Raw genomic sequence first — 57671 nt, forward strand, 5'->3', positions numbered from 1 at the left:
AGCAAGCTCCGTGCTGCCGTTCGACTTGCATGTGTAAGGCATGCCGCCAGCGTTCAATCTGAGCCAGGATCAAACTCTTCAGTTTAATCTCTGTTACTTTGCCGTTTTACCGGTACCATCATTGCTGATGGGTCGCTCACTCAAAAAACTGACAGGCTACTTCCGAAGAAGTATCCTATTTCATTATTTCTTGTGAACATTTGATATATTTTAAGTTAGACGCCAATCCGAAGATTGACGCTGCACTTACATCAAATGCCCACACTTATCGACTGTTAATTGTTAAAGAACTGTATTCGGTACTGCTTTCGCGCTATCGACAAAGCGTTGTGTTTGTCAGCTGCGAAGAAGGAAGAGTATGAAGCGTTTTCAGCATTTCGTCAACCTTCTTTTCTACTACCCAGCCCCGGAAGGCCGTCCCTTTTGTGCCGCAAACCAGTGCGTCTCATCGGGGAGGCGAATCATATCAAAGACCATCGAAGTTTGGCAAGCGCTTTTCCAGGAAAGCGTGCATGCCTTCTTTTTGCGCAGGCGTACCGAAGGCGGCCTGGAACAAACGGCGCTCGTAGGCGACGCCATCGGTCAAGGTGGTTTCAAAGGCGCGGTTGACGCAATCCTTGATCATCATGGCAACCGAGGTCGGCATGGCGGCAATGGTCTTGGCGGCAGCCAGGGTTTCTTCCAGCAATTTATCGGCCGGCACCACGCGCGATACGAGGCCGATGCGTTCCGCTTCGGCAGCGTCAATGGTGCGCGCCGTCAGCAACAGGTCCATGGCCTTGGCCTTGCCGATGGCGCGCGGCAGACGCTGCGTACCGCCCGCGCCTGGCGTGACGCCAACCTTGATTTCCGGCTGGCCGAATTTGGCGCTGTCGGCAGCGATCAGGAAGTCGCACATCATGGCCAGTTCGCAGCCGCCACCGAGCGCATAGCCCGCCACCGCACCCACCACAGGTTTGCGCACGCGCAAGATATGCTCCCAGTTGCGGCTGATGTAGCCCTGGGTAAAGGTGTCCGGATAGGTGTAATCGGCCATGGCGGCGATGTCGGCGCCGGCGGCAAACGCTTTTTCGCTGCCCGTGAGCACGATGCAGCCGATATTCTCGTCGGCGTCGAACTTCAGCAAAGCGTCGCCCAGCTCATTCATCATGTTGTCGTTCAAGGCATTCAATGCCTTCGGGCGATTCAGGCGGATGACCGCCACTTTGTCCTGGATATCGATGATCAAGTCTTCGTATTGCATATAGTCTCCTCTGGATGAACACGGTGGCAACGATTGTAGCGGCTAACGGCAGCGGCGCGGCAGGCGCGCTGCTATTATTGTGAGCCTAATCATTTTCATATCGAGCAAGATATTTTCTCCTCCCTCTTCCAGTACTGCGCCCATTACCTGCGCGGCGACGGCAGCGCCGCCAGCGTCAATTTCCGCCGCCTGTGGTTCAGCAACGGCCTCAACTGCTTCGGCGCCCAGATCACCTCGCTGGCCCTGCCCTTGTGTGCGGTACTGTTACTGCATGCGACGCCGGAACAGATGGGCGTGCTGGTTGCCTTGCAGGCGCTGCCGTTCGCCCTGTTCGGCTTGCCCGTCGGCGTGCTGCTGGACCGGCGCAGCAAGCACCCGATCATGCTGTTCAGCGAAAGCATGTCCGGCCTGGCCCTGGCCAGCGTGGCCGTGGCTTACTGGTGCGGCGTGCTGTCCATGCCGTGGTTATATATAGTAGGGTTCATCATCGGCACGGGCTTCGTCGTCGGTGGCGGCGCCGAGCAGGTGTTTCTGACTTTCCTGGTGGGCCGCGACGGCTTGATCGATGCGCAGTCGAAATTTGCCGCCACCGAATCGGCGTCGCGCCTGATCGGTCCCGGCCTGGCCGGCGTGCTGGTGCAAGTCTTGTCAGCGCCCGTCGCCATCCTGTGCACAGCGTGCGGCTATCTGATTTCCGTCTTCAATTTGCGTGCCATGAGCGTGCGCGACCCGCGCCCCGCCCCATCCGACAAGCATGCCTTGCGCGACATCGCCGACGGCTTGCTGTTCGTCTGGCGCGAACCGCTGCTGCGCGCGCTGGCCTGGGGCGCCGGCATCTGGCACTTCCTGTTCTACGCCAGCATGGCCTTGACGGTGCTGTTCGCCACGCGCGACCTGGGCATGAGTCCTGGCGTGCTGGGCATGACGCAGATGCTGGGCGGCGCCGGCGTCTTGCTCAGCGCCTTCATCGTCAAGCCATTGACGAAGCGCTACGGCGCCGGCCGCACCATCCTGATCGGCCTGGCATCGACCTCGCTCTGCTTTGCCCTGACACCAACGATTCCCGCCGCGCTGTTCGGCAGCGCCGCCGCCAGCGCCGTGGCGTATGCCATATTGATGTTCTTTTTCGATTGCGGCGTGATGCTGTTCTTTATTCCCTACCTGGGTTTGCGCCAGAAAGTCACGCCCGACCCCATGCTGGGCCGCATGACGTCGACCATGCGCTTCCTGACGGTGGCGACGGCGCCGCTGGGCGCGCTGGCCGCCGGCTGGATCGCGGAACATTTTGGCGTGCGCAATGGCCTTGCCTGCATCGCGGCCGGCAGCATCCTGTTGACAGCCGCCATGGTGTGGGGCACGCCGCTGCGTAGTGTGCGCACCTGATGCGATGAACAGGCATACACTGCTAAAAGATTGCCTTGGCGACACTATTCACGCCAAAGCCTGTGAGGTTTGATTTATATCAAGGTTTTAATTGATGTAAATCCATAAGCTGTCTTACATCACTTGAGGAGCACGCTATGTTTAACACCATCTTATTTCCCACCGACGGCTCGCCGTTGTCCGACAAAGCCGCCGAGACCGCCCTCGCCTTCGCCCAATTGAACAAAGCCAAGCTGGTCGCCATCAGCGTGGTGCAGCCTTTCCCGTTTTCGCCGATGGCCGACGGCGGCATCGTGCTCGACGCCAGCCTGTATGAACAGCAGATGCAGGAAGCGTCGCAACGCGCCATCGACAAGATCGGCGCAGCGGCGCGCACCGCCGGTGTACCCTTCGAAGGCGTGGTGGCCGTGTCACCGAGCCCGCACGATGAAATCGTCAATGCGGCGCAGACCTACCATTGCGACATCATCCTGATGGCCTCGCATGGCCGCAAGGGCTTGAACAAGCTGTTCGTGGGCAGCGAAACGCAAAAAGTGCTGGCCCACACGCACTTGCCAGTGATGGTTCTGCGCTAAGCTGACGCCAGACCATCACCCGCCGGCGCCGCGCACCTCCTCTAGCGCGCCGGCGCCTGTTTCGGCAGCAACACCCACACGGCGCCGCTCTGCTTCATGCGGCCCGCATTCTCGGCCGCTTCCGCGCCAAAGCCAAAGAAATAATCGACACGGATCGGCCCGCGAATGGCGCCTCCCGTATCCTGCGCCATCACCAGGCGCTGCATGGGGATCTCGCTATTGGCTTGCGTGGTGGACAAAAACACGGGCGCGCCCAGCGGCAGGAAGCGCGAATCGATAGCTACCGAGCGCTGCGGCGTCAGCGGCACGCCCAGCGCGCCCTTCGGCCCCACTTTCGGGTCGGGCAGGCGCTCCTCCTTGAAGAAGACATAGCTGGGATTAGCGTTGAACAATTCATCCTTGCGCGTGGGATGGCCGGCGATCCACGCCTTGATGCCTTGCGCGGATGCCTGGCTCAAGGTCAGCTCGCCCTTGTCGACCAGGTAGCGGCCGATCGATTTATACGGATGGCCGTTTTGATCCGCATACGCCACGCGCACGGTTTCCTGCGTATCGGTCAACTGCACGCGCCCGGAACCCTGCACTTGCAGGAAGAAGGCCTCGACTTCATCATCCACCCACAGCAATTCCTTGCCCGTGACGGAGGTGGCGCGCTCGATGTCGGCGCGGGTTGAATACGGTATCACCTTCTTGCCGACCAGCTTGCCGCGCAAGCGCATGTTTTTCAGTTCCGGATACACGCCGGCCAGGTCCACCGAAACCAGGTCGTCAGGCACCTTGTACAGCGGTGTCTGGTATGGACCGCCGCGCTTGCGCGCGCCGTGCAGCAATGGCTCGTAATAACCGGTCACCAGTCCAGTATTGGCGCCATCGGCGGTGACAACCTGATTGGGCACAAAGAAGGTCTCGAAAAACAGGCGGATGGCCTTGTCGCTGTCGGCATTCACCTGGCGCGCAATCGTGCACGATTCCTTCCAGTCCGGCCGTTTCACCAGCACGCCGCACGAAGCCATGAAGGCGGGCCAGGCCGCGCGCATGTCGTCGCGGGCCCAACCTGGCAAGGCGGCGAACTTGGCGGGCACGAAAGTGGGGGCTGCCGCATCCGTGACATCCTTGGCGTCGGCAGGCTTGGCCGGCACCGGCCTGACGACGGTCGGAGCGATGGCGGGCGCCTTGCCGCTGGAGGCAGCGGGTGGCGTGGACGGCGTGGTGCAGGCGGAAAGCGCAAGCGCGACGCCACCGGCTGAAACGAGTAGACTACCGCGTGTAAACAGACGGCTGGTAAATGGGCTGCGTGTAAATAACATAGGGGTACGTATGTGGATCTTGATGATAGAGGCGCTGGTGGCGTTCTTCTTGCTGGCATTTATAGTCTGGTGGACCATGTACTCGGGCAAAAAGCCCGCACCGCCGGCACGCAAGCAACTCAGTGAAGAACAGGACGCCACCGAAAAACTGAAATAGGGGCGCACGCCCCCGGCGTTTCCTTAATGCAGGGTGCGCGGCACCGACAGCACGAACTCGGGAATCGGCGCTTCGAACTGATGGCCGTCTTCGGCCACGCAAAAGTATTCGCCATGCATCGAGCCTTGCGGCGTGCCCAGCATGGTGCCGCTCGTGTATTCGAACTGCTCGCCCGGCTGCAGCAGCGGCTGGTGGCCGACGGCGCCCAGGCCGCGTACCTCTTCCACCTTGTTGTTCGCATCCGTGATGACCCAGTGGCGCGAAATCAGCTGCGCGCCAGCCGTGCCCGTGTTGACGACGCGGATCGTGTAGCTGAACACGTGCCGCCCCTGGTCCGGTGCCGATTGATCGGGCAGGTATTGCGTCTTGACCGTTACCGTAAATTCATAAGTCGCCATCGTCATTCCTATTCAGACATTGCCAGTCATATTGAGTGTCGCGCGCGCCGCATTGGCCATCGCGCGATGCGTATTCTGTATTTCACCGTACTTCAATGAAGCACGGTAGCGGCGTCAGGCGTAAAATAGCGCAAATCGCATTTTCTATCCTTTGGCTACTTCACCATGACAACATTCCGTATCGCTCCCAGCATCCTGTCCGCCGACTTTGCCCGCCTGGGCGAGGAAGTGCGCAACGTCGTTACCGCCGGCGCCGACATCATCCACTTCGACGTGATGGATAACCATTACGTGCCGAACCTGACCATCGGCCCCCTGGTGTGCGAAGCGATCCGCCCGCACGTGCAAGTACCCATCGATGTGCATCTGATGGTCAAGCCTGTCGATCGCATTATCCCGGATTTCGCCAAGGCTGGCGCGAACATCATCACCTTTCACCCGGAAGCGTCGGATCACGTCGACCGTTCGCTGCAGCTGATCCGCGACAATGGCTGCAAATCGGGCCTGGTATTCAACCCGGGCACACCGCTGCACTACCTGGAACACGTGATGGACAAGATCGACATCATCCTGATCATGTCCGTCAACCCGGGCTTCGGCGGCCAGTCCTTCATTCCGCAAGCGCTGAAGAAGATCGCCGAAGCGCGCCGCATGATCGATGAGTCGGGCCGTGACATCATGCTGGAAGTCGATGGCGGCATCAAGATCGACAACATCGCCGCTGCCGCTGCCGCCGGCGCCGACACCTTCGTCGCCGGCTCGGCCATCTTCGGCAAGCCGGACTACAAGGCCGTCATCGACGCCATGCGCGCCGAGCTGGCAACTGTCAAAGGCGCCTGATGCAAGCGGGCACGGTGAAAGACCACGTACTGGCAGGCGTGCGCGCCGCCATCATCGACCTCGATGGCACGATGCTCGACACCGTGCCCGATTTTCATGTCGCCATCAACGGCATGCGCGCCGAACTGGACCTGGCGCCCATCAGCGCCGAGGCCATCAAGCTGATGGTGGGCAAGGGCTCGGAAAACCTGATCCGCACCGTGCTGGCGCTCGACTTCGATGCGGCCGGCGTGGAACAGCGCTTCGAGCAGGCGATGGACGGTTACCAGCGCCATTACCTGGCCATCAACGGCCAGTTCAGCACCCTGTACCCGGACGTGGAAGAGGGACTGGCGGCGATGAAGGCGGCGGGCTTGCGTCTGGCCTGCGTCACCAACAAGCCGATCGCCTTCGCTCTGCCCCTGCTGAAACTGAAAAACCTGGACCAGTATTTCGAGATCGTCTACGGCGGCGATTCGCTGCCGCAGAAAAAACCGCACCCCATGCCGCTGCTGCAAGTGTGCGCGGACTTCGACTTGCCGCCCTCCAAAGTGGTGGCCATCGGCGACTCCTCGAATGACGCACAAGCGGCCAGGGCTGCGGCTTGCCCCGTACTGACGGTACCGTATGGCTACAATCACGGACACTCTATACACGATACCGATTCCGATGGTATAGTAAAGACACTGCTCGAAGCAGCCCGTTTTATTAGCATGCAAAATTAACCAGCATACTGACCAAACCCAACACCATATCGTGAACACGTTTCTCATCAAAAAACACAATGTCACCCAAACCGGCTCGATTGAGGCCTGGCTTTGGCGACGCTGGCAATCCTGGCAGGCCTAAGGGCCGAGCCGTTACGATTGCTGCCGGCTGCACACGCGTCCTTTGCGCATTTTGCGCATATTGCATGTCCCGGCAAGTTTTTTGATAACCCACCGCAGGGTTTGTGCACTATGCACACTCATACCCTGACGGCATGGAGAGAAACATGACCGAACTCGAATTCAAATCGCTGGCCCAGCAAGGCTACAACCGCATCCCCCTGATCGCGGAAGCGTTCGCCGACCTGGAAACCCCGCTCACCCTGTACCTGAAACTGGCACAGTCCCAACAAGGCGGCAAGAACACCTTCCTGCTCGAATCCGTCGTCGGCGGCGAACGCTTCGGCCGCTACTCCTTCATCGGCTTGCCCGCCACGACCGTGTTGCGCAGCTACGGCAAGCGCACCGAAATCGTCAAGAACGGCACAGTGATCGAAGAACACGAAGGCAATCCGCTCGACTTCATCGAACAGTTCCAGTCGCGCTTCAAGGTGGCCCTGCGCCCCGGCATGCCGCGCTTCTGCGGCGGCCTGGCCGGCTACTTCGGCTACGACACCGTGCGCCACATCGAGAAAAAACTGGCCGGCGGCGCGCCGAAAGATGACTTGAAGCTGCCCGACATCCAGCTGATGGTGACGGAAGAACTGGCCGTCATCGATAACCTGTCCGGCAAGCTTTACCTGATCGTCTACGCCGACACCACGCAGCCCGAATCGTTTTCGAAAGCGCAGCAGCGCCTGAAAGACTTGCGCATGATGCTGCGCCGCGGTGTCGATGCCCCCGTCACCAGCGCTTCCGTGCGCACGGAAACCATCCGCGATTTTTCCAAGGAAGACTACCTGAAGGCCGTCGCCAAGGCGCATGAATACGTGATGGCGGGCGACCTGATGCAGGTACAGATCGGCCAGCGCATCCGCAAGCCGTATGTCGATTCGCCGCTGACACTGTACCGCGCCTTGCGTTCGCTCAATCCGTCCCCGTATATGTACTTCTATAATTTCGGCGACATGCAGATCATCGGCGCCTCGCCGGAAATCCTGGTGCGCAACGAGAAGACGGCGGACGGCGGCAAGAAAGTCACCTTGCGTCCGATTGCCGGCACCCGTCCACGCGGCGCCACGCCAGAGCGCGACGCCGAACTGTCGGCCGAGCTGCTGGCCGATCCGAAGGAGATCGCCGAGCACGTGATGCTGATCGACCTGGCGCGCAACGACATCGGCCGCATTGCCGAGACGGGCAGCGTGCACGTCACGGACCGCATGGTCATCGAAAAATACTCGCATGTGCAACACATCGTCTCGAACGTGGAAGGCAAGCTGAAAGATGGCCTGTCGAACCTGGACGTGCTGCGCGCAACCTTCCCCGCCGGCACCCTGACGGGCGCACCGAAAGTGCGCGCCATGGAGGTAATCGACGAACTGGAAATCACCAAGCGCGGCATCTACGGCGGCGCCTGCGGCTACCTGTCGTTTGGCGGCGAAATGGACGTGGCGATCGCCATCCGCACGGGCGTGGTCAAGGACGGCATGCTGTATGTGCAGGCCGCGGCCGGCATCGTGGCCGACTCCATCCCCGAAATGGAATGGCAGGAAACCGAGAACAAGGCGCGCGCCGTACTGCGCGCCGCCGAACAAGTGCAAGATGGCCTGGATGGAGGGTTTTAAGATGCTGCTGATGATCGACAACTACGACTCCTTCACCTACAACATCGTGCAGTATTTCGGCGAGTTGGGCGAAGACGTGCGGGTCTACCGCAACGATGAAATCACGATCGCACAGATCGAGGCGCTGAACCCGGACCGCATCTGCATCTCGCCCGGCCCGAAAGCACCGGCACAGGCGGGCATTTCGGTGGAAGTGCTCAAGCACTTCGCCGGCAAGAAGCCGATACTGGGCGTGTGCCTGGGCCACCAGGCCATCGGCGAAGCGTTTGGCGGCAAGGTCATCCGCGCCAAGCAAGTCATGCATGGCAAGACTTCCCTCATCGCGCATACGGGCGTGGGCGTTTTCAACGGCTTGCCCAGCCCCTTCACAGTGATCCGCTACCACTCTTTGGCGATCGAACGCGCCTCGCTGCCTTCCTGCCTGGAAGTGACGGCGTGGACGGACGACGGCGAAATCATGGGCGTGCGCCACCGGGAATACGATATCGAGGGCGTGCAGTTCCACCCCGAATCGATCCTCTCGGAGCACGGCCACGCCCTGCTGAAGAATTTTCTCGAGCGCTGATTTTCCGCGCACGCCACGGCGTGCCATCAGTGTCGTCCTGCGCCATCATTGAAGAAGGAAGCATCATGCCGATCACCCCACAAGAAGCCCTGCTGCGCTGCATCGAACACCGCGAAATCTTTCACGACGAAATGCTGTACCTGTTCCGCCAGATCATGTCCGGCGAAATGTCGGCCACCATGATAGCCGCCCTCACCATGGGTTTACGCGTGAAAAAGGAAACCATCGGCGAAATCGCCGCCGCAGCGCAAGTGATGCGCGAGTTTTCCACCAAGGTGCCCATGGCCGACACCACCAACCTGCTCGACATCGTCGGCACGGGCGGCGACGGCGCGCACACTTTCAATATTTCCACTGCCTCGATGTTCGTGGCGGCGGCGGCCGGCGCGCGCGTCGCCAAGCATGGCGGGCGCAGCGTCTCATCCTCGTCCGGCAGCGCCGACGTGCTGGACTCCCTGGGCGTCAACATCAACCTGCAGCCCGAGCAGATCGCCCAGTCGATCGCGCAGACGGGCATCGGTTTCATGTACGCGCCGAACCACCATGCGGCCATGAAGCATGCGGCGCCTGTGCGCAAGGAGCTGGGCGTGCGCACGATCTTCAACATCCTCGGTCCGCTGACGAATCCGGCCGGCGCGCCGAACATCCTGATGGGCGTGTTCCATGCCGACCTGGTCGGCATCCAGGTGCGCGTGCTGCAGCGCCTGGGCGCGCAGCACGCCATCGTCGTGTATGGCCGCGACAATATGGATGAAGTCTCGCTCGGTGCCTCTACCCTCGTCGGCGAACTGATCAACGGCGAAATCCGCGAATATGAAATCCATCCCGAAGACTTCGGCATGTCGATGATCGCCAGCCGCAACCTGAAAGTGGCCGATGCCGCCGAATCGAAGGCCAAGATGATGGAAGCGCTGCGCGGCGAGCCCGGTGCCGCTGCCGACATCGTCGCCCTGAACGCGGGCACGGCGCTGTACGCGGCCGGCGTGGCCAGCTCAATCGAAGACGGCCTGGCGCGCGCGCGCGCCGCCGTCAGCTCGGGCGCGGCGCTGGCAAAACTCGATCAATTCGTGCAGGTCACGCAGCAGCTGGGCACCCCGGCGCAAGCGTAAGCCACCGTCCTCCCTTATAGAATAGCGACCATCATGTCCGACATACTCGATAAAATCCTGGCCGTGAAGGCCGATGAAGTGGCCAAGGCCAAAGCCCGCCGCAGCCTGGCCAGCCTGCGCGGCGACGTGGAAAGCGACAGCGCACTGCGCGCCGGCCTGCGCGGCTTTGAAGCGAGCCTGCGCCAGCACATCGCCGCCGGCAAGCCCGGCATCATCGCCGAAGTGAAAAAAGCGTCACCGTCAAAAGGCGTGATCCGCGCCGACTTCCGTCCGTCTGATATCGCGGCCAGCTATGCGGCGCATGGCGCGGCTTGCCTGTCCGTGCTGACGGACGAACAGTTCTTCCAGGGATCCGTGGAGTATCTGCAGCAGGCGCGCGCCGCCTGCACCATCCCCGTGCTGCGCAAGGATTTCATGGTCGACATGTACCAGATCTATGAAGCGCGGGCCATGGGCGCCGACTGCATCCTCCTGATCGTCGCGGCGCTCGACCATGGCCTGATGGCGGAGATGGAAGCGTGCGCCCACGAACTGGGCATGGGCGTGCTGATCGAAAGCCACGACGGCGAAGAGCTGACGGCGGCCTTGAAACTCAAGAGCGCGCTGATCGGCATCAACAACCGCAACCTGCGCACCTTCGAAACGTCGCTCGACACGACCATCAATCTCTTGCCGCGCATCCCGCAAGACAGATTGATCATCACGGAATCGGGCATCCACAGCACGGCTGACGTGCAACGCATGCGCGACGCGCACATCCACAGCTTCCTCGTGGGCGAAGCGTTCATGCGCGCGCCAGACCCCGGCGTGGAGCTGGAACGCCTGTTCAGTTAAACCATGGTAGGCTGGCAGGCATGAGACACGCGATAATCGTCCTTGCCGCCGCCAGCCTGCTGTCGGCTTGCCAGACTGCAGCCCCGCCAGCGGCGCGCACGCCCACACCTACGCCCGCTCCCACGCCCGCCGCAATACAGCTCGCCGCCAGCATCGACGCCTACAAATCACTGGTGGCGCAGCAGATCATGGAGGCCAACGCTGCATACACGTTCAGCGGACGCCTGCCGCCCATGCTGCCGGCCATCGTCGTGCTCGACCTGAGCGTGGGGCCCGACGGCGAGCTGAAAAGCGTGCATGTCCACCGTTCGCGCGACAGCGAAGCATCGGCCGCGGCCCTGGCCGCCGTGCGGCGCGTGCAGGCGCTCTTTCCGCCGGCGGCACACCTGATGCGCCGCCATGCCAAGACCTTCGATTTTTCCGAAACCTTCCTGTTCAACGACCAGTACCGATTTCAGCTGCGGACATTGTCCGGTCCACAGTAAGCGCAGCGGTATCGAGTTCGATGCGGTCGCGTCCCCGCTCCTTGGCCAGGTACAGGGCCGCATCGGCGCGCGACAGCAACTGTTCCAGCCCTTCCACCACCGATGCCTGGCAAGCGACACCGATGCTGACCGTACACGAAGGCAGTCCCGCATGACTGGACTCACGCAGCAAGGTGCGGATGCGTTCGGCCACGCCCAGCGCACTTTGCGCCGGCATGTCCGGCATCAGCACGACGAATTCCTCGCCGCCGTAACGCGCCACGCAATCCGATTCGCGCAAGGCCCCGCCGATGACAGTGGCCACATGCGCCAGCACCTGGTCGCCCACCGCGTGACCGTAGCGGTCATTGATCGATTTGAAGTAATCGAGGTCTATGCTGAGCAGTGTCAGCGGCAAACGGCGGCGCCGCAGATTGCCCATTTCGCGCGCATAGGCGTCGCCAAAGCCGCGCCGGTTCAGCACCTGCGTCAGCGGATCGTGGGTCGAGCGGCGCTCCAGTATCTGCTGCAGGCGACGCGTCGCCACCGTCATGAAGCCCACCGTCAGCAGCAGCGCCATGAAATTGGCGACCGCCAGATAGATGCCGGCCGGCGTGCCGGCCACCGTCAGGTTCACGCTGGCGCCACCATGCAGCAAGGCAGACACGCCGCGCGCCAGCACCACGATCGCCTGCGTCAGCATCAGCGCGCCAAAGAAAAAACTCGAAAAATGGCGCTCGCCATGGCGCCACACCAACTGCGCCTGGCGGGCGTAAAACAGGAAGACCAGCAGGGAGAAGACCGCCACGCGCGCCGAGAAATCAGGGTGCACCAGCAGCCACCAGCTATTGCCGGCGATGGCCAGGGCAAGTATCAGCAGATAGGCGCGGCGGCTGGGCGCCAGGCCAAAGAATGTCTCCGTGCCCAGCATCGACAGGCCGATGCCAGCCACCAGCGCCGCATTGGCCGCGATCACGGACAATGCCGGCGGCAGCACTTCGCGGGTGCCGAACAGCAGGGACGCACACACCAGCAACAGCAAACCGGCCGCCCAATGTCCCAGGCCATGCACCTCGCGCCGGAAACTGCGATACACCGAGAACATGACGATGCTCATCGCCCCGCACATCAGGGTGGTCATCAGCATGATGGTTCGCGGATCGAGGGTTTGCACGTTGGCGCGATCTAAAAGAAGCAGTTCGGCAATTTTAGTTTAGTTAAAGAAAAATTAGTTCATTTACGGTAAATATGATGGCAAGCCGCCAGTTCAGCGGATGAGTTGCATTTGAGAAATTGCTGCTAGAAATAAAAAAACCGGCCAGTGACGGCCGGTTTTCTGTCCTACTGCATGACAAACTGCATCATGCCGCGCTAGGACGCTTCGGTCCCGCGGCTTTCTTTGGCGCCGGCAGCAGGGTCAAGCTGACACCTGGCACGCGGTCGCCCTGCAGCACTACCGCGAACGTCATCAGCTCGTCGCGGCGGAAGGCGTGCACCGCCACCTTGGCGCCGACGGCGTAGCGGCCCAGCAAGGTGTCCAGGCTGGTGCCCGTCACGCGCAAGCCATCGATGGCCACCAGCACGTCGCCCGCCGACAGGCCGGCCACGTGGGCAGCGCCGCCCTGGTGCACCTGCGCCAGCTTGGCATCGTTGCCGTCGCGGCCCAGGTTGACGTCCAGGCTGGCTTTTTCCGCCTTGCGCGCATCGCTGTATTTCACGCCGAACGGCGCCAGCAGGCGCGCCAGCGGCACGTCGTCCGTGCCGCGGATGTAGCGCTCGAAGAACGGCTTCATGCGCGTGCCGGCAATCTCATCGAACAGGGCTTCGACTTCCGCCGGCGTCACGCCGCGCGCTTTCCCCTTGTAGAAATCGCGGCCATAGCGCTGCCACAAGGCCTGCATCACGTCGTCCAGCGATTTCTCTCCATTCGTCTTGCTGCGCAGCGTCAGGTCGAAAGCCAGCGCGATCAGCGAACCCTTGGTGTAGTAGCTGACGATGGCGTTCGGCGCGTTTTCATCCTGGCGGTAGTACTTGCCCCAGGCGTCGAAACTGGAATCGGCCACGCTTTGCTTGGTGCGGCCGCTGCCGCGCAAGACGCTGTTGACGGTTTTTCCCAGCAATTTGAAATAGGCTGCCTCGTCGATCAGGCCCGCGCGCACCAGCATCAGGTCATCGTAATAGCTGGTGAAGCCTTCGAACAGCCACAGCAGCGGCGAATAGCTTTCCGCCTGCAGGTTGTACGGCGCAAAGGCGGCCGGCTTGATGCGCTTGACGTTCCAGGTGTGGAAGTACTCGTGGCTGCACAGGCCCAGGAATTTCAGGTAGCCGTCGCCGATCTCCGTACTGGTCGAAGCCGTCGTCGGCAGGTCCGCGCGCGCGCAGATCAGCGCCGTCGAGGCGCGGTGTTCGAGGCCGCCGTAACCGTCGCCGACGGCCATGGTCATGAACACATAACGGTCCATCGGCGCCTTCTTGGTCTTCGGCTCGAAGAAGGCGATCTGTGTTTCGCAGATGGCTTTCAGGTCGCGGCACAGACGGTCCAGGTCCAGGTTCGGCACCTTGCCCGTGACGACGATATCGTGCGGCACGCCATGCGCGGTAAAGGTGGCCAGCGCGAAGTCGCCCATCTCCACCGGGTGGTCGATCAGCTCATCGTAGTTGGCCGCCTGGTAGCTGCCGAAGCCATAGCGCTTCGCTTTCAGTTCCGGCAGGGTGGTGGCCACCTTCCAGGTCTTGCAGGCCGCATCCTTCGGCTGCACGATGTGCACTTCATGCGGCTCGGCCTCCTGGCCCAGCACGCGCAGGAACACGCTGGTGCCGTTGAAGAAGCCGTGATTCTGGTCCAGGTGGGCGGCGCGCACGGACAGGTCCCAGGCATACACGTCGTATTCCACCGTCAACGGGCCTTTGCACGGAGCGGCTTGCCACGAGTGCTTGTCCAATTTGGTCAGCACCACGGCCTTGCCCTCGGACTCGGCGCGGATGCTGACGATGTTGCGCGAAAATTCGCGGATCATATAGCTGCCCGGGATCCAGGCCGGCAAGGACAAGACCTGGCCGATGGCGGCCGGCGACTTGACTGTCAACGTCACCTTGAACATGTGGCCGGCCAGGTCGGCAGCGGCGATGCTGTAGATGATACCGGCGGCCGGTGTGGTTTTCACTGCGGTTTTCGCTACGGCTTTGCTTGTGGCTTTGCCGCTTGCCTTGGCTCCCGCCTTGGCGGTGATTTTTTGAATCGGTGCTTTCTTCATGTTTTCCTCGTGTCTGGCATGGATGTTCTACAATCGCCCGGGTGCGCCAGGCACCGGCGACAAATCGTCAGGTGTATCAATATCGCGCAAGATGCCGCTGTCGTCCACTGTCACTTCGCATACGGCATGGCTGTTGACGATGCTGCGCGCGCCCTGGTCGCCATCGAGCGCCAGCAGCAGCGGCAAGTGAAAAGCGCTGAAGGCGACAGGATTGCCGCGCCGGCCCTGGAACACGGGCACGGCGATGTGCGCGACATCGCCGATAGCGTGAGACAAGGCGGCGATTGTAGCCGCTTCCACCCAGGGCATGTCGCCCAGGGCGATCAGCCAGCCCGGCGCGCCGCGCACATAATCGATGGCGCAGGTAAGCGAGGCGGCCATGCCCGTGTCGGCGTCATGGCAGACGCGCACCTCGCAGCCCAGCGCACCGAGCACGCGCGCCACCTGCGTGTCGTCGGCACGCACCACGGCCAGCACGCGCGGCAAGGCCGCCAGCATGGACTTTGCGGCCGCCGCCACCACCGGCAAGCCCGCATGCGGGCCTTCGGCCAGCGGCTGCAATAATTTGTTCTGTACGCCGGAAGGGTCGAATCTGCGCCCCCTTCCGGCTGCCAGCAAGATGCCGACCGTACTCAAAAAACCGCTGCCGTCATGCGGCCGCCAGGTCGAATGGCAGCTTGCGCAGGCGCTTGCCCGTCAGGGCGAACAGCGCATTGGCGAATGCGGGCGCCAATGGCGGCACGCCCGGTTCGCCCATGCCCGTTGGCGCGTCGCCCGATGGCACCAGGTGCACCTCGATCACCGGCATGTCTTGCATGCGCGGTACAGGGTAGTCGCCGAAGTTCTGCTGCTCCACCACGCCATCCTTGAGCGTGATGGCCGCGCCGGGAATGGTCATGCCCAGCGCCATCAGCGCGGCTCCCTGTACTTGCGCCTCGATCGTCAAGGGGTTGACGGCCAGGTTGCAATGCACGCCGGCCCATACCTGGTGCAGCTTGGGCGCGCCTTCCACCACGGAAGCCGTCACCACGTAGGCGACGACGGAATTGAACGATTCATGCATGGCCACGCCCCAGGCCTGCCCTTTCGGCAGCTTCTTCTTGCCATAGCCGGACTTGGCCACGGCCAGGTCCAGCGCGGCGATGTGGCGCGTGTGCCTGGCGTCGATCAGCTGCTTGCGGTAGGCGACGGGATCCATCTTCGCCACGTGCGCCGCCTCGTCGATCAGGGTTTCCATGACAAAGGCCGTATGCGTCGAACCGACGGAGCGCCACCACAGCACGGGCACGTTCGCCTTGGCCGTGTGCACGGACAGCTTCATCGGCAGGGTGTACGGCTCGCCCATGCCTTCGACCATGGTGCCATCGACGCCATTTTTCACCATGAAGGCTTCGAATGGCGTGCCGGCCATGATGGACTGGCCCACGATGGTGTGGTCCCAGGCGAGGATTTTCCCTTTGGCGTCGAGACCGATCTGCGCGCGGTGCACATGCGACGGCCGGTAGTAGCCGCCCTTGATGTCATCCTCGCGGCTCCACATCAGCTTTAAGGGGCCGCTCTTACCCGCCGCCCGGTATGCCTTGGCGACGTTGACGGCTTCGACCACATAATCGGACGAGGGCACGGCGCGCCGGCCGAAGCCGCCGCCAGCCATCATCGTGTGCAGCGTCACCTGCCCGGGTTTCAGGCCGGAAGTAGCCGCTATGGCCGCCTGGTCGCCGGTCTGGAATTGCGAGCCCACCCACATCGTGCATTTGTCCGCTTGCAGGTCGACGACGCAGTTGAGCGGCTCCATCGGCGCGTGCGCCAGGTAGGGGAACTCGTACACGGCTTCGATCTTTTTCGGCGCCTTGGCCAGCTTGCCCATGTCGGCAGGCTTGGCGATGGTGCCCGGCGTTTTCGCCAGCGCCTTGAAGGCGGCCAGCTGCTTGTCGCTGCTGACCTTTTCCACGGCGCTCGTATCCCACTCGATCACCAGCGCGTCGCGTCCCTGCTTGGCGGGCCAGTAGCCGTCGGCGATGACGGCCACGCCGCTGCCGCCACGGTCGGTCTTCACTTCCAGCACCTCGAGCACGCCCTTGATGGCTTTCGCCTTGCTGGCGTCGAATTTCGCCACCTTGGCGCCAAACACGGGCGGGCGCGCCACCATGGCCACTTTCGCGCCGGGCGGCTTGAAATCGATGCCGAACTGCTGTTTTCCCGTGGACTTGGCGGCCGCGTCGAGGCGTTTCACGGGTTTGCCGATGATGACAAAGTCGCGCGGGTCTTTCAGCTTGACGGAGGTAGGCACGGGTTGGCGCATGGCCGCGTCGGCAAACTCGCCATACGTCGCCTTTTGTCCGCCAGGGCCATACAGCACGCCCTTGGCGGCACGCACCTGGTCGGGACTGACTTTCCACTGCGCGGCAGCGGCGCCCACCAGCATGGCGCGCGCCTTGGCGCCGATTTCGCGGTACTGCGTAAACGAGTGGGCGATGCTGCCCGAACCGCCCGTCATCTGCATGCCGTAGGCCGCATCCTTGTACTGCTCGCCGGCCGGCGCCAGGGCGCCGTGCACCAGGCTCCAGTCGGCGTCGAGTTCCTCGGCGATCAGCATGGGCAAGCTCGTTTGCACGCCCTGGCCGAATTCCAGCCGGTTCACCTGCACCGTCACCGAGTTATCGGGAGCGATGTGCAAGAAGGCGTTCGGCGCATACACGGGCTTGGCGGGCGCGGCATCGGCCGCCTGCGCCAGCTTGCCTGCGCCAGGCAGGAAAAAGCCCAGCATCAAGCCGCCGCCAGCCGCCGCGCCGGCCTTCATGAAACCGCGCCGCGACACGCCATCGGCAACCGCCACCGGCGCCGATGCCAGCGCCGCGCCCAGGGTCACCCCGCCATGCTGCAATGCTTCCTGATTCAACCATTCGATACGCATGTCGCTCTCCTCAGGCCAGGGTCTTGGCCGCGTCCTTGATGGCTGCGCGGATCCGTTGATAGGTGCCGCAGCGGCAGATATTGCCGCTCATGGCGCCGTCGATATCTGCATCGCTGGGCGCCTTGTTGGTGCGCAGCAGCGCCGTGGCGCTCATCACCTGGCCGCTTTGACAGTAGCCGCATTGCGGCACGTCGTGGCGCACCCATGCCGCCTGCACGGCCTTGCCCACCTGATCGTTTTCCATCGCTTCGATGGTGGTGATCTTTTGCGCGCCCACCGAGGAAATCGGCGTGATGCAGGAGCGGATCGGCTGGCCGTCGAGGTGCACCGTGCAGGCCCCGCACAGGGCCGCGCCGCAACCGAACTTGGTGCCCGTCATATTCAGGTTATCGCGCAGCGCCCACAGGATGGGCGTGGAAGGATCGGCGTCGACCTGCGTGTCGCGTCCGTTGATATTCAAGGTAATCATCTGCTGCTTCCCCTTTTTTGGATTGTTATGGCGTCTACGAACAACACTTGATGATACGACAGCGGAAAAAAGTGCAAAAAAAAGCGCGCCTTGCGAGGGCGCGCCGTCCAGCCTTCCTGGCGACAGCCCGGATTACTTAATGGTCGAGAATTTCTGTTCCAGCGTTTTCGCATCGACCGCGCCCGGAATGCGGCTGCCGTCGGCAAAGAAGATGGCTGGCGTGCCCGAGACGCGCAATTGCTGGCCCAGGGCCAGGATTTTTTCATGCGGGTTGGCGCAAGTGGCGGCCACCGTGGCCGGCGCTTTGCCGTTCAACATCCAGTCATCCCAGGCCTTGTTGCGGTCCGGCGCGCACCAGACATTGCGCGACTTGACGATGGAGTCCGGCGACAGGATGTTGTACATGAAGGTGTAGACGGTGACGTTGTCGATTTCCTTCAGCGCATTCTGGCGGAAACGCTTGCAATAGCCGCAGTTCGGATCTTCGAACACGGCGATCACGCGCTTGCCATTGCCCTTGACGGTCTTCATGGCGGAATCGAGCGGCAAGTCGGAGAACTTGATGCGATTGACTTCGTCCAGGCGCACCTTGGTCAGGTCTTGCGACGTCTTGGCGTCGAAGACGTGGCCGACGAACAGGTATTGCGCGGCCTTGTCCGTGTACAGGATGTCGCCGCCCGTGCGCACTTCGTACAGGCCGCCGTATGGGGTTTCCTTGACCGAATCGACCTTGGCGCCTTCGCCCAGGCGCGGCTCGATCAGCTTTTTGATGTTCGCTTCCGTCGGCGTTTCCGCGCCGGCGCACGACATCATCAGGCCCGAGGCGAGTACCAATGCGATTCTGCTCATTTTTATCACTATCACTTCTCCACTTGAAACGCCTGGCGGGACTGGCCTCTGGTCCGGCGTCATTATCTCTTTGACAAAACGATCGCCGCAGACCAGCTGCGGCGACCTTGAATTTTCACACCTGCCATTATCCGGCGATATCTTAAGATTCGCTGATACTTACTGATGTCCCAATGCGTGCGCAATCATTTTCCGCTTCAGGGCCGGCAATTTATCCAGCAAGTTTAATCCCAAATTGCGAACCACGCGCAACGGTTCCAGATCAGCGCCAAATAATCGCGCCAGGCCATCGGTCGCCAGCTGCATCAGCAGCACGTCTTCCTTGCGCGCGCGCGCATAGCGGGCCAGCACGCGCTCGTCGCCGATGCCGCGGTGCGCTTCGCGTTCGCTGATCGTCTTGACCAGCTGCGCCACATCGGCAAAACCGAGGTTCATGCCGTGGCCCGCCATCGGGTGCACCACGTGGGCGGCGTCGCCGACCAGGGCCACGCGCGGCGCCACCATGGCGTGCGGGCGCATCAGGGTCAATGGGAAGGCGCGCACCAGTTCCGGCTGCAGCGGCGTGAGTTTGCCCAGTTTGTCGTGGCAATAGGCGGCCAGGCGCGCGGCCAGGGCGTCGGCCGATTCGGCCATCAAGGTATCGGCCAGCGCATCGGGCGCCGACCAGACCAGCGAAACGCGGTCGCCCGGCAGCGGCAGCAGCGCGACGATGCCTTCGCTGCCCGTGAACCACTGGTGGGCCGCGCCATGGTGAGGCTTTTCGCAGGCGAAGTTGCTGACCACGCCGCGCTGGCCATACGAGCGGTAATCGAGGCCGATATCGCACTGGCCCCGCACCCACGATTGGGCGCCGTCCGCGCCCACCACCAGCGCGCAGGTGATGGTGTCGCCGCCATCGAGGTGCACGATGGCCGAATCATTCGTCCATTCCAGGCGGCTGGCCCGGCCCTGCAGCACGCTGACGTTCGGCGCGAATTTGAGGGCCGCGTCCAGCGCCTGACCCAGGTTGCGGTCTTCGATGATCCACGCCAGCGTGCCCACATGGGCGCCGTAGGCGTCGAAACCGAGTCCCCCCGCCTGCGCGCCATCGCCGTTGACCAGCATGGCGTCAACGGGCGCCACCCTGTCGGCCGCGAGTGCGCCCCACACCTTCAGCGACGACAGCAACTGGTGCGCCGTATTATTGAGCGCATACACGCGCACGTCCCAGCTGGCTTCGACCGGCTTGGCGGCCGAAGCGGGGGCGGGCGGGCTCACCGGGGATAACAGGGTGACGCTTTGTCCTGCCTGGGCAAACGCCAGCGCCGTGGTTTTCGCGATGGCGCCATTGCCGACGATGCAAACGTCGCTGTGGCTATGCATGAAGCGCCGCATGGTAGGGGGAGTGGGACTGTTCATGCGGCCATTATAGCGTTTGCCCCACCCTTTTCAGATAGTCCGGAAGTACAGGACACGTGCCCCAGATCAAGCAGCGCCATGAAAGACGGGCAGCACATGGTCCGCGATCTCCTGCATCGTCTCGGCCAGCGGGCGGCGGTTCTGCCGCAGCTGCAAGCCGATATGCCGCACGCCGGCCGCGCGCATGGCGTGCAGCTCCGCGATCAGGCCATGGCGCCCCGTGCGGCCGCCGAAACGAAAACGCTGCAGCGGCAGGTTCGGATCTTCGTCCAGGTCCAGGTGGATGAAGCTGACATACGGCTTGTCATCGCCGGCCACGGCGCGCCATTGCGCCGAGCGCCGCGCATGGTCGTCCGGCGTGCCCGGATAGGCGAGCCAGCCATCCATCTGCGCGCCGATCCACGCGGGCGACTGCTGCGCCAGGCCCGCCACCAGCAGGGGCAAGGGCGCGGCTGGCTTGGGCAGCAAACGGATGCCGGGCGGCAGACGCGTCTCGCCCCAGTCGCGCAGCATGGCGACCTGCTCGCGGAAGGCGGCGCCGCGCTGCTCGAAATCGCGGCCAAACACGGGATACTCGACGGGCCGGTCGCCGCTGGCCACGCCCAATAGCAAACGCCCGCCGCTCAACTGGTCCACGCTGGCCGCCGCTTTTAGCGTCAGCACGGGCTCGCGCAGCGGCAGCACCACGGCGGCCGTGCCCAGCAAGATGTTCCCGGTGATGCCGGCCAGGTAGCCAAGATAGGTAAACACCTCGAAGACCTGGGCCGCGTCGCCGAACGACGGGTCGTACAGGGGCACGTCGCGCAGCCACAGGGCCCTGAAACCGAGGCGGTCGGCCAGCTTTGCCAGCGCCGCATGCTGTTTCAGGTCCGGTTCGCCCGGCACGCGGCCGGAGACCGCATTCGCCTGGCGCCCCATGGACGACCAGTCATTATCGAGCGGCAGTTCCAGGCCGATACTGAAACCGCCCTGCCCCAGCTTTGTCATGGCGCCCATCTCAATCCCACTGCGGCGCCAGGCCGTCCGGGTTGGCCAGGCGTTCGCCCCGTTCCAGGGCCGCCATCTGCGCCATCTCGTCCGGCGACAGGGTGATGCGCTGGAAATGCAGGTTCGCTTCCAGGTTGGCACGTTTCGTCGACGAGGGGATCACGGCAAAGCCCTGCTGCAGCGACCAGCTCAAGGCCACTTGCGCCGGCGTCACGCCGTGCTTCGCGGCGATGGCGGCGATCACGGGGTCCGCCATCACCTTGCCATACGCGAGCGGCATGTAGGCCGTGATGTGGATGCCCTGGCTGCGCACAAAGTCGATGACCTTGCGGTTTTGCAGGAACGGATGGATCTCGATCTGCTGCGTGGCGATTTCTGCCGCACCCACCGTATCGATGGCTTGCTGCAGCTGCGCATTGGTGAAATTCGATACGCCGATGGCCTTGGTCAGCCCCTGCGCCTTGGCCTCCGCCAGCGCCGCCATGTATTCGGCGACGGGAATCGCGTCCTGCGGCGACGGCCAGTGGATCAGCGTTAAATCCAGCTGCTCCAGCTGCAGCTTGTGCAGGCTGTCTTTCAAGCTGGGAATGAGTTTGTCGCGCCGCAAGCTCTCGATCCAGATCTTGGTGGTGACGAACAGCTCGTCGCGCGGGACGGGGCTGGCGGCGATGGCCTGGCCCACTTCGGCTTCATTGCCGTAGATTTGCGCCGTGTCGATATGGCGGTAGCCGACGTCCAGGCCCGTGGCGACGGAATCGATGACGACCTGTCCCTGCAGGCGGAAAGTGCCCAGGCCGATTTCAGGGATGGCGGTGTGATGGGTGGTGGCGTTCATGCGGTAATCCTCTCAAGTCAGTAACGATGACCACACTATGCGCCCATCCTTTGTTGAGAAAAATACCGCTTATATCAAATCATATTTGCGCCACAGGCAATTAACGATCCGCAGCTGCAAGAAATCCGGGAAAAGTCACCACCAGCTCTTGCATTCGCGTTTTGGTCTGCTATAATTCGCCACCTTGGCCTGGTAGCTCAGTCGGTAGAGCAGAGGATTGAAAATCCTTGTGTCGGTGGTTCGATTCCGCCCCGGGCCACCAAGAATTCGTTTCACGTTCAAAAACGCCACCTTCGGGTGGCGTTTTTGTTTGTGGGCCGTGTATGCGCCACAAACAAAAACGGGCCGCTTCCGGCCCGCAATTACTCCCCGGCGCCGTCAGCGCCGGGCAAGCCCCCTCTTACCACATCAAATCATCGGGAATCTGGAACGCCGCATACGGATCGTCCTCGTCCACCTGCGTGCTGGCCTGTTTGACGCGCACGACGATGGCGGGGTCGCGTTCGGCGATCTTGTCGGCGATGATGCGCGGCACCAGTTCCACGGCGCCGCCCAGGCAGATGATCACCAGGCGGCCCGCCACCAGGTGGGCTTGCACGGCGGCCGTCACGTAGATGCGCTCGATCTTGTTGTTGAACGTGAAGTTATACGGCACGTCGCCGTTGTTGCCCTTGCTCTGGCGGTTCTTTTGCACCATTTGCGCGATCTGCGCCACGATGGCCTTCTGGTTGGCGGCCGCGTCGCGCTGGGCGTTCAGTTCGCGCGCGCGTTCCGCGTTCTTGCGCTGGGTCTCGAGCGCGGCCAGGCGCACTTCGTCGACGCTTTGCGTGCCGCTCTTGCGCTCGTCCTTTTTTTGCTTGCTCTTGTCCTGGTTGGCCAGTTTGACCTTCTTCTTGTCGACCAGGCCGGCCTTTAAAAACTGCTCTTGCAACGAGACCATAACTACTCCGTATTGAGGGTGCGCCGGCCAAGGCAGCGGCATCGGCCGGTGGAAAGTCGCTAGCATAGCAAAAAACAGGGGGGCTGCCGCCGCAAGATGGCTGCCCGGGGCAGCCGGCAGGTTCCTGGCGCCGGCCAGTAACAAAAAGACACACTCGATTGCAAATTTTGTTGATAAATGTCATATAGTTAGTTACGTTCTGCATATCGGCATTGCCTGCCGGTTGCACGTCCCCTTCCACTGACTGCGTCTACAAGGATTTGCCATGAAACAATTATTCGCCCTCTGCATCGCCGCCGCGTTTGCCAGTACCGCCTTTGCCGCCGCGCCGGAAGCGGCGCCCGCCGCCAAGACGGCCCAACAGTCAAAAATGACGACCTGCAATGCGGACGCCGCCGGCAAGAAAGGCGATGAGCGCAAGGCGTTCATGAAGGAATGCCTGAGCGCCAAGCCGGCGCCGGCCATGACGCAGCAAAACAAGATGAAGGCATGCAATGTCGACGCCAAGGACATGAAGGGCGATGCCCGCAAGGCTTTCATGAAGGAATGCCTGAGCGCGCCGAAAAAATAAGCGCCTCGTCTGCTTGCCCCACAACGCCAGCATCATGCTGGCGTTTTTTTTCACGGCGATGCGTAGCCCTGCATGAGCCGGTCAAGGAAACCGAACAGCTTGCCATTCATGGCCTGCCAGTCGTGGGCGCGCAGGGTCGCTGGCTGCTGCACGAAGCGGTGCGACTCCAGCGTGGCCAGTTCCGTTTCTGAAGCGGCGATCAGCAGGTCGACCACCTCCGGCGTGAACTCCATATGGCACTGGAATCCGTACACCAGATTGCCGTATTCGACGATCTGGCGGGGGCAGCCTTCGCTGTGGGCGATGATCTTCGCGCTGTCAGTCAGGCCCGGCATGTCGCTATGCCAATGTCCGGTCTCCAGGACATCGCCGAAATGGGCGAACTTGTGGTTCGCCTGCCCTTCTCGCGTCAGCATGATGGGGAACTTGCCGATCTCCTTTTCAGGGCTGTGCGCATGGCGCGCTCCCAGGGCCGCGCCGATCAGCTGCGCGCCCAGGCAGACGCCGACGACCGCCTTGCCCGCCGCGGCACATGCGGCGATCAAGGCCTGTTCGGCGGCGGCGTCGAAATGCGGGCATTCCTCGCGCGTCGTCGACGGCGACTGCGGTCCGCCCATGACGACCAGCAGGTCGATGTCCGCGATGGACGGGGGCAGCGGTTCATGGGCGTGGACGCGGGAATACGTGGCCGCGTAGCCGCGCTCGCGTACCCATGTCTCGTAGGCGCCAGGCGCCTCGAACGCTTCATGCACGATGAAATGGACTTTCATGATGTTCCCTTTCTGTGGCGAGGAATTAAAAAACTATGGCCGGCCCAGCACCTGGGCCAGCACGGCGGCGAACGCCTGCGCACGCGCTTCGTCCATGGTCGATACGGTGATCCGCAATCCCTGCGCCGGCGCCTGCACGCCGAAGGCTTCGCCGCCGCGCACCAGCCAGCCATGCCGGGCCAGCGCCAGCACGGCCGCCTGGCTGCCGCCCGGCAGCGGCAGCCACAGGTTCAGTCCATCGGCAGGACTGGCGCCAACCAGGCCTTGCGCCGCCAGCGCATCGGCCAGGATGCCGCGGCGGCGCGCATAGTCTGCGCGGGCCAGGGCCACCTGCGCGGACACTTCGGGTGACGACAGGCAGGCGCTCACGGCATCCTGCAGGAGATGGCTGACCCAGTTCGTGCCGGGCGCCAGGCGCAGGCGCAGGCGCTGGGCGGTCTGCCCGTCGCTGGCGACAACGGCCAGGCGCAGGTCGGGGCCGAAGATCTTCGATACCGAACGGATCAGCGCCCAGCGCCGGGCCGCATGGGGAATCACGTCCTGGTAGCTGGCGACGGACAGCAGCGAGAAATGGTCGTCGATGATGACCAGCACGTGCGGGTAAGCGGCCAGCACCGCGCGCAGCTGGTCCGCGCGCGCAGCGCTCAGGCTGCATCCGGTCGGATTGTGCGCACGCGGCGTCACGATGACGGCTTGCGCGCCTTGCGCCAGCGCCCGTTCCAGCGCCTCGGCCTGCATGCCCTCGGCATCGACAGCCACGCCAACAGCGTGCAGCCCGGCGATGCGCAAGGTGTTGATGCTGCTGACGAAGCACGGGTCTTCCACGGCCACCTTGTCGCCCGCGACCAGATACGCGGCCAGCAGGCGCTCCACCGCATCGACCGCCCCATTCGTCAGGGTGATGTCGTGGCCCTCAGGGCAATCGCCGGCCATCCAGCGCCGCGCCAGGGCTTCCAGCTCCGGATCCAGCGTGGCTTCGCCATACAGGCGCGGGCGGTATGGCTTGCGCGCCAGGGCCGCGCCGACATCGGGCAGCCAGGCAAGGTTAGGATTGCCGCCGCCCAGGTCGGCCAGCGGCGAGCCGGGCAGCAGGCCTTCCTGCTCGCCGGGATCGTGCTGTGCGCGGATGGCCGTGCCCAGGCGCCCTTGCGTGACCGCGATCCCGGCCGTCACCAGGCGCTTGTACGCCAGCGACACGGTATTACGGTTGACGCCCAAGGTCGCGGCCAGCTCGCGCACGGTCGGCAACTCCTGGCCCGGCGCCAGTTCGCCCGCCTGCGTCAGAGCACGGATGCTGTCGAACAGCTCCGCAGCGGTTTTCCCTGCAATCTTCATGATAGTCTCAGACATGATATATTTTGGCATAGGACAATCATACATCACTGCGGCGACTCCTGCCGCTCATAAGGCTGACACAAGGCTGACACATGAACAATGACACTCCCCTGCTCACTGCGACCATGCACGCGCAGCATGGGCGCTGGCCGCAAGCCGTGTCGGTGGACGACTTCCGCCGCAATCTGGCCGCCGTGCACGCGCGCATGGCCGCCGCATGCCAGCGGGTCGGCCGCGATCCGGCCGGCGTGCGCCTGCTGCCCGTCAGCAAGACCAAGCCCGAGGCGAGCCTGCGCCTGGCCTACGCCGCGGGTTGCCGCATGCTGGGAGAAAACAAGCCGCAGGAGGCAGGCCGCAAGTGGGAAGCGATGGCGGACCTGGGCGATCTGCAATGGTCGGTGATCGGCCATTTGCAGACCAACAAGGCCAAGCTGGTGGCGCGCTTTGCCAGCGAATTCCAGGCTCTCGACAGCCTGCGCGTGGCCGAGGCGCTGGAACGGCGCCTGCAAGCGGCAGGACGGGGGCTCGATGTGTTCGTGCAAGTGAACACATCGGGAGAAGCCAGCAAGTACGGCTTGCCGCCGGACGAGGTGGCCGCTTTCCTGCGCGCGCTGCCCGCCTTCCCGGCGCTGCGGGTGCGCGGACTCATGACATTGGCGCTGTTGTCGGCGGAAGCCGTGCGCGTGCGCCGCTGCTTCGTTCTGCTGCGCACATTGCGCGACCGGCTGCGCCAGGATGTTCCCGATGGCATAGGCCTCGACCAGCTGTCGATGGGCATGTCCGGCGATTATGAAATCGCCATTGAAGAAGGCGCCACCGTCGTGCGGGTCGGCCAGGCCATCTTCGGCGCACGGGACACGCCAGATAGCCACTACTGGCCCACGGCGGAAAAGGAATAGACGGCCCGATGCGCCCTGCGGGTAGTCGTGCAGTCAATCATATCGAATGATCAAGATGACATGCAGAACGATACCGCGTAATATTTTTACCATACTGCTCAGCTCGGCAGCACAGCTCCTTGGGGAAAGGACGGCAGCGTGGCCGCGTCAAACGATCTCGCGCACTGGCGCGGACAGATTTTTGCGCGCTTGCTGCAGGCGGTGCTGCTGCTTGGCATCGTCACTGCCATTCCCAGCGCCCTGCTGGCGGCGCGCGAAGCTATCTGGTCCATAGTCGCCCTCGACGTGCTGGCCATCGGCTGGGTCGGTCTCATCTGGCATCTGCGCGCCATGCCCTACCGCTGGCGCGTGTGGCAATTCCTGATCGTCGCCTACCTGGTGGGCGTGGGCCTGCTGCTGAAAATCGGCCCCGTCAGCCAGATCTACATGATGCTCATGCCCGTGCTGGCGGCCCTGCTGCTGGGGATGCGGCCAGCCTTGTCGACCCTGGCCCTGACTTCGCTGACCATCTTTTTCCTCGGCCTGCATCCCGACGTGGAGCTGCAATTGCGCGGCGTGCCCGACTCCCCCGTGCTGCGCGCGCTGATCGTGGCCCTGAACTTCCTGTTCATCGCCGCCGTGCTGACCCTCTCCTGCGCTTTCCTGCTGCGCCACCTGGAACGCAGCAGCCAGGCCCTGTCGCAGCTGAACGCCGATCTGCGCCTGACGGCCACGGCGCTGGCCCGCCTGAACGACATGGTGATGCTCGCCGAAGTGGCCGATGCCCCGCCAGGCGCGGGTGCGGCGCCGGCCACGCGCATCATCTTCGTCAACGACGCCTTCGAGCGCAGCAGCGGCTATGCGCGCGCCGAGGTGCTGGGCCGCAGCCTGTTGTTCCAGCAAGGCCCCGCCACCGATGCGGGCGAACTGGCGCGCATCGCCGCCGCCATGGCCCGCGCCCAGCCGGCACGCGCGGAATTGCTCAATTACAACAAGGCCGGCAAGGCGTACTGGGTCGAAGCGGAACTGGTGCCGTTCACGGATGCGGACGGCAGGCAGACGCACTGGGTGGCCGTCGAGCGCGAAATCGACGAGCGCAAGAAATCGGAAGCGGACATCCACCGCCTGGCCTTCTACGACGTGCTCACGGGCCTGCCCAACCGGCGCCTGCTGATGGACCGCATCGGCCACCTGCTGGCCGCCGCGCCGCGCGGCCATACCATCAGTGCGCTGATGTTCATCGACCTCGACCACTTCAAGCACATCAACGACGCGCGCGGCCACGCCACCGGCGACGCTCTGCTGCGCCTTGCCGGCGAACGGCTGGCGCAGCTGATGCGCAAGGCCGACACGGTGGCGCGCATCGGCGGCGACGAATTCGTCGTGCTGCTGGCGCACCTGGCCGATGACCTGCACAACGCCGCCCGCGCGGCGGCCCAGGTGGCCGAGAAAATCCGTGCCGCCATCGCGCGCGACTTCGAGATCGAAGGGCAGTCCTATCATTGCAGCGCCAGCATCGGCGTGACCCTGCTGCCGAAAGCGGGCCAGCAGGCGCACGACCTGCTGCGCGAAGCGGACATCGCCATGTACCGGGCCAAGGCGGAAGGACGCAACGGCATCGCCTTCTTTGAAGCGGCCATGCAGGCGGGCGTGGAACGCCGCCTGACCCTGGAAAGGACACTCGCGCGCGCCCTCGATGCCGGTGAATTATGCATGTACGTGCAGCCGCAGGTCGACCGCCACGGCCGGGTGACGGGCGCCGAACTGCTGATGCGCTGGCCGCAGGCGGACGGCGACCATATCGCTCCCGGCATCTTCATCCCCATCGCCGAGGAATCGGGGCTGATCGTCAAGCTGGGCCACTGGGCCCTGCGCGAAGCGTGCCGCGCCGCCGCCATGCTGGCGCGGGCCGGATCGCCTGTCGCCCTGTCCGTGAATGTGAGTCCGGCCCAGTTTCGTCAGCCCGATTTTGCCGCCCGCGTGCAGGCCGCGCTGGCCGAACACGGCACGCCGGCCGGCGCCCTGATCCTGGAACTGACGGAAGGCTTGCTGATCGACCAGCGCGATGCCTCGCTGGCGCGCATGCGCGAACTGGCGGCCCTGGGCATCCGCTTTTCCATCGACGATTTCGGCACCGGCTATTCCAGCCTCGCCTACCTGACGTCGATGCCGCTGTACGAACTCAAGATCGACAAGCGCTTCATCGACGACACGCCGCACGATGCGCGCGACACGGCCATCGTGCAAGCGATCCTGGCCATGGCGCGCCACCTGGGCTTGCGCGTCGTGGCCGAAGGCGTGGAAACGCAGGAGCAGGCCGACTTCCTGATCGCCCACGATTGCGACGGCTTGCAGGGCTACCTGTATGCGCGGCCGATGCCGCTCGATGACTTTCTCGCCTGGCTGGCCCAGCGCCAAGCTTAGCTTTCCGACATTTCCCGCACGAAACTCCTCCGCTAGAATACCGGCCTCATAGCCTGTACCTTCACCATCCCCTTTGATTAAAGTGATCCCCGATGCGTCTGGTTCTTCCCCTGCTGCTCACCCTGATAGCCGCCCTGCCCGCCGCCCATGCGGCCCCATCCACCACCACCCCCACGCCGATCACGCTGGACCAGGCCATGGCCGACCCCGACTGGATCGGCACGCCCGTCGAAGCGGCATGGTGGGGCTGGAATGGGCAGCTCTACTACAAGCAAAAACGCCTCGGCTCGCCCCTGCGCGACACGTATCAATTGCCAGGCGCAAACGCCAAACTGAATAGCGGCAAGAAGGTCGATGATGCGCAGCTGGCCAATCTCGATGGCCAGCAGATGGTCGTCAACCGCTCCGGCACGCGCGCCATCCTGCTGCGCAACGGCGACTTGTTCGAGCGCGACCTGAAAAGCGGCGCCTTGACACAAATCACGCGCGGCGTCACGGCCATCAGCGACCCGCAATATTCCGCCGACGGCGCCGCCGTGCAATACCGCAGCGGCACCGACTGGTTCAGCTGGAGCCGCGCGGAGCGCCTGAGCGCCCCCGTCGCCCTGCTGCGCGCCGCCAAGGACCCGGACGCCACACCGGAAGCGGACGCCCTGCGCGACCTGCAGCTGCGCCTGATCGTCAACCTGGCGCGCCAGAAGCAAGACCGCGACGCGAACCGCGAACGCCGCCATGAAGAGCGCCGCCTGGACGCCACGCGCGCGCCGGAACCGATCTACCTGGGAGACAAAGTCACCATTTCCGGCAGCGCCCTGTCGCCGGACGGCCGCTGGCTGCTGTTCGTCACGCAAGACAAGGCGGCCGAGAAGGGCAAGCTGGGCAAACTGGCCCGCTACGTGACGGAAACGGGCTACCCGGACGTCGATGACGAGCGCACGCGCGTGGGCCGCAACATGCCGATCGCGCAAAGCCTGAAGCTGGCCGACCTGCGCACGGGCACCGTGCGCGAGATCGGTTTCGACAGCCTGCCCGGCATCGCCACCGACCCGCTGGCCAGTCTGCGCGCCGAACAGAAGCTGCCGCCCCTGAAAGGCAACCGTGCCGTGCGCATCGACGCCCAGCGCGACGGCATCGCCTGGACCGATGACGGCAGCAAGGTGGCCGTGCGCATCCGCGCCGTCGACAACAAGGATGGCTGGCTCGCCAACGTCGACCTGGCCAACGCCGCCCTCGTGCCCGTGCACCGCATCAGCGACACGGCCTGGGTCAACCGCCGCGCCGACGAATTCGGCTGGCTGCCCGACAACACCACCCTGTGGTATCTGTCCGAGGAAAGCGGCTACGCCCACCTGTACACGAAGACGGGCGCGGCCCCGGCACGCGCATTGACGCAAGGCAAATGGGAAGTGAGCGCCGTCGAATGGAGCCGCGACGGCAAGCATGCCTATTTCATGTGCAACCGGCAGGCGCCCGGCACGTATGAAGTGTGCGCCAGCACTGCCAGGGATGGCGGCGCGCGCGAAGTGACGAATTTGAAAGGCGTGGAAAACTTCGGCCTGTCGCCCGATAACGGCAAGCTGCTGCTGCGCTATTCGACCAGCTATATGCCGGCCCAGCTGGCGACGGTTGCCGTCGCGGGCGGCAAGGCAAATATCCTGACCGATACGCGCAGCGACGCCTTCAAGGCGCGCAACTGGGTCATGCCGGAACTGGTGCAAGTACCGTCCACGCATGGCGCGGCGCCGATCTGGGCCAAGCTGTACCGCCCGGCGCAACTGGAAGCGGGCAAGCGCTATCCGATCGTCATGTTCGCGCACGGCGCCGGCTACCTGCAAAACGTGACCCAGCGCTATCCCGTCTACTTCCGCGAACAGATGTTCCACAACCTGCTGGTCGAGCAAGGCTACATCGTGCTCGACGTCGACTACCGCGCCTCGCTCGGTTACGGCAGCGCCTGGCGCACGGCCATCTACCGCCAGATGGGCCATCCGGAACTGGAAGATTTTGTCGACGGCGCCAACTGGCTGGCGCAGCAGCACCAGGGCGACATCCGGAACGTGGGCATCTATGGCGGCAGCTATGGCGGCTTCATGAGCCTGATGGCCCTGATGCGCGCGCCGGAAATCTTCAAGTCCGGCGCCGCCCTGCGTCCCGTGACGGACTGGACCACGTACAACCACGAATACACGGCGAATATCCTGAACACGCCGGACGTCGATCCGCAAGCCTATAAAATCTCGTCGCCGATCGAATACGCGGACAAGCTGACGGGCAACCTCCTGATCGCCCACGGCATGATCGACGACAACGTGTTTTACCAGGATTCCGTGCGCCTGTCGCAGCGCCTGATCGAACTGAAAAAGGATAACTGGGAAATGGCCAGCTACCCCATGGAGCGCCATGGATTCGTGCAGCCGGAGGCGTGGTATGACGAGTACCGCCGGATTTATCAGTTGCTCCAGAGAACATTGAAATAAACCCCGATGCCCGCTTGATGCGGGCATTTTTCATGGACTCATTCAGTCAAACGGCACGGGCGGTGGCGTCGTGTCCGACGATGGTGGCAGGATCGGCAGCACGAGGTGCGGCTGCTTGCCCGTCAACGTCTTCAGGAAGGCCACCAGCTTGGCGTTTTCATCGGGCGTGAAGGTGCGGCCCAGCTGCAGGCGGCCCATCACGTCGACGGCTTGCGTCAACGTCGCCGCTTCGCCATCGTGGAAATAGGGATACGTCAGTTCCACGTTGCGCAAGGTCGGCACCTTGAAGTTGAAGCGGTCCGCATCCTTGCCCGTCACGGCCGAGCGTCCCTGCGCCGTCATCGCCGTTTTATACGGCTCCACCACGCCCATCTTCTGGAAGGTATTGCCGCCCACGGCGGGGCCGTTATGACAGGCGATGCAGCCGCTCGATTTGAACAGCTGGTAGCCGGCCAGCTCGTCCTTCGTCAGCGCGCTTTTCTTGCCCGACAGCCATTGATCGAAACGGGAACCGGGCGTCACCAGCACCTCTTCAAAGGCGGCGATGGCGCGCGTAACTTGCTCGATGGTCAGCTTATCCTGGCCAAACACTTGCCGGAACTCCGCGCGGTAGGCGGGAATCGAGGCCAGCACGTCGATGGCCAGCTCGTGCGTAAAAGCCATTTCGCCGGGATTGGCGATGGGACCGCCCGCCTGCTCCTGCAAATCCTTGGCGCGGCCATCCCAGAATTGCGCCACGTTCATGCTGGAATTGAGCACCGTGGGCGAATTGATGGGGCCGCGCTGCCAGTTGTGGCCGATCGAGGTCTTGATATTGTCCGTGCCGCCCATGCTCAGGTTGTGGCAGCTATTGCAGGAAATAAAGCCCGAGCGCGACAGGCGAGGGTCGAAAAACAGCTTCTTGCCCAGTTCGACCATGGCCGGATTGGCGATCTTGGCGGCAGTGATGGGCTGGATCGGCTCCTTGTCGGCGGCATGCAGGACGCCGCCAAGGGCCAGGCTGGTGATGAAGAGAAAGGGTGAGAGGGTGCGGCGCATAATCTAACTCCTGGAAGCATTCCCGAATCAGCGGCGCGCGCCGGCGCGGGAATGCAGCGCACCGGCCCGGTTGCCACCCGTACATCGCTGGTTGGATGTTGATTTATATTAACTTTGACTAGTTAATAAGGAAAATGACCAGGGTCAAGGTTCTCGCCAAGTGCGAATCGCGCTTGCCATTTACGCAAGCGTGGCACATGATAAAGGCATGCACACACCTACCTACTCCCTGCTGCGCGCCGCGTGCGCCAGCTTCCTGCTGCTGGCCGCCAGCGCCTGCGGCAGCGCGCCCACGCAAGATGATGCGCCGCCCGCCCCCGGCAATGCCGGCCTGCTGGCGCAAATCCAGGCGGAAGTGGGGGTAGCCGCCTGCGATTCCACCCAGCAATGCCAGACCATCGCCATCGGCGCCAAGGCTTGCGGCGGCCCCGAGCGCTACCTGGCCTGGTCCAGCAAGGGCAATGACGGCAAGAAACTCAAGGCACTGGCCCAGGCGCAAGCCGAGGCGAGCCGCAAACAGCAGCAAGCGGACGGCATGATGTCGACCTGCTCCATCGTCACGGACCCGGGCGCCACCTGCGAGGCGGGGCGCTGCGTGCTGCAAAAGAGCGCCCTGGGCGGCAGCGCCGCCATGTAAACAAAGCCGCTGGATCAGCGGCTTGAGTGCTTCTGCAACACGTCAGGACTGCAATTGCAAGGTCTTGACGATCTTGCTCTCCACCTTCTCGCCCGCGCCCGCGGTGGCATTCTTGCTCTCCTTGCGCAGCAACAATAAATGGTCGCCGCTGACGCCATACTGGCGCGTCTCGTCCGACTTCTGCGTAAAGCTGACGACGACAAAGGCGCGCCCGCTCACGTCAAAGTGGAAATGGCTGGCCAGCGGCGTGCCGTCCGCGGCGATCCATACCTCGATGCCGCCTTCGAACTTCTTCACATACTTGCGGTCTTTCTCAGGCACCTTGTCAAGCGACAAGGTAAAGCTGAGCAAACGCGCCGGCTTGCCCTTGTAGCTATCCATCTTTTCGCTGCTGAACACGGCTTCCTCGATCTCGCGCGACAGGGCATCGGCCGCCGACACCATGGAACGCAGCTCCGTCGCCTTCATTTCCCCCAGCGCAAAGCCGATCGGCGTCTTGACCTTCGGATCCTTCACCCTGGCGCGCTGCTCGGCTTCCACTTTCGCCAGCAAGTCCTTGCCGTAAAGCACCTGCAAGCCCGCCGGCCCGCCCTCGACAGTGACAGTGGCCTGGCCGCTATCCTCTTCCGCCGCCTTGCCCTCGCCCTCGCGGCGCCAGGATTTCGATTCGACCTGCGCCTTGATGGGCATCTGGCCCTGCAAGCGCGCCAGCGCCGCATTCAAATCAGCAAGCCCGTCGGCCCGCGCCGTGCCGCACAACAAGCCGAACAAGCCCGCCGCCGCCAGGCCTTGTACTCCAATACGTCGCTGCATCGCCACATCCCTTCAGTTCATACAAAGATGCCAAAACACTATGTTTTGGCCATCTGTTGCATTTGAACACAGCTAGCTCTGGTCAGGTGGAAAGTCTTTCTGCTATAATTCGCCGCCTTGGCCTGGTAGCTCAGTCGGTAGAGCAGAGGATTGAAAATCCTTGTGTCGGTGGTTCGATTCCGCCCCGGGCCACCAAGAATTCAGCAGTACATAGCCAAAAGCCAACCTTCGGGTTGGCTTTTTTGTTTCTCTTTGCCAAACCGTCCCCCACCCCGCCGCTATGTACGCAAACGTACGGACTGCGGCCGCCCAAGAGCCCATGCTGCAGGCAGACCACACCCCCTTCCCGCCGCCAGCGTCCTGCGCGACACGGCGCAACGGCCACCTGATCAGATTCTCTCCGTAACACCGCCATGCGAAACTCGCGCCCGACGCCGTCGAGCCGTTCCGTACATCACGGCACACTGCCAAAGGATGCATCATGAAAACTACCCTGATATTGCTCGCGCTCGCCTCTACCCTCGCCTTGACCGCTTGCCAGCGCGAAGCGCCACCCGTCGTGCAAGTCATCGCTGGCCCTGCCGGTGCGCCTGGTCCTGCCGGCGCTACGGGTGCGACGGGCGCTGAAGCCCCTGCCGGCGCGACCGGTGCCACCGGCGCCACGGGCCAGACCGGCGACAGCGGTGCCGCCGGATATGACGGCGCCAAGGGAGCCACTGGCGCACAAGGCAACGATGGCGTTCAAGGCAACGATGGCGCCAAGGGCGACGACGGCGCCAAAGGCAAGACGGGCGACACGGTGATTGTCGTCCCGCAACGTTAATACGCCGCACGCCATACACCACAACGCCAACCCATGCGGTTGGCGTTGTGCGTATGCGTTGTACCGCACAGTAACATTCGCCAAATCGGCCTACCCTGTTCTCATTACACAGGGAGATACGCATGCTGACGATCCTACTGATGGTGGCCCTGCTGGGCTTGGCTTTACTGTTCGCGCCCGGCCCCGTGCGCCGCGCCCTCGTCACCCCGCGCCTGCTGGCCTTGTTCAAGCGCATCTTGCCAACCATGTCCGACACGGAACGCGACGCGCTCGAAGCGGGTACCACGTGGTGGGACGCGGACCTGTTTTCCGGCCGGCCCGACTGGCCCAAGCTGCTGGCCTATGGACGTGCCTCGCTCACGACCGAGGAGCGTCACTTTCTCGAGCATGACGTCGAACGGCTGTGCGAACTGGTCAACGACTGGGAAACGCAGCAGTCGCAGGACTTGCCGCCCCAGGCCTGGGCCTACATGAAGGCGCAAGGTTTCCTCGGCATGATCATCCCGAAACAATACGGCGGCAAGCAATTCTCCGCCTACATGCACTCGCAAGTGGTCATGAAATTGTCGAGCCGCTGCTCGGCGCTGGCCGTCACCGTGATGGTGCCCAATTCGCTGGGGCCGGCCGAGCTGCTGCTGCATTACGGCACTGAAGAACAGAAAAACCATTATCTGCCGCGATTAGCCGCCGGCACCGAGATTCCCTGTTTTGCCCTCACCAGCCCGTATGCGGGTTCCGATGCGGCCGCCATTCCCGACCTGGGCGTCGTGTGCATGGGCATGCATGAGGGCCGCGCCACGCTGGGTTTCCGCCTCACCTGGAACAAGCGCTACATCACCCTGGCGCCCGTCGCGACCTTGCTGGGACTGGCATTCCAGACCAGCGACCCCGAACATCTGCTGTCCGAGAATGACACGCCGGGCATCACTTGCGCCCTGATCCCCGCCAGCCACGACGGCGTGGTGATCGGCCGCCGCCATCACCCATTGAACGCCGCGTTCCAGAACGGCCCCACCTCGGGCAACGATGTCTTCATTCCCATCGACTGGGTCATCGGCGGCCAGGCGCAAGTGGGCAAGGGATGGCGCATGCTGATGGAGTGCCTGGCGGCCGGGCGCGCCATTTCGCTGCCCTCGTCCAGCGTGGGCATGGGCAAGATGGCCGTGCGCGGCACCGGCGCATATGCGGCCGTGCGGCGCCAGTTCAACATGGCTATCGGCAAGTTCGAAGGGGTGCAGGAAGCGCTGGCCCGCATGGGCGCCAACCTGTACCTGATGGATGCGGCCCGCACGCTGGCCGCGCACGCCGTCGACCTGGGCGAAAAGCCGGCCGTCATTTCCGCCATCGTCAAATACCACGTCACGGAACGGGGCCGCGCGCTCGTCAATGACGGCATGGACATTCTCGGCGGCAAGGGCATCTGCGTGGGCCCCAACAACTTCCTGGCCAGCGCCTACCAGCAAATCCCCATCGCCATTACCGTCGAGGGGGCCAATATCCTCACGCGCAGCCTGATCATCTTTGGCCAGGGCGCCATCCGCGCGCATCCGTATGTGCTCAGGGAAATGGCCGCCGTCAGCGAAAGCGATGGCCGCAAGGCCCTGCGGGATTTCGACGCTGCCTTCTTTGGCCACGTGGGCTTTGTGCTGGGCAACCTGGCCAGGGGATTATGGTACGGACTGGGCGGCGCGCGCCTGGCGGCCGTGCCCGACGCCGGCGCGCCCGCGCTGGCGCCCTACTACCGCGCCCTGACGCGGCTGTCGACGGCGTTTGCCGTCATGACGGATATGTCGATGTTCGTGCTCGGCGGTGAGCTCAAGCGCCGCGAGCGGCTGTCCGCCCGGCTGGGCGACGTGCTGGCGCAACTGTACCTCGCTTCGTCCGTGCTGAAACGCTACGAGGACGATGGCCGCCCCGAAGCCGACCTGCCCTATGTGCACTGGTCGCTGCAAGATGCGCTGGTCAAGGCGCAACAGGGCTTGACGGGCGTACTCGATAATTTCCCCGCGCGCGTGCTGGCCGTGCTGCTGCGCACCCTGCTGTTTCCCTTCGGCCTGCCGCATCGCCCGCCTTCCGACGAGCTTGGCAGTGAAGTGGCGCTGGCCCTGCAAACGCCGGGCGCCGACCGCGAGCGCCTGCTGGCCGACGGTTATGTGGCCAACGACAACACAGATCCCGTGGCTTGCGCCGAGCGGGCACTGGCCCTGCTGGCCGAGGTGCTGCACATCGAAAAACGCCTGAAAGACACACCCGCAGGCGCAGCCCTGCGGCACCTGCCGCAAAGCCTGTCCGCCATGCAGCAGTGGCTGGCAACGGCCAAGGCCGCAGGCTCGGTCAGCTGCCAGGAGCACAATACCTTGCTCGAATATGCGCGCCTGGTTGACGGCTTGATCCAGGTCGACGATTTTCCCGCCGATGCGGCGCATCTGGCTCAAGGCGGCGGCGTCGTGCAGCGTCTTGATGACGAATCCGCTGGCGAGAGCCGCGCAGCCTAGGCGGGGCTGCTTTGCGGCCTATACTGAATTGAGCGGGTGCGGTGCCCGCTCTTTCCAGAAAGGAGTCGATCATGACGCGCAAATACATCGATTGCAGGGAATTCCCAAGCGACACGCATTGCTCGGTAGCCATCTCGGCTGACAGCGAGGAAGAGCTGTTGGGAATTGCTGTGGAACACGCAGTCTCGGTACACCATCACCACGATACCCCGGAGCTGCGCCAGCAACTACGCCAATTGTTCAAGGACGGCATGCCGCCCGAACACCTGCCCATGACGGGACAGGCCGGCAGCAGCGGGGCCTCGCACGCGCACTAGCCTGCCAGGGCTTGCGCCGGTTTCTGCAAGCGCAAGCCCAGCACGAGCGGTACCAGTGCCGCGTACACGACGATCACCGACAGCCAGATGGCGCCGGGCCAGTACGCCCTGACGCCAAAATAGATGCTGGAAAACACCAGCGGACACAGGACGGATGCCAGGCTCACGGCCGAGGCCAGCACACCCTGGAACTGGCCTTGCCGGTCCTCGGCAACTTGCCGCGTCGCCAGCGACTGCAAGGCCGGCGCGCCGATGCCGCCAAGAGCGAACACGGGCATGATGGCGAAGATCATCCAGCTGCGCGTGGCAAACGCCATGACGGTCAATGCCACGCAGGCGCAGGCCACGCCCGCCAGGATGGTGGCGCGCTCGCCCAGCAGTTTCACGGCCGGGCCAGGTAAAAAAGCCTGGGCCAGCGCTTGGCACACGCCAAAGGCGCCCAGCGACAGGCCGATCCACAGCCCGTTCCACGCGAACGCGTCGTGGCCCCACAGCGCCCAGCACACGCCATACACTTCGCCGGCCGCGCTGAAGGTAAAGAAGATGACGGTAATCGGCAACAAGCTTTTCTCCGAGAAAACCCAGCGCAACGGGCGCAGAGGGTTCAATGCCGCCAGGTCGATTTTCCCCCGTGTCGGCGTGCGCGAGGGGGCGCGTGATTCTGGCAGCAGATACCAGGCCAGCAGCAAATTGCCGGCATTCAAAACGGCTGCCGCCATGAACGGCAGGCGCAGCCCGTAATCGCCCAGCGCGCCGCCCAGCACGGGGCCGATGATGAAGCCTGTGCCGAACATGGCGTTGAGCAAGCCGAAGCGGTGCGCCCGCTTCGCATCGGGAGAAATGTCGGTGATGTAGGCGGTGGCCACGGAAACGTTGGCGCTCGTCAACCCGGCGATGGCACGCCCCAGCAGCAGCATCCACAGGCTCGGCGCAAAGGCGAGGAACAGGTAATTGACGGCCGCGCCCGCCAGCGAGAGCAGCAGCACGGGGCGCCGCCCCAGGCGGTCGCTCAGCGCCCCCAGCACGGGCGCAAAGATGAACTGCATCAATGCATACAGGGCCGTCATGATGCCGATATACGGCGCCACATTGGCGGCATGGGTGACGTCCCGCAGCAGCGCCGGTAGGATGGGAAAGATCAGGCCGATGCCGACGGCGTCGAGCACGACAGTGGTAAAGATGAGGGGCAATGCCGCCACGGGAACAGATTCTTTCATATACTCAATCTAAATATGTACTCAGTACACAAATAGTATGCCCAGCCTGGCCGCGCCAGCAAGCCTTATCTGTACTCAGTACACTTCGTGTATGATCGTGGCAACATGACGATTCCTTCCGACCTCCGCTCCCGCAAACGCCTTGCCACCCGCCAAGCCATCTCGAATGCCGCCACGCGCCTGTTCTTCGTGCGCGGCTTCGAGCAAGTGACGGTGGACGAGATCGCGGCGGCCGCCAGCGTGGGACGCATGACGGTGTTCAACCATTTCCCGCGCAAGGAAGACATGTTCTTCGACCGCGAGGAAGAGGGGCGCGAACTGCTGCGCAACGCCTTGCGCCAGCGCGATCCCGCCATCCCGCCCATCGAAACCCTGCGCCTGCTGGCGCACCGACTGGTACTGGAAGACAGTCCCTACATCACATTTTCCGCCGCTGGCCAGGGTTTCATTGCCACCATCGAAGCCAGCGATACCTTGAAAGCGCGGGCGCGGGCCATCCGCGACGAACTGGCGCAAGTGGTGGCGCAAGCGCTGATCGACGCCACGGGGCGCGATGCAAACGATCCCCTCGCGCACCTGGCGGCCAGCCTGCTGCTGGCCACGTGGAGCACCGCCCTCATCGAAGCGCACCGTGCCTTCGCGCAACATGGCGACGCGCAACTGGCCAAGGCCGGCTTTCTGTCCCTGGTGGACCGGGGACACACGGGCTTGAACGCCGCCATGGCGGGCACGCCCTACGCCTGAAGCGGCAACCCCGTCGTTCAGGCAGCCCATCGTCTGTCGCAGCGCAAGCCCTCGCACTCCCTTGTTTCATTTGCCAGCACCTGGGCTTGCGTACCGTCTGGTGCCTTCCTATCATGAAACCACGCGCTGGCAAACGATGCATGCAGGCCGGCACGCGGGGACAGTCCTCCTGCTTCCCGTCACCATACCCATAACCGCATGCAGCCGCTGGGAGGTACACGATGAATACCTTGACGAACGGCCAGCTCAATGAGTTGCAAGCCTCATTGAGAGGGCAACTGCTACAAACGAACGACGCCGGCTACGACAGCGCGCGCGCCGTCTGGAATGCGATGATCGACCGGCATCCGGCCCTCATCGCGCGCTGCGCGGGCACGGCCGACGTGCGCACGGCGCTGGCATATGCGCGCGACCACGGCCTGCCCCTGGCCGTGCGCGGCGGCGGCCACAATATCGCCGGCAGCGCCCTGTGCAACGATGGCCTGGTGATCGACCTGTCCGGCATGCGCTCGGTGCATATCGATCCGCAACAACGCCGCGCCCACGTCGAAGGCGGGGCCACCTTGCACGACTTCGACCACGAGGCGCAAGCGTTCGGCCTGGCCACGCCGCTGGGCATCAATTCCACCACGGGCGTGGCAGGACTAGCCCTGGGCGGCGGCTTTGGCTGGCTCAGCCGCACGCTGGGCCTGGCGGCCGACAACCTGCTGGCGGCCGATGTCGTCACGGCCGACGGACAATTCCTGCATGCGAGCGCGACGGAGCATCCCGACCTGTTCTGGGCCTTGCGCGGCGGCGGCGGCAACTTCGGCGTGGTCACGCGCTTCGAGTTCCAGCTGCATCCGGTGGGGCCGCAAGTCACGGCTGGCCTCATCGTGTTTCCTTACGCGCAAGCCAAGGCGGTGCTGACGAAATACCGCGATTTCGTCGACGGCATGCCCGATGAATTGACCGTCTGGGCCGTCTTGCGCAAGGCGCCGCCGCTGCCCTTCCTGCCACCGGAAGTGCACGGCCAGGACGTGCTAGTCCTGCCCGTCTTTTCACCCGTGCAATCTGCCGCCATGCAGGAAGCGATCGAGCGCATCGGCAGCTTCGGCCAGCCGCTGGGCATGCACCTGGGCAGCATGCCGTACACGGCCTGGCAACAGGCGTTCGATGCCCTGCTCACGCCGGGCGCGCGCAATTACTGGAAATCGCACAACTTCACGCAGCTCAGCGACGCGGCCATCGATACTGTCATCCGCCATGCCGGCAAGCTGCCGACGCCGCAATGCGAAATCTTCCTCGGCCTGCTGGGCGCGCAGGCGAGCCGGCCGGCGCCGCAGGATACGGCCTATCCGCACCGCGACGCCCTGTACGTGATGAACGTGCACACGCGCTGGGACGAGCCGGCCGATGACGCACGCTGCATCGCCTGGGCACGCGAGTTTTTCAACGACGCCGCGCCGTATGCGACGGGCAGCGTGTACGTCAATTTCCTGACCGAGGATGAAAGCGGGCGCACGGCCGACGCGTATGGCGTGAACTATCCGCGCCTGGCGCGCATCAAGAAGCAATACGATCCCGCCAACCTGTTCCGCGCCAACCAGAACATCTGTCCGGCCGCCTAGGCTGCCACGGCGCAGCGCCTTGCAATCCCTTGATCCAGGGCAATGCAATGCGCTCGCCGCCCGCTTACAATCGCCGGCTTTGCCCCTCCTCCATGCGCCACGCTCCCGAACTCCTCCTGCCTGCCGGCTCCCTGGCCAAGATGCATGCCGCCTTCGACTTTGGCGCTGACGCCGTCTACGCGGGCCAGCCGCGCTACAGCTTGCGTGTGCGCAATAATGATTTTTCGACCTTGCAAGCCTTGCAGGAGGGAATTGATGGTGCGCATGCGCGCGGCAAGCAATTCTTTGTCGCCAGCAACATCTTTGCCCACAACGCCAAGCTGAAAACGTATTTGCGCGACATGGAACCGGTAATCGCCATGCGTCCCGACGCGCTGATCATGGCCGACCCGGGCCTGATCATGATGGTGCGCGACAAGTGGCCGGAGATTCCCGTGCACCTGTCGGTGCAGGCGAATGCCGTCAACTGGGCCGACGTCAAATTCTGGCACCGCATGGGCTTGACGCGCGTGATCCTGTCGCGCGAATTGTCGCTCGACGAGATCGAGGAAATCCGCCAGCGCTGCCCGGAAATGGAGCTCGAGGTCTTCGTCCACGGCGCCCTGTGCATCGCCTATTCGGGCCGCTGCCTGTTATCCGGTTATTTCAACCACCGCGATCCGAACCAGGGTACGTGCACGAATTCCTGCCGCTGGGATTACAAGGTGAAAAATGCGTCCGAAGACGCCAGCGGCGACCTGGGCGGCATGCAGGTAGTGCCGCTGGAATTTCACCAGGCGCTGGCCGAAGCCGACAACAACGCGTTTTCCGCCCTGCACCAGCAGCCACGCCACCCGCTGGCCGACCAGCCATATTTTATTGAAGAAGCCCAGCGTCCGGGCCAGCTGATGCCGATACTCGAGGACGAGCACGGCACCTACATCATGAATTCGAAGGATTTGCGCGCCGTCGAGCACATCGAGCGCCTGGTGAAAATCGGCGTCGACTCGCTGAAGGTCGAAGGCCGCACCAAGTCGCTGTACTACGCGGCGCGTACGGCGCAAGTCTACCGCCAGGCCATCGATGACGCCGTCGCGGGCCGCCCCTTCGATATTGGTCTCTTAGGTCAGCTGCAAGGCCTGGCCAACCGCGGCTACACGGACGGTTTCTACCAGCGCCACCACACGCAGACGCACCAGAACTACATGCGAGGCGCGTCCGAAGCGGACCGCAGCCAGTACGTGGGCGACGTGCTGGGCGTGACGGATGGCTGGGCCCGGGTGGAAGTGAAAAACCGCTTCGCCGTGGGCGACCGCATCGAGGCCGTGCATCCGGGTGGCAACCGCGATTTCACTATTACCCGCATGCTCGGCGAGGACGGCAGCGAGATCCAGGTGGCGCCCGGCAGCGGCCACTTCGTGCGCATCGAACTCGACGGGTCCCTCGACAAGGCCTTGCTGGCACGTTATTTGTAACCGCCAGTCTGCCGCGCGGGGTGAGGAACCGGTATCTAAGTGTTTGATTTGACAAGTAAAAATCCACGCATCACCGCCTAAACAATTTGTTTAGGCTTCAACATTGCTATACGATACGGCCACCCTGCGCCCGGGGGCCTTATCGGCACCCGGTGCGTCCCTGACACGTTCACCGGAATCCCCGATGCCACCTGCCACTACCGCCCTGATCACCAATGACGCCGTCGTCCTCGGCTTGCTCGCCATGACCCTGGGGACCGTCTTCTGGACCGCTTCCCGCCAGGATGGCTTCTGGAAAAAGTTTTATACGTATATCCCGTCGCTGCTGATGTGCTACCTGATCCCGGCGCTGCTCAACACGTTTGGCATCATCGATGGCAACGCTTCCGGCCTGTATGCGGTGGCGCGCGACTACCTGCTGCCCAGCGCGCTGGTCCTGCTGTGCGTGGCCATCGATTTCGGCGGCATCATCCGCCTCGGCCCCAAGGCCATCATCATGTTCTTGACCGGCACCCTGGGCGTCATGCTGGGCGCCCTCGTCTCATTCGAAGCCTTGCGTTTGATCCACCCGGAAACGGTGGCAGGCGACACGTGGCGCGGCATGACGACTGTCGCCGGCTCGTGGATAGGCGGCGGCGCCAACCAGGCAGCCATGAAGGAAGTGTTTGAAGTGGATGCCACCCTGTTCGGCCAGTTCGTCGCCGTCGACGTGCTGGTGGCCAACGTCTGGACGGCCGTGCTGCTGTTCCTGGCCGGCCGCGCGGGCGCCTTCGACCGCTGGACGGGGGCCGATTTGACGGCCATCAACGCGCTCAAGGACAGCATCGAAAGCTACCGCACGCAACACGCGCGCATCGCCACCCTGACCGACATCATGATCATCCTCGGCGTGGGCCTGGGCGTGACGGGCCTGTCGCACTTCCTGGCCGGCCCCATCATCAGCTGGATCAACACCCTGCCCGCCGCATGGCGCTTGCAGGACTACAGCCTGACGTCGAACTTCTTCTGGATCGTCGTGCTCGCCACCACCTTCGGCTTGCTGCTCAGCTTTACCAAGGCGCGCAGCCTGGAAGGCGCGGGCGCCTCGACCATCGGCTCGGCCATGCTGTACGTGCTGGTGGCAACGATCGGCATGCACATGGATTTGAAAGCCCTGCTCGACAAGCCGTTTTTGTTCCTGCTGGGCCTGATCTGGATCGCCGTGCATGGCGGCCTGATGCTGCTCGTCGCCAAACTGATCCGCGCGCCCCTGTTCTTCATGGCCGTGGGATCGCAAGCGAACATCGGCGGCGCCGCCTCCGCCCCCGTCATCGCCAGCGCCTTCCATCCGGCCCTGGCCCCCGTCGGCGTGCTGCTGGCCGTGCTTGGCTATGCGCTGGGCACCTACGGCGCCTACATCACGGGGCTGATTCTGCGCAGCATGGCGGGGTGATGACGATCCTGGCTTGACCAGGCGATCCGCAACGACAACGCCAGCCTTCGGGCTGGCGTTGTCGTTGGTGCGCGGCTCAACTTGCTAGCGGCCACCAATAGTTGCTAGAGAGAGACATGCAAACATAAATAAAATGCAATTTCGTTCCATAGATAGCATGAAGTACGATAGTATTTTAAAGCAATATATTTTCAAAAGAAGTCACTTGCTCCCTTGCTTTGAATACATCCGATCGCACGTAACATGGCGCAGCTGGCCTATCTCCCTATTCATGAATGAACGTTCTCCAACTTCGTTGACTGAAGCCAAGTCCGTGTGGACAGGCGCCACGCGCCCGACACCCGCAGAAATGCGTGAGTTTCCTTACGATACTACGTCGCCGGCGTTCCCCGATAAAAAGCTGCTGGTCTGCGCAGCGCCACGCGCATCGAGCAAGCGGCTGGCCCGCCTGTTACTCGGCGCAGGGATCGGCGTGCCGCTGGAGTATTTCAATGACAATAGCGTGCAGGCGCTGACGGAGCGCTGGCAAATCAACAAACAGGATTACCTCGCGCATATTTTTGCCAGGCGTTCTGCGAATGGCCTGTTCGCATCGAATATCCAGTTTCCCCAGATGCAAAAATGGCCGTATCCGCACGACTTTACCGCCTTGTTCGAAGGCGCGACGGTCATTCATTTGATCCGCGACAACAAGCTCGCCCAGGCGGCATCCCTGGCGACCTGCATGATCACGGGGCGCTGGGGTTTCGAAGTCGCCCCGGTAACAAAAAATTACTCGACCTGGCGCCTCAAACTGGCGGCGCGCAAGGCCATGCAGCTGATTGCCGTGGATGAACAGCTTTGGCAGGACTGGTTCAAGCAACGGGGTATCGAACCGCTCGTCATCAGTACCGAACGTGTCAACCGGCACGACATGACGCTGATCGATGACATCGCCGCCTTGCTCGGCGTCAACGCCGATGCGGCAAGCGCCCAGCGCATGCTGGACGTGGATCGGGGCGCCTACCCTGGGGACCAGGAACTGAAATCGCGCATGCGCACGTTCGTCGAAGAACTTGCGGCACGCGGCTAATCAACGCCCCGCCTCCCCATTTTCATTAAACACGTACAACAAGAAGGACGAACATTGAATATCTTTATGGTGCGGCCCACCACTCGCAACATCGGCAACGACCTCATCGGCTACGCTACAGCAGAACTCCTCTACGAAGTGTTCGGAGCAGCCACCAATGTCGTCAGCATTCCCGCCTTGAAGGGACCGCAGTTTGGCGGCCTGGTGCCACGCCAGATCTATGACATGAACCGTCTCGCCGACGCCGTCATCGTCGGCGGCGGAAACCTGTTTGAAAACGGCCAGCTGTCCTATGATGTCCAGGCCGTCAATGCCTTGCGCCGGCCGATGATGCTGATGGGCCTATCCCACGGCCGCATCACGGGGCGCGACGGGCAAATGGAAGACCGCACCGACGCGCTCAGCCCGACTGCGATACGGCACCTGGTCGAGCACGCCAAGGTGGCCATGGTGCGCGACACGGGTTCGCAGGAAATCCTCGCCGACCTTGGCGCCAAGGTGACGGTCGGTGGCTGCCCCACGCTGTACCTGCCGCCGAATGCCGAGGGTGAAGCGGCCAGGGGCGGCGTGATCATTTCCATCCGTCATCCCATGCGCATGAGCGTTCCTGCCCCCTTGCAGTGGCGCATCGCCGAAGACTTGCGCCGCCTGATTGCCGCCCTGCGTGCCGAATATGCGCAACCGGTCTATCTGGCCTGCCACGACTACATCGACCTCGAATTCGCCGCCGGCTTCCCGGACGCGGCGCCCCTGTACTTTGACGAAGTCGGCCGCTACATCGAGGCGCTGCGCACCTGCAAGCTGCACGTCAGCTACCGCTTGCATGGCTTCCTGCCCTGCCTGGCCATGGGCTCGCACAGCATCAACCTGTCGTATGACGAACGGGGCCGCTCGATGCTGTCGACCATCGGCATGGCGTCGTGGGATGTCGATCTGATGCAAAGTGGCGACTGCGTGAGCGCCATCATGGACCGCGCGCGCTCGGCCGCGCAGTATTACCGCGCCCGCCAGAACGCCCTGCCGCTGATACAAGAATTGCGCCAGATCACGGTGCACGGCTTGCAGACATTGCGCCCCCTGGCATCGGAGCAATGAAGATGAGCGCTCCATCCTCGACACAGGGCGTGTGGCTCAAGTGTCACGTCCGTGAACTCGCTCCGTGGGCAACGATGACCGAACGCGTGCTCAGCGAAATCATTTCCACGGTCGAACAAATGAAGGGCGCCGCGGCAGCCCAAGTGCTGCGCCAGCATGGCATCGAGCGGCTGCACGAAGTGATCGACACCGACGATGTGACGTCCTTGCGCAACCAGGTGCTGGAACGCTTGCGCCAGCCCTTGCTGGCCATGGCGACGGCCGTCGGCCGCCAGATCCTGGGCTGGGATGGTGATTTCTATGTGGATGACTATTTGATCCTGCGCATCAACTTCCCCTATGAAGTGGCGCGCAAGACCAATCCGGCGAGCGAAAATCCCGGCATTGGCCGCCTCAGCGCGTCCGTGCGCGAGCAATTTCAAGCCCGTAAGGTCGTTGACCCCGTGTACGCGCCGAAAGACTATCACCGGGGCCACCCGCCCGCCGCCTGGGCGCATGGTCCGCACATCGATAGCTGGGCCGGCCATTCGCGGGACGGGCGCAATGTCTGGTGGGCCATCGGCGAAGTGCCGGCGGAAGCGGGCATGGTGCTGTATCCGGAATTGGCCAACGCCTCGCTGCCCTGCGAGCGACGCACGCTGTACCTGCAAGCGGGCTACCGCCTGCCGGTGCCGACTTATCTGCCGCTGGCGGCAGGCGAAATGCTGGTCTTCGATCCAGAAGTGCTGCACGGCACGCACCTCAATACGACGGACGCGACGCGCGTGGCCATTTCCATGCGCCTCAATGCTTCCCGCCCGACCTTCGATCCCGCCTGTTTTTACTCGCGCGAATTCTGGCGCCGGGCCGCCGATATCGAACAGGGCCACGATGAAGTGCTGCACCTGCGACGCGAAGACAACTTCGGCGCGCCCGTCGTCGTCGCCCCCGTGCAGACGCCGGCAGCCGTTCCCGTCATTGCCGGCCAGCTCGACCAGGCGAGCGGCTTCATACATGGCCAGCTGCCTGCCGCCGGGCCGGACACGCAGCGCATCATCGTCGATGCCGCGCCGTATCGCATCATGCTGGTGCACACCAGCGACGGCACCCGCGCCTACGACGCGGCCTGCCCGCACTACGGCGTAGACCTGGCCGATGGCGGATGCGATAGCGACAAAGTGTATTGCCCGGCCTGTGCCATCTCGTTCGACTTGCAAACAGGAAAATCATCGTGCCCGTCATTGACACTGCAACCGTACGACATCCGGCAAGACGGCGCAGCCATCCGCATCCGTGTTGCGCCGCCAGAAGCCGTGGCGCCATGAGCGTCGCCCCCGTCAGCGTCATCATTTGCACCAGGAACGGCTGGTCCAGGGGCTTTCTCGACGACACCTTGCAATCGCTGCTGGCCCAGTCCAGGCCCGCGCAGGAAATCTTGCTGATCGATGACGCCAGCAGCGATGGCACGGCCGCCTACGTCCGGCAAGCCTACCCGCACGTAATCATCGTGCACAATGCGGGCACCGGCCTGGCGGCCGCCCGGAACACGGGAGTGGCCGCCGCCCGTTTTCCATGGGTCGCCTTCATCGACGACGATGACATCTGGTGTCCTGGAAAACTGGCTGAACAACTGGCACAGGTACACGCATCAGTAACGCCAGATGCGATCATGTATGTATCGCAAGTTGCCACGCTGAACAGCCATGGCGGCAATCCCGTGGCTTGGGCAACGCCACGGCAGTTTGCCACCTGGCCCGCCTGCCTGCTGGGTTCTCCCATCCAGCCATCCGGCGTGTTGCTCAGCAAACGACTGCTCTCCCGTATCGGGCCATTCAGCGAACAACTGAAGGAAGGTGCCGCTTACGACTACTGGATACGCTGCCTGAGTGCCGGCATGTCCATCCGCTACAGCAGCAACGTCCTGCTGCACTATCGGCAACATCATCCGCAGATGACGGCGCCGGCGCGCAAGTTCGAGCATTTCCTGAATATGGATGCCATTGTCGCGCCCTATCTCGAGCAGCTGGCGCCAGCGCTGGCGAAGCGGATCCGTTGCGCGCGCCGGCTGAACAATCTGCGTTCCCTGCTGAGCCATACCGGCATGCGGGCGGCGCTACGTTACTGGCGCGCCAGCGTGCCGCGCCCGGCATCCAGCCTGCGCACCCTTTCCTATTTCTTGTTAGACACTATTGCATGCCGGGCCCCGCACCGGATTCGCCACACGCTGCGGCAGCGCGCCATGCAGCTACTCATCGGCAAGGAAGCACTCTTGCCTGAGCTGCGCCCGAAACGATCCGGGCATCCGATGTAACGGCCCGCAACGCCAGCGCTCGCGCTGGCGTTTTTTGATTTTCGGTCATTTTTTCCACCAGACCACTATCTGCTTTGCCTCGCCGCTTGATGGGAAAGCGCGCTCCAGAATGTAGCAGAAACCCCTCAAAACCAAATTTCCGCACCATTTTCGTGCAAAATCTGCGATGATAGTTGCCCAAATAACCGTTTACCTCCATGGAATTCTGATGAAATACGCATCTGCTCACGAGTATGTCCAGCATGTCGCCGCACGCAATCCAGGTCAACCCGAGTTTCTGCAAGCCGTCACCGAAGTCATGGAGAGCTTGTGGCCATTCCTGGAACAGCACCCGAAATACGCGGAGCAAGGCTTGCTGGAACGCTTGATCGAGCCGGAGCGCGTGGTGATGTTTCGCGTGTCGTGGGTCGATGACCACGGGCAAGTACAAGTCAATCGCGGCTACCGCATCCAGCACAGCATGGCCATCGGGCCGTACAAGGGCGGCATCCGCTTCCACCCTTCCGTCACCTTGTCCGTGCTGAAATTCCTCGCCTTCGAACAGACGTTCAAGAATGCCCTGACCACCTTGCCGATGGGCGGCGGCAAGGGCGGCGCCGATTTCGATCCGAAGGGCAAGAGCCCGGGCGAAGTGATGCGCTTCTGCCAGGCCTTCGTGAGCGAACTGTTCCGCCATGTGGGTTCGGACACGGACGTGCCGGCCGGCGACATCGGCGTGGGCGGGCGCGAAGTGGGTTACATGGCCGGCATGATGAAAAAGCTCAGCAACCGCGCCGACTGCGTATTCACGGGCAAGGGCGCCAGCTTCGGCGGCTCACTGATGCGTCCGGAAGCGACGGGCTACGGCACCGTGTATTTCGCGCAGGAAATGCTGAAAACCCGGGGCCGCTCGTTCGAAGGCATGCGCGTGTCCGTGTCCGGCTCGGGCAACGTGGCGCAATACGCGGTCGAGAAAGCCATGGCCATGGGCGCGAAAGTCATCACCGTCTCCGATTCGAGCGGCACCGTCATCGACGAAGACGGCTTTACGCCGGAAAAGCTGGCCATCCTGATGGAGATCAAGAACCATCTGTATGGCAGGGTCAGCGATTACGCCGCGCGCACGGGCGTGCGCTTCGAAGCAGGCGTATCGCCATGGCATGTGCCGGTCGACATCGCCCTGCCCTGCGCCACGCAAAATGAACTGAACATCGACGATGCGCGCACCTTGATTGCCAATGGCGTGCAGTGCGTGGCCGAGGGCGCCAACATGCCCACCACCATCGAGGCAGCCAAGGCCTTCGAAGCGGCCGGCGTGCTGTACGCGCCGGGCAAGGCCAGCAATGCGGGCGGCGTGGCGACGTCCGGCCTGGAAATGAGCCAGAACGCGGCCCGCATATCGTGGCCGCGCGAGGAAGTCGATGCGCGTTTGCTGCAGATCATGCAAGGCATCCACGCCGCGTGCAAGCAATACGGCACGCGCGCCGACGGCACGGTCAGCTATGTGGATGGCGCCAATATCGCCGGCTTCGTCAAAGTGGCCGACGCGATGCTGGCGCAAGGTGTGATTTAACCCAATGACAAAATCTGGGGTCGGACCCTCAGGGTCCGACCCCGGCCCTTGCGTTTGGGGTTAACGCATTTCAGGCTTCATCAGACTCTTGCGGCTGATGGTCCTGCCCGACACCATGAACTCGCCATTGCCACGGTAGTGCAGGGTTTCGGGCAGCTTGGGAGACGTGGCCACGTGGGCTTTCACGCACTCGAAAATGAAGAAGCCGCCTTTCGGGTTGCCCGACACCTGGGCCAGCTTGCATTCGAAGTTAGCGTAGCACTCGGCGATCAGGGGCGCGCCCACCTGCTCGGCCGGCTGCGGTGTCAGGCCGAAGGCCGTGAACTTGTCCGTATCTTCGCCGCTGCAATTGCCGATGGCCACCACCTGGTCGACCATATCGGCCGTGGGCAGGTTGATCACGCACTCCATGCTGCGCTTGATCATTTCATAGCTGTGGTTCGCGTCGGAAATGAAGCAGCCCAGCAAGGATGGCGTAAATTCCATCAGCATGTGCCAGGCCATGGTCATGACGTCGCTTTCCCCCTTCCACGTTGAACTGACGAGCACCACGGGCCCCGGTTCAAGGAAGCGCCGGATGTCGGCGACGGGATAATCTTCTTTGTGGTAATTTTTCATGCAGTCTCCAGGACGCGGTACGCCATAGCATAGCCCAATGGCGCCTTGCCGGGCGCGCGGCTGCCCGATGGCAACCGTATCATCCGCGCCGCGATTTGTGCAGTTCATCGCAAATTTCTCCCCAATGGAGATGTTGCACAATAGAATACACTGATCAACTACTCAAGGAAACCGCCATGCGCCCTCTGCTCCTGTTGTCAGTCCTGTCCCTTGCCTGCCTTTCCACTCTCGCGCATGCCGACGAGCAAACCCGCACGGTTGGCGCCTTCAACGCCATCGATATCCGCGGCCCCATCAGCATCGAAGTCGAATCGGGCAAGGAGCAAAGCCTGCTGCTGCGCGGCGACCAGAAATTCCTCAGCGGCGTAATCACGGAAGTGGTCGATGGCGAGCTGAAAATTTCCATGAAGGACAAGGACATCAAGAAGACGGATGGCGACCCGCGGGTCATCATCACCATGCCCACCTTGCGCAAGCTGATCGCGGAAGGCGCGGGAGAAAAGATATTGACCAAGCTCAATGGTCCACGGGTCGACATCAGCTACAAGGGCGCGGGCCGCCTGGCTGCCGATGGACAAGTCGACTGGCTGCGCCTGAAGGCGCAAGGCGTGGGCGAAGTCGATACGAAAGCCTTGTTGGCGAAAAACGTCGACGTCAATTTCGACGGCATCGGTTCCGTCAAGGTGTATTCCTCGGGCGAACTGAACGCCGTGGTGCGCGGCATGGGCGAACTGATCTATTACGGCAAGCCGAAGATCGTGCACAAGTCGATCGCCGGCATCGGCAGCGTCAACGCCGCCAAATAAGATTTCCTGAAAATAACAAGGCCATCAGGCCACTGGAGACCGCATGACCGCAACACATGACACGCAAGCACCGCTGGTGCTGCGCGAGGACGAGGGTGGCCTGGTCACCCTGCGCCTGAACCGTCCACTACAATTCAATGCCCTGTCGGAAGCCATGCTGGCCGCGCTGCAGGCTGAACTCGACTTCATCGCCGGGCAGCCGCACGTGCTCTGCGTGGTGCTGGCCGCCGAAGGCAAGGCGTTTTGCGCAGGCCACGATTTGCGCCAGATGCAGGCGACGCGCCAGCTTGCGTATTACCAAACCCTGTTCGCGCAATGCTCGCGCGTGATGCAAGCCATTCAAACCTTGCCCGTGCCCGTGATTGCCCGCGTGCACGGCATCGCCACGGCGGCCGGCTGCCAGCTGGTCGCCAGCTGCGACCTGGCCGTGGCGGGCGCGTCCGCCCGCTTTGCCGTGTCCGGCATCAACGTGGGCCTGTTCTGCGCCACGCCATCCGTGGCCCTGTCGCGCAATGTCTCGCCCAAGCGGGCCTTCGACATGCTGGTGACGGGCCGCTTCATCGACGCCGACACGGCCGCCGACTGGGGCCTGATCAACGAAACGGTGGCCGACACAGCGCTCGACGACGCCGTGGCGCGCCTGGCGCAGCAGATCATGGCGAAAAGCCCGACGGCCATCCGCTACGGCAAACAGATGTTTTATCAACAGCGCCAGCTGCCGCTGGACGAGGCGTATGCGTACGCGGGCGACGTGATGGCGCGCAACATGATGGAAGAAGATGCGGACGAAGGCGTCACCGCCTTTTTGGAGAAACGGCCGCCCGGCTGGGCGCGGCCTTGAGCACCTGACCGAACCTACTGCGCGTCGGTATAGGTGGCCTGCGATGCTCACTGTACTTCAGTACAGTTGCGCTTCTCGGCCACCTCTCCCTTCCGCTCGCTACGGTTCTGTCAGGTACTCTTGAATGAGTAAGCTAACGAGCATCCTTCATCTGCTGCTGCACGGAAAGACTCAAGGTACCGAGGTCTTCCTTGCCCAGCAGCGGCAATTGCGCCAGCAGCTGCATCAGGGCGGAACTGCCCGTCACGTCCAGCTCGGACGATTGCACCAGCACCGTGCCGGCGCCCGTGAAGTCGATCTGTTTTTCCTCGCCCGACAAACTGAAACCGGTAAGCGCGCCGGCGGCCGAGGCCCAGCCCTGCACGTGGGCGTAATCGTAGTGATACGACGGGCTGGGGCAATCGGCCCAGCCCAGCACGGCCTGCTCGTCGACGCGGCACGGCAGTTCCAGGAAATGCACGGGGCCGTTCGACGAGGCGATCACCTTGCCCGTGCCGATCATCGTCAGATAGCCGGGCAAGGTCGATTCCTGGCAAATCACGTCCTTCGTAAAACCCAGCAGGTTTTTCGCGCGGATGGTCATGTTGGCGTTGTCCAGGTCGTAGCATGCCAGGTCGTTGCCGTTGTCGCCCAGGATCAATTGGCCCTGCCCTTGCGCCACGACAAAGTGGTGGATGTATTTCGGTGCATTGAAGGCGTTGCGTACGATCAAGTCGAGCACGCTGCTGCCCATGGCTTCGAAGCGCAGCTCGCCATAGAAGGCGATCATCTTGCCCTTGCGAATGAAGATCTGTTCCTTGACGTCGATGACATACGAAAAACGGTTCAGGTTATCGTTCTTCGGCAAGGTATCGGGATTGTAAATCGTCATGGCTTACCTTTCGCTCGCTTGGATATAGACCGTGCCCTGGCCCGTGAACTTCACCTGGTACGATTCGCCGGACGCCTGGCCGACGAAGGTTTTCCAGTTCAGGTCCGTGACGATGGTCGAGCTCAGCTGCCCCGTATGGCCGATATACGCTTGCGGGTCGACAAACACGGGCACGTCCGGCGTGACGGGCAAGCCGATGGCGTTGCCGTCGGACAGGATCGCCACTTCACCCGTGCCTTGCAGGGTGGTGGTAAACAAGCCCTGGCCCGAGGCCATGCCGCGCACCACGCCCTGCACGCCGCCCTGGTTGCCGAGGAACATGGTGCCAGCCGTCAGGCGCGCATCGAAGGCCAGCAGGGAATCGCTTTCCACATAGAAAGTTTCGCCGCGCACGGGGACGATGGTGACGAACAGGCCACCCTGGGCGTAAAACACGCTGCCCGTGCCACGCGCCGACATCAGGGCGTAGCCTTCATTGGTGACGGCGCGCATGGCCAGGCTTTGCACGCCCTGGCCGGCCAGGAAGGAGCGGCTGAACGCCACGTCGCCCTGATACGACACCATGGCACCCTTGCGCGCGAATACTTCTTCATTGCCGAGTTTGACCTCAAGCATCTTTTCATTGATCTGCTGATAGACAGGCATCGTGGATCCTCGCTGACTTAACGTTCGGCGGGCTGGATGAACACCACGCCCTGGCCTGTGAATTTGTGCTGGTACGATTCGCCCGAGCTCTGGCCGATCATCGTGCGCCAGTTGACATCAAAAACGAATTCCTGGCGGATGTCGCCCTTGAAGCCGACGAAGGCGTCCGGGTCCACGCGCAGCGGATGCGCCGGCGTCACTTCCAGCATGATCAGGTTGCCGCGCGAAATGACGGCCAGGTTGCCGTTGCCTTCCACGGTGGTGGAAAACAGGCCCTGGCCGGAACTGGCGCCGCGCAAACCCGCAAAGCTGGTGCCCGTCTTCAGGCTCGTGTCGTAGGCCAGCAGGCTGCTGCTTTCGATGGTCAGCTTTTCGCCGGCCAGCGCCATGACGGTGATCTCGGCCGCATTCTGCGCGAAAAACACGGTGCCCGTGCCGGCGGCCTGCATCACCTGCATGCCTTCGTTTGTCACCTTGCGCTTGAGCGCGCCAAAGATGCCCTCGCCACCGAGCAGGGACTTTTCAAATTTGATGGCGCCCGTATAGGCGACCATGGCGCCGGCAATCGCCAGCACTTTTTCATCCTGCAGGCGCACTTCCAGCAGGCGGTCGGTATTGGTGCGGAAACTGGTCACGCGCGACTCCCCAAGAATGCCAGGGCACAAAGCCATGGCTATCCGACAAGATACCGGTGGCTTTGTCGGCGCGCAAGCGCTATTCCTCCCGAACGGGGGTGGGTGAATAAAAAAAAAGCGTGCCCGGAGGCACGCCTTGCGTTCACACAATGAACGGTTTATTCCGCCAGCACCGGCCTGGCGCCGCGCGCGTTCTGGAACAGCGGCACGGGATCATTGGTATTGACCTCGACCACCGTCACGCCCTGCACCACGCCAGCCACCTGGTAGCCGACGGCGCCCAGGTGGCGCTTGCCTTCGGCCAGGTTGGACCAGCTCAGGGAGACAGATGCGGTGCCGCCCGTGTAGGCCGTGCCCGGCATCAGCGCCTTGAAGCTGCCGTTGTTCAAGCCCGGCGCCAGCACCCACGACGACAAGGTGTAGTCTGCCTGGCCGTTTTGCGGCGCAAAACCGATCACGCACACCTTGTAGGTGCCGGCGGCAGGCAGGCGCAGTTCCACTTGTTCATTGGAACTTTCATTGCCGCTGCTGCCGACCAGCACATTGGCGGCGTTGTAGACCTCCATGTCCATGTCGGTATTCGCGCCGCCCGTCGTTTCCGCATCGTAGGTGGCAAAGCGCGCCGCCAGGGTGCCGGCCGGGATCACCACGTTGTGCACGTTCACACCCGTGGCGCCGCCCGCCTTGCAGGCAGCCGATGCGGCAGCGCCTGTCGCCGCCTGGCCGATCGTGCGCGCCTGGCGCACGGCTTCGACGAGACCCGACTTGACGCCGACCAGCGCGCCCGTGAAGCCCGTGCCCAGGGTCAGCACCTTGCTGCCCGTGGCCGCTTCGCTGCTGACCAGCGGAATGGCGGCCAGCGAGGTGCCGCGCGCCGTCAGCGGGCTGCGCACGGTGTGCGTGCCATCCGTCCAGCTCAGGGCGCCGTAGGTCCAGGTATTGGCCGGCGCCGTGGTGCGCGTCAGCTTGACCTGGTACTGGCCCTTGGCGCCCGGCGCCAGGTTCAGGCTGGTAGGCGTCACCGCCACCGTATAGCCGGGCAGGCTGGCCGAAACGTTGTAGACGGCGCTGCTGGCGCCCACGTTGGTCACCGTGCGCGTCAGCGTTTGCGTGCCCAGCACGTTGGCCGCCGTCAGCGACGCCAGGTTCAGGTTATAGGCCGTGATGGTGCCGATGGCCTGGCACGTGGCGGCGCTGTAGACCTTCAGGTTCAGGCCGCACAGGAAGCGCGCATAGTCGATTTCCGACATGTCGTACACGAGGCCAGGATCGGCCGCGCTGTTCGGCGCAATGTGGCCGGCGCCCTGGCCCCATGGCAGCTGGCCCGAGGTCTTCGCCGTGGCATCCCACGACACGGAACCGTTCAAGCCATCCGAATAGGTGCTGAAGGCCGTTGTCATCAGCGCCGACTTGATGGCCGCGGGCGACCAGTCGGGATGCTGCTGCTTGAGCAGCGCCGCCACACCGGCCACGTGCGGACTGGCCATCGAAGTGCCGGAATAGAAATCCCACTCGGCCGCCGGCGCCACGCCGCCTGCCGCCACGGCATCGCGCTGCGCCGGCGTCAGGTCGGCCGTCACGCCGGCCAGCACGTTGGTGCCGGGCGCCGAGAGATCCGGTTTCAGGATGTTCGCATTGGCCACGTTCGGCCCGCGCGAGGACCGGTCGCTGACGATCGGCGCCTGCACCGTCGTGTCGGGGATCGTATGGACTTCGCCCAGCGCCGCCGTGCCATCGGGCGTCGCTGCCATGAAGGCCTTCAGCGCGTCGCCCTGCGCCTGCGCCAGGTGCACGGTCGACAGCACGTGCGCCTGGTTGATGATGGTATTGGCGCCGCCGGCCACGTTGGCGATGATCACGCCCGCCGCGCCCGCCGTCTTCGCATTCGCGCTCTTGTTGACCAGCACGTTGCCGCCACGGTCGCACACGAGTATCTTGCCGGCCACTTTCGCCGGATCCAGATACGCCGAAGTGGCATCGGCCGCGCCGAAGCAGCGCAGCAGATTGACGTCCGTCGGCAGCACGCCGGCCAGGCCCGCGTCGCGCGAGCGTATCAGCGGCAGCGCCGGCGTCTTCGCATTGCTCGACGCGCCTTCCAGCTTGGTGCCGTTGCTGAGGATGACATTGCCTGCGTACAGGCGGTTGTGGGTGGAATTGGCCACGGTTGCCAGCCACGGGCTGATGTGCGACACGGGCGCCGGCACGTCCGGTGCGGGCGTGGCCGGGCCGGAATTGCCGCCCGACGTGGCAACGAATACGCCGGCTGCCGCCGCGCCGAGGAAGGCGACTTCCGTCGGTTCGTCGAAGGCGCCGCCGCCCGCGTTCGGGCCGATGGAGAAGTTGATGACGTTGACGCCATCCTTGACCGCCTGGTCGATGGCGGCCACGCTGTCGGCCGTGGCGCAACCGTTGCGGCCCGTCGATGCGGCCGTCCAGCACACTTTATAGGCGGCGATGCGGGCGCGCGGCGCCATGCCCGATGCCTTGCCCAGCGACACGCCGTTCGAGGTGGCCAGGGCGCCATTGTTGCCGCCGGCCGTGGAGGCCGTATGCGTGCCATGGCCGCCGTGTCCCGTCAGGCCGGCGACGGAATCGCGCGGCGACAAAAATTCCGTCCAGTGCAGCGCCGACGTGGCGGCGCGGTAGTAGCGTGCACCGATCAGCTTGTTGTTGCAATTCTCGGCGGAGAAACCTTCGCCCGTCTGGCAAGTGCCCTGCCAGCTGGCCGGTGGCGCGCCGTACACGACATTGTTGCCGCTGTGGCTAGGTACGCCATTCTCGTCCAGGCGGTCGGCAAAGGCCGTGTTTTCCGGCCAGATGCCGCTGTCGACGATGCCGATGATGATGTCTTCACCCGCGTGCGCCTTGCCGCCCAGCTGCTCCCAGATGCCGCCCGGCTTGTCCAGGCCCAGGAAGCTGGGCGTGTAGCTGGTGTCGAGCTGCAGGATGGAGTCGGCGCTGATGCTGGCCACGCCGCTGTTTTTCTTCAGGGCCCGCACTTCATCGTCCGTCAGCAAGGCGGAAAAGCCGTTGAAGACGACGCTGTACTGGTGCGTGATTTCAGCCGCGCTGACGGTGCCGGCCACGGCGGCCTGCTTGGTGTCGAGGTAGCTCAAATAGGCCTGCACATCGGCGGCGCCCACGTTGATGCGCGCGCCCGGGGCCGGCTTGGTGGCGGCCAGGCCGTCGACCTGGCCCGTATAGGTGGCGGCCGGCTTGT

Annotated in this window: 52 protein-coding genes, 2 tRNA genes and 1 rRNA gene (1 of these 55 running past the window's edge); 31 read left to right on the top strand and 24 right to left on the bottom strand. The window is 63.4% G+C overall.

The annotated features are described in order from the left end of the window. Positions 1–85: ribosomal RNA gene (locus BLT98_RS13955) — 16S ribosomal RNA — on the bottom strand; the annotation flags it as partial. A 381-nt stretch (positions 86–466) separates the two neighbouring features. Beyond that, positions 467–1243, bottom strand: coding sequence for an enoyl-CoA hydratase (locus BLT98_RS13960; protein ID WP_070282850.1), 777 nt, complete (start codon positions 1241–1243; stop codon positions 467–469). A 189-nt stretch (positions 1244–1432) separates the two neighbouring features. Between BLT98_RS13960 and BLT98_RS13965 the strand changes: the two genes are divergently transcribed. Together BLT98_RS13965 and BLT98_RS13970 are read left to right on the top strand one after the other, a co-directional pair. Continuing rightward, complete coding sequence (locus BLT98_RS13965) at positions 1433–2626, top strand: MFS transporter (protein WP_240317690.1); 1194 nt, start codon at positions 1433–1435, stop codon at positions 2624–2626. Positions 2627–2763: 137 nt separating this feature from the next. After that, positions 2764–3201 carry a universal stress protein gene (locus tag BLT98_RS13970; RefSeq protein ID WP_070254126.1) on the top strand — a complete coding sequence of 146 codons (438 nt, stop codon included), beginning with the start codon at positions 2764–2766 and terminating at the stop codon, positions 3199–3201. A gap of 41 nt (positions 3202–3242) precedes the next feature. Here the strand turns inward: BLT98_RS13970 and BLT98_RS13975 are convergent, their stop codons facing one another. Beyond that, positions 3243–4508 (bottom strand): murein transglycosylase A, encoded by a 1266-nt coding sequence (locus BLT98_RS13975; protein WP_244517491.1) that lies wholly within the window; start codon positions 4506–4508, stop codon positions 3243–3245. Positions 4509–4518: 10 nt separating this feature from the next. Here BLT98_RS13975 and BLT98_RS29200 point away from each other — a divergent pair, with 10 nt between their 5' ends. Then, complete coding sequence (locus BLT98_RS29200) at positions 4519–4665, top strand: hypothetical protein (RefSeq protein WP_167468630.1); 147 nt, start codon at positions 4519–4521, stop codon at positions 4663–4665. A gap of 23 nt (positions 4666–4688) precedes the next feature. On the opposite strand, the gene apaG is transcribed toward BLT98_RS29200, so the two are convergent. Then, the gene (gene apaG / locus BLT98_RS13980) at positions 4689–5063 is read right to left on the bottom strand and encodes a Co2+/Mg2+ efflux protein ApaG (protein WP_034785627.1); all 375 of its coding nucleotides are present in this window, start codon (positions 5061–5063) and stop codon (positions 4689–4691) included. A 165-nt stretch (positions 5064–5228) separates the two neighbouring features. On the opposite strand from apaG, the gene rpe reads away from it, so the two are divergent. The 7 genes from rpe (at position 5229) to BLT98_RS14015 (ending at position 11366) form a co-directional block, all read left to right on the top strand. Next, positions 5229–5903 (top strand): ribulose-phosphate 3-epimerase, encoded by a 675-nt coding sequence (rpe, locus tag BLT98_RS13985; protein WP_070254125.1) that lies wholly within the window; start codon positions 5229–5231, stop codon positions 5901–5903. Next, positions 5903–6607 (top strand): phosphoglycolate phosphatase, encoded by a 705-nt coding sequence (locus BLT98_RS13990; RefSeq protein WP_092608760.1) that lies wholly within the window; start codon positions 5903–5905, stop codon positions 6605–6607. The genes rpe and BLT98_RS13990 overlap by 1 nt, the downstream gene beginning before the upstream one ends. A 269-nt stretch (positions 6608–6876) precedes the next feature. Continuing rightward, a complete protein-coding gene (trpE, locus tag BLT98_RS13995) occupies positions 6877–8373 on the top strand; it encodes an anthranilate synthase component I (protein ID WP_092608763.1) in 1497 nt (498 codons plus the stop codon). Position 8374: 1 nt separating this feature from the next. Beyond that, positions 8375–8938 (top strand): aminodeoxychorismate/anthranilate synthase component II, encoded by a 564-nt coding sequence (locus BLT98_RS14000; RefSeq protein WP_034785635.1) that lies wholly within the window; start codon positions 8375–8377, stop codon positions 8936–8938. 65 nt (positions 8939–9003) lie between these two features. Next, positions 9004–10047 (top strand): anthranilate phosphoribosyltransferase, encoded by a 1044-nt coding sequence (trpD, locus tag BLT98_RS14005; RefSeq protein ID WP_092608766.1) that lies wholly within the window; start codon positions 9004–9006, stop codon positions 10045–10047. A gap of 33 nt (positions 10048–10080) precedes the next feature. Then, entirely contained in the window at positions 10081–10881 is an 801-nt protein-coding gene (trpC, locus tag BLT98_RS14010) for an indole-3-glycerol phosphate synthase TrpC (RefSeq protein WP_092608769.1), read from the top strand. Positions 10882–10901: 20 nt separating this feature from the next. After that, positions 10902–11366, top strand: a complete 465-nt coding sequence (locus BLT98_RS14015; protein ID WP_092608772.1) for a hypothetical protein — start codon at positions 10902–10904, stop codon at positions 11364–11366. Here the strand turns inward: BLT98_RS14015 and BLT98_RS14020 are convergent. The 9 genes from BLT98_RS14020 to dkgB form a co-directional block, all read right to left on the bottom strand. Further along, entirely contained in the window at positions 11317–12492 is a 1176-nt protein-coding gene (locus BLT98_RS14020; protein WP_092608775.1) for a GGDEF domain-containing protein, read from the bottom strand. The two genes, BLT98_RS14015 and BLT98_RS14020, sit on opposite strands and share 50 nt — an antisense overlap. A gap of 214 nt (positions 12493–12706) precedes the next feature. Next, positions 12707–14509 (bottom strand): M61 family metallopeptidase, encoded by a 1803-nt coding sequence (locus tag BLT98_RS14025; RefSeq protein WP_092609881.1) that lies wholly within the window; start codon positions 14507–14509, stop codon positions 12707–12709. Between the two features lie 117 nt (positions 14510–14626). Beyond that, entirely contained in the window at positions 14627–15235 is a 609-nt protein-coding gene (locus BLT98_RS14030) for a nucleotidyltransferase family protein (RefSeq protein WP_092608778.1), read from the bottom strand. 13 nt (positions 15236–15248) lie between these two features. Then, the gene (locus BLT98_RS14035; RefSeq protein ID WP_092608781.1) at positions 15249–17513 is read right to left on the bottom strand and encodes a xanthine dehydrogenase family protein molybdopterin-binding subunit; all 2265 of its coding nucleotides are present in this window, start codon (positions 17511–17513) and stop codon (positions 15249–15251) included. A gap of 10 nt (positions 17514–17523) precedes the next feature. Continuing rightward, entirely contained in the window at positions 17524–17982 is a 459-nt protein-coding gene (locus BLT98_RS14040) for a (2Fe-2S)-binding protein (protein WP_034753534.1), read from the bottom strand. A 132-nt stretch (positions 17983–18114) separates the two neighbouring features. Beyond that, positions 18115–18831, bottom strand: a complete 717-nt coding sequence (locus tag BLT98_RS14045; protein WP_034785648.1) for a DsbC family protein — start codon at positions 18829–18831, stop codon at positions 18115–18117. Positions 18832–18990: 159 nt separating this feature from the next. Next, positions 18991–20229, bottom strand: coding sequence for an FAD-dependent monooxygenase (locus BLT98_RS14050; RefSeq protein ID WP_244517492.1), 1239 nt, complete (start codon positions 20227–20229; stop codon positions 18991–18993). Between the two features lie 66 nt (positions 20230–20295). Beyond that, a complete protein-coding gene (locus BLT98_RS14055; protein ID WP_092608787.1) occupies positions 20296–21225 on the bottom strand; it encodes an LLM class oxidoreductase in 930 nt (309 codons plus the stop codon). 1 nt (position 21226) lies between these two features. Next, positions 21227–22051, bottom strand: coding sequence for a 2,5-didehydrogluconate reductase DkgB (dkgB, locus tag BLT98_RS14060; protein ID WP_092608790.1), 825 nt, complete (start codon positions 22049–22051; stop codon positions 21227–21229). Between the two features lie 186 nt (positions 22052–22237). Between dkgB and BLT98_RS14065 the strand changes: the two genes are divergently transcribed. Beyond that, positions 22238–22313: transfer RNA gene (locus tag BLT98_RS14065), tRNA-Phe, on the top strand. A 138-nt stretch (positions 22314–22451) separates the two neighbouring features. Here the strand turns inward: BLT98_RS14065 and BLT98_RS14070 are convergent. Then, the gene (locus BLT98_RS14070) at positions 22452–22991 is read right to left on the bottom strand and encodes a DUF2058 domain-containing protein (RefSeq protein WP_092608793.1); all 540 of its coding nucleotides are present in this window, start codon (positions 22989–22991) and stop codon (positions 22452–22454) included. 265 nt (positions 22992–23256) lie between these two features. Between BLT98_RS14070 and BLT98_RS14075 the strand changes: the two genes are divergently transcribed. Beyond that, positions 23257–23562: a PsiF family protein gene (locus tag BLT98_RS14075; protein WP_034784390.1), complete on the top strand. Its 306-nt coding sequence runs from the start codon at positions 23257–23259 to the stop codon at positions 23560–23562. Between the two features lie 50 nt (positions 23563–23612). On the opposite strand, the gene BLT98_RS14080 is transcribed toward BLT98_RS14075, so the two are convergent. Next, the gene (locus BLT98_RS14080; RefSeq protein ID WP_092608795.1) at positions 23613–24332 is read right to left on the bottom strand and encodes a glutamine amidotransferase-related protein; all 720 of its coding nucleotides are present in this window, start codon (positions 24330–24332) and stop codon (positions 23613–23615) included. A 33-nt stretch (positions 24333–24365) separates the two neighbouring features. Then, positions 24366–25667: a MocR-like B6 salvage transcription factor PtsJ gene (gene ptsJ / locus BLT98_RS14085; protein WP_092608798.1), complete on the bottom strand. Its 1302-nt coding sequence runs from the start codon at positions 25665–25667 to the stop codon at positions 24366–24368. A gap of 92 nt (positions 25668–25759) precedes the next feature. Between ptsJ and BLT98_RS14090 the strand changes: the two genes are divergently transcribed. The 3 genes from BLT98_RS14090 (at position 25760) to BLT98_RS14100 (ending at position 31446) form a co-directional block, all read left to right on the top strand. Continuing rightward, positions 25760–26566, top strand: a complete 807-nt coding sequence (locus BLT98_RS14090) for a YggS family pyridoxal phosphate-dependent enzyme (RefSeq protein WP_070282872.1) — start codon at positions 25760–25762, stop codon at positions 26564–26566. A 138-nt stretch (positions 26567–26704) separates the two neighbouring features. After that, the gene (locus BLT98_RS14095) at positions 26705–28969 is read left to right on the top strand and encodes a putative bifunctional diguanylate cyclase/phosphodiesterase (RefSeq protein ID WP_092608801.1); all 2265 of its coding nucleotides are present in this window, start codon (positions 26705–26707) and stop codon (positions 28967–28969) included. A gap of 92 nt (positions 28970–29061) precedes the next feature. Continuing rightward, a complete protein-coding gene (locus BLT98_RS14100) occupies positions 29062–31446 on the top strand; it encodes a S9 family peptidase (protein WP_092608804.1) in 2385 nt (794 codons plus the stop codon). A 42-nt stretch (positions 31447–31488) separates the two neighbouring features. Here the strand turns inward: BLT98_RS14100 and BLT98_RS14105 are convergent, their stop codons facing one another. Next, positions 31489–32484: a cytochrome-c peroxidase gene (locus BLT98_RS14105; protein ID WP_092608807.1), complete on the bottom strand. Its 996-nt coding sequence runs from the start codon at positions 32482–32484 to the stop codon at positions 31489–31491. Positions 32485–32692: 208 nt separating this feature from the next. Between BLT98_RS14105 and BLT98_RS14110 the strand changes: the two genes are divergently transcribed. After that, positions 32693–33121, top strand: a complete 429-nt coding sequence (locus BLT98_RS14110) for a hypothetical protein (RefSeq protein ID WP_070259846.1) — start codon at positions 32693–32695, stop codon at positions 33119–33121. Between the two features lie 42 nt (positions 33122–33163). Here BLT98_RS14110 and BLT98_RS14115 read toward each other — a convergent pair whose 3' ends face one another. After that, positions 33164–33934, bottom strand: coding sequence for a hypothetical protein (locus BLT98_RS14115; RefSeq protein ID WP_092608810.1), 771 nt, complete (start codon positions 33932–33934; stop codon positions 33164–33166). Between the two features lie 119 nt (positions 33935–34053). Between BLT98_RS14115 and BLT98_RS14120 the strand changes: the two genes are divergently transcribed. The 4 genes from BLT98_RS14120 to BLT98_RS14135 all read left to right on the top strand — a co-directional run bounded on the left by BLT98_RS14120 (position 34054) and on the right by BLT98_RS14135 (position 37569). Continuing rightward, positions 34054–34129: transfer RNA gene (locus BLT98_RS14120), tRNA-Phe, on the top strand. 286 nt (positions 34130–34415) lie between these two features. Continuing rightward, positions 34416–34757, top strand: coding sequence for a hypothetical protein (locus BLT98_RS14125; RefSeq protein ID WP_070259850.1), 342 nt, complete (start codon positions 34416–34418; stop codon positions 34755–34757). 122 nt (positions 34758–34879) lie between these two features. Further along, on the top strand, positions 34880–37252 hold the full coding sequence (locus tag BLT98_RS14130) for an acyl-CoA dehydrogenase (protein WP_092608813.1): 2373 nt from the start codon (positions 34880–34882) through the stop codon (positions 37250–37252). A gap of 71 nt (positions 37253–37323) precedes the next feature. Continuing rightward, on the top strand, positions 37324–37569 hold the full coding sequence (locus BLT98_RS14135; protein WP_070282880.1) for a DUF1059 domain-containing protein: 246 nt from the start codon (positions 37324–37326) through the stop codon (positions 37567–37569). Here the strand turns inward: BLT98_RS14135 and BLT98_RS14140 are convergent. After that, positions 37566–38786: a TCR/Tet family MFS transporter gene (locus BLT98_RS14140; RefSeq protein WP_092608816.1), complete on the bottom strand. Its 1221-nt coding sequence runs from the start codon at positions 38784–38786 to the stop codon at positions 37566–37568. The genes BLT98_RS14135 and BLT98_RS14140 overlap by 4 nt on opposite strands. Positions 38787–38891: 105 nt before the next feature. Here BLT98_RS14140 and BLT98_RS14145 point away from each other — a divergent pair, with 105 nt between their 5' ends. The 9 genes from BLT98_RS14145 to gdhA all read left to right on the top strand — a co-directional run bounded on the left by BLT98_RS14145 (position 38892) and on the right by gdhA (position 50035). After that, on the top strand, positions 38892–39530 hold the full coding sequence (locus BLT98_RS14145; protein WP_092608820.1) for a TetR/AcrR family transcriptional regulator: 639 nt from the start codon (positions 38892–38894) through the stop codon (positions 39528–39530). Between the two features lie 221 nt (positions 39531–39751). After that, positions 39752–41140, top strand: a complete 1389-nt coding sequence (locus BLT98_RS14150; RefSeq protein ID WP_092608824.1) for an FAD-binding oxidoreductase — start codon at positions 39752–39754, stop codon at positions 41138–41140. A 92-nt stretch (positions 41141–41232) separates the two neighbouring features. Next, positions 41233–42594, top strand: coding sequence for a prephenate-dependent tRNA uridine(34) hydroxylase TrhP (gene yegQ / locus BLT98_RS14155; protein ID WP_092608829.1), 1362 nt, complete (start codon positions 41233–41235; stop codon positions 42592–42594). Between the two features lie 184 nt (positions 42595–42778). Then, positions 42779–44026: a DUF819 family protein gene (locus BLT98_RS14160; RefSeq protein WP_092608832.1), complete on the top strand. Its 1248-nt coding sequence runs from the start codon at positions 42779–42781 to the stop codon at positions 44024–44026. 157 nt (positions 44027–44183) lie between these two features. Continuing rightward, positions 44184–45098: a Stf0 family sulfotransferase gene (locus tag BLT98_RS14165; protein WP_170846385.1), complete on the top strand. Its 915-nt coding sequence runs from the start codon at positions 44184–44186 to the stop codon at positions 45096–45098. 54 nt (positions 45099–45152) lie between these two features. Next, the gene (locus BLT98_RS14170; RefSeq protein WP_139179260.1) at positions 45153–46193 is read left to right on the top strand and encodes a polysaccharide pyruvyl transferase family protein; all 1041 of its coding nucleotides are present in this window, start codon (positions 45153–45155) and stop codon (positions 46191–46193) included. Positions 46194–46195: 2 nt separating this feature from the next. Then, complete coding sequence (locus tag BLT98_RS14175; RefSeq protein WP_170846386.1) at positions 46196–47497, top strand: Rieske 2Fe-2S domain-containing protein; 1302 nt, start codon at positions 46196–46198, stop codon at positions 47495–47497. Further along, on the top strand, positions 47494–48483 hold the full coding sequence (locus BLT98_RS14180) for a glycosyltransferase family 2 protein (protein WP_070259863.1): 990 nt from the start codon (positions 47494–47496) through the stop codon (positions 48481–48483). The genes BLT98_RS14175 and BLT98_RS14180 overlap by 4 nt, the downstream gene beginning before the upstream one ends. Positions 48484–48691: 208 nt before the next feature. After that, positions 48692–50035, top strand: coding sequence for an NADP-specific glutamate dehydrogenase (gdhA, locus tag BLT98_RS14185; protein ID WP_092608844.1), 1344 nt, complete (start codon positions 48692–48694; stop codon positions 50033–50035). 60 nt (positions 50036–50095) lie between these two features. Here the strand turns inward: gdhA and BLT98_RS14190 are convergent, their stop codons facing one another. Beyond that, positions 50096–50653, bottom strand: a complete 558-nt coding sequence (locus BLT98_RS14190; RefSeq protein WP_092608849.1) for a flavin reductase family protein — start codon at positions 50651–50653, stop codon at positions 50096–50098. Between the two features lie 176 nt (positions 50654–50829). Between BLT98_RS14190 and BLT98_RS14195 the strand changes: the two genes are divergently transcribed. Next, entirely contained in the window at positions 50830–51459 is a 630-nt protein-coding gene (locus BLT98_RS14195; protein WP_092608852.1) for a head GIN domain-containing protein, read from the top strand. Positions 51460–51502: 43 nt separating this feature from the next. Then, positions 51503–52300, top strand: coding sequence for an enoyl-CoA hydratase (locus BLT98_RS14200; RefSeq protein WP_092608855.1), 798 nt, complete (start codon positions 51503–51505; stop codon positions 52298–52300). A gap of 133 nt (positions 52301–52433) precedes the next feature. Here BLT98_RS14200 and BLT98_RS14205 read toward each other — a convergent pair whose 3' ends face one another. The 4 genes from BLT98_RS14205 to BLT98_RS29675 all read right to left on the bottom strand — a co-directional run. Continuing rightward, positions 52434–53171 (bottom strand): AIM24 family protein, encoded by a 738-nt coding sequence (locus tag BLT98_RS14205; protein ID WP_092608858.1) that lies wholly within the window; start codon positions 53169–53171, stop codon positions 52434–52436. Positions 53172–53174: 3 nt separating this feature from the next. Then, positions 53175–53816 carry an AIM24 family protein gene (locus BLT98_RS14210; protein ID WP_034784288.1) on the bottom strand — a complete coding sequence of 214 codons (642 nt, stop codon included), beginning with the start codon at positions 53814–53816 and terminating at the stop codon, positions 53175–53177. 17 nt (positions 53817–53833) lie between these two features. Further along, complete coding sequence (locus BLT98_RS14215) at positions 53834–54451, bottom strand: AIM24 family protein (protein ID WP_034784290.1); 618 nt, start codon at positions 54449–54451, stop codon at positions 53834–53836. Between the two features lie 158 nt (positions 54452–54609). Beyond that, a protein-coding gene (locus tag BLT98_RS29675; protein WP_092608861.1) for a S8 family serine peptidase crosses the window boundary here: on the bottom strand, positions 54610–57671 show its 3' portion. It continues 103 nt past the right edge of the window; the window shows 3062 of its 3165 coding nt (coding positions 104–3165); its start codon lies off the right edge, out of view; it ends in the stop codon at positions 54610–54612.

It is taken from the genome of Janthinobacterium sp. YR213 (assembly GCF_900099875.1).
GTDB lineage: Bacteria > Pseudomonadota > Gammaproteobacteria > Burkholderiales > Burkholderiaceae_D > Janthinobacterium > Janthinobacterium lividum.

Coding starts and splice junctions, on each gene's coding strand:
- BLT98_RS13960 (WP_070282850.1), bottom strand. CDS start 1,243: ATGCAATACGAAGACTTGATCATCGATATCCAGGACAAAGTGGCGGTC.
- BLT98_RS13970 (WP_070254126.1), top strand. CDS start 2,764: ATGTTTAACACCATCTTATTTCCCACCGACGGCTCGCCGTTGTCCGAC.
- BLT98_RS13975 (WP_244517491.1), bottom strand. CDS start 4,508: ATGTTATTTACACGCAGCCCATTTACCAGCCGTCTGTTTACACGCGGT.
- BLT98_RS29200 (WP_167468630.1), top strand. CDS start 4,519: ATGTGGATCTTGATGATAGAGGCGCTGGTGGCGTTCTTCTTGCTGGCA.
- apaG (WP_034785627.1), bottom strand. CDS start 5,063: ATGGCGACTTATGAATTTACGGTAACGGTCAAGACGCAATACCTGCCC.
- rpe (WP_070254125.1), top strand. CDS start 5,229: ATGACAACATTCCGTATCGCTCCCAGCATCCTGTCCGCCGACTTTGCC.
- BLT98_RS13990 (WP_092608760.1), top strand. CDS start 5,903: ATGCAAGCGGGCACGGTGAAAGACCACGTACTGGCAGGCGTGCGCGCC.
- trpE (WP_092608763.1), top strand. CDS start 6,877: ATGACCGAACTCGAATTCAAATCGCTGGCCCAGCAAGGCTACAACCGC.
- BLT98_RS14000 (WP_034785635.1), top strand. CDS start 8,375: ATGCTGCTGATGATCGACAACTACGACTCCTTCACCTACAACATCGTG.
- trpD (WP_092608766.1), top strand. CDS start 9,004: ATGCCGATCACCCCACAAGAAGCCCTGCTGCGCTGCATCGAACACCGC.
- trpC (WP_092608769.1), top strand. CDS start 10,081: ATGTCCGACATACTCGATAAAATCCTGGCCGTGAAGGCCGATGAAGTG.
- BLT98_RS14015 (WP_092608772.1), top strand. CDS start 10,902: ATGAGACACGCGATAATCGTCCTTGCCGCCGCCAGCCTGCTGTCGGCT.
- BLT98_RS14020 (WP_092608775.1), bottom strand. CDS start 12,492: ATGCTGATGACCACCCTGATGTGCGGGGCGATGAGCATCGTCATGTTC.
- BLT98_RS14035 (WP_092608781.1), bottom strand. CDS start 17,513: ATGCGTATCGAATGGTTGAATCAGGAAGCATTGCAGCATGGCGGGGTG.
- BLT98_RS14040 (WP_034753534.1), bottom strand. CDS start 17,982: ATGATTACCTTGAATATCAACGGACGCGACACGCAGGTCGACGCCGAT.
- BLT98_RS14045 (WP_034785648.1), bottom strand. CDS start 18,831: ATGAGCAGAATCGCATTGGTACTCGCCTCGGGCCTGATGATGTCGTGC.
- BLT98_RS14050 (WP_244517492.1), bottom strand. CDS start 20,229: ATGAACAGTCCCACTCCCCCTACCATGCGGCGCTTCATGCATAGCCAC.
- BLT98_RS14055 (WP_092608787.1), bottom strand. CDS start 21,225: ATGGGCGCCATGACAAAGCTGGGGCAGGGCGGTTTCAGTATCGGCCTG.
- dkgB (WP_092608790.1), bottom strand. CDS start 22,051: ATGAACGCCACCACCCATCACACCGCCATCCCTGAAATCGGCCTGGGC.
- BLT98_RS14070 (WP_092608793.1), bottom strand. CDS start 22,991: ATGGTCTCGTTGCAAGAGCAGTTTTTAAAGGCCGGCCTGGTCGACAAG.
- BLT98_RS14075 (WP_034784390.1), top strand. CDS start 23,257: ATGAAACAATTATTCGCCCTCTGCATCGCCGCCGCGTTTGCCAGTACC.
- BLT98_RS14080 (WP_092608795.1), bottom strand. CDS start 24,332: ATGAAAGTCCATTTCATCGTGCATGAAGCGTTCGAGGCGCCTGGCGCC.
- ptsJ (WP_092608798.1), bottom strand. CDS start 25,667: ATGAAGATTGCAGGGAAAACCGCTGCGGAGCTGTTCGACAGCATCCGT.
- BLT98_RS14090 (WP_070282872.1), top strand. CDS start 25,760: ATGAACAATGACACTCCCCTGCTCACTGCGACCATGCACGCGCAGCAT.
- BLT98_RS14100 (WP_092608804.1), top strand. CDS start 29,062: ATGCGTCTGGTTCTTCCCCTGCTGCTCACCCTGATAGCCGCCCTGCCC.
- BLT98_RS14105 (WP_092608807.1), bottom strand. CDS start 32,484: ATGCGCCGCACCCTCTCACCCTTTCTCTTCATCACCAGCCTGGCCCTT.
- BLT98_RS14110 (WP_070259846.1), top strand. CDS start 32,693: ATGCACACACCTACCTACTCCCTGCTGCGCGCCGCGTGCGCCAGCTTC.
- BLT98_RS14115 (WP_092608810.1), bottom strand. CDS start 33,934: ATGCAGCGACGTATTGGAGTACAAGGCCTGGCGGCGGCGGGCTTGTTC.
- BLT98_RS14125 (WP_070259850.1), top strand. CDS start 34,416: ATGAAAACTACCCTGATATTGCTCGCGCTCGCCTCTACCCTCGCCTTG.
- BLT98_RS14130 (WP_092608813.1), top strand. CDS start 34,880: ATGCTGACGATCCTACTGATGGTGGCCCTGCTGGGCTTGGCTTTACTG.
- BLT98_RS14135 (WP_070282880.1), top strand. CDS start 37,324: ATGACGCGCAAATACATCGATTGCAGGGAATTCCCAAGCGACACGCAT.
- BLT98_RS14140 (WP_092608816.1), bottom strand. CDS start 38,786: ATGAAAGAATCTGTTCCCGTGGCGGCATTGCCCCTCATCTTTACCACT.
- BLT98_RS14145 (WP_092608820.1), top strand. CDS start 38,892: ATGACGATTCCTTCCGACCTCCGCTCCCGCAAACGCCTTGCCACCCGC.
- BLT98_RS14150 (WP_092608824.1), top strand. CDS start 39,752: ATGAATACCTTGACGAACGGCCAGCTCAATGAGTTGCAAGCCTCATTG.
- yegQ (WP_092608829.1), top strand. CDS start 41,233: ATGCGCCACGCTCCCGAACTCCTCCTGCCTGCCGGCTCCCTGGCCAAG.
- BLT98_RS14160 (WP_092608832.1), top strand. CDS start 42,779: ATGCCACCTGCCACTACCGCCCTGATCACCAATGACGCCGTCGTCCTC.
- BLT98_RS14165 (WP_170846385.1), top strand. CDS start 44,184: ATGAAGTACGATAGTATTTTAAAGCAATATATTTTCAAAAGAAGTCAC.
- BLT98_RS14175 (WP_170846386.1), top strand. CDS start 46,196: ATGAGCGCTCCATCCTCGACACAGGGCGTGTGGCTCAAGTGTCACGTC.
- BLT98_RS14180 (WP_070259863.1), top strand. CDS start 47,494: ATGAGCGTCGCCCCCGTCAGCGTCATCATTTGCACCAGGAACGGCTGG.
- gdhA (WP_092608844.1), top strand. CDS start 48,692: ATGAAATACGCATCTGCTCACGAGTATGTCCAGCATGTCGCCGCACGC.
- BLT98_RS14190 (WP_092608849.1), bottom strand. CDS start 50,653: ATGAAAAATTACCACAAAGAAGATTATCCCGTCGCCGACATCCGGCGC.
- BLT98_RS14195 (WP_092608852.1), top strand. CDS start 50,830: ATGCGCCCTCTGCTCCTGTTGTCAGTCCTGTCCCTTGCCTGCCTTTCC.
- BLT98_RS14200 (WP_092608855.1), top strand. CDS start 51,503: ATGACCGCAACACATGACACGCAAGCACCGCTGGTGCTGCGCGAGGAC.
- BLT98_RS14205 (WP_092608858.1), bottom strand. CDS start 53,171: ATGACGATTTACAATCCCGATACCTTGCCGAAGAACGATAACCTGAAC.
- BLT98_RS14210 (WP_034784288.1), bottom strand. CDS start 53,816: ATGCCTGTCTATCAGCAGATCAATGAAAAGATGCTTGAGGTCAAACTC.